This window comes from Flavobacterium sp. CF136 (genome assembly GCF_000282055.1).
Taxonomy (GTDB): Bacteria; Bacteroidota; Bacteroidia; order Flavobacteriales; family Flavobacteriaceae; genus Flavobacterium.
On sequence record NZ_AKJZ01000014.1, the window covers coordinates 1 to 57,671 of the forward strand.

45 protein-coding genes and 1 tRNA gene (1 of these 46 running past the window's edge) are annotated in these 57,671 nt (G+C 33.5%); 23 read left to right on the forward strand and 23 right to left on the reverse strand.

Annotated elements, in window-relative coordinates; all coding sequences use genetic code 11:
- Positions 1–90: 90 nt before the first annotated feature.
- Positions 91–645, reverse strand: coding sequence for an REP-associated tyrosine transposase (locus PMI10_RS05835; protein ID WP_007805586.1), 555 nt, complete (start codon positions 643–645; stop codon positions 91–93).
- 105 nt (positions 646–750) lie between these two features.
- Complete coding sequence (locus tag PMI10_RS05840) at positions 751–1,425, reverse strand: hypothetical protein (protein ID WP_007805587.1); 675 nt, start codon at positions 1,423–1,425, stop codon at positions 751–753.
- A gap of 768 nt (positions 1,426–2,193) precedes the next feature.
- Between PMI10_RS05840 and PMI10_RS05850 the strand changes: the two genes are divergently transcribed.
- The 17 genes from PMI10_RS05850 (at position 2,194) to PMI10_RS05930 (ending at position 18,844) form a co-directional block, all read left to right on the forward strand.
- Positions 2,194–3,402 (forward strand): anhydro-N-acetylmuramic acid kinase, encoded by a 1,209-nt coding sequence (locus PMI10_RS05850; protein ID WP_007805591.1) that lies wholly within the window; start codon positions 2,194–2,196, stop codon positions 3,400–3,402.
- A 514-nt stretch (positions 3,403–3,916) separates the two neighbouring features.
- Entirely contained in the window at positions 3,917–5,503 is a 1,587-nt protein-coding gene (locus tag PMI10_RS05855; protein ID WP_007805593.1) for a glycoside hydrolase family 10 protein, read from the forward strand.
- Positions 5,490–7,034: an MFS transporter gene (locus PMI10_RS22295; RefSeq protein ID WP_007805595.1), complete on the forward strand. Its 1,545-nt coding sequence runs from the start codon at positions 5,490–5,492 to the stop codon at positions 7,032–7,034. The genes PMI10_RS05855 and PMI10_RS22295 overlap by 14 nt, the downstream gene beginning before the upstream one ends.
- A 22-nt stretch (positions 7,035–7,056) precedes the next feature.
- On the forward strand, positions 7,057–7,398 hold the full coding sequence (locus PMI10_RS05865; RefSeq protein WP_007805597.1) for a tetratricopeptide repeat protein: 342 nt from the start codon (positions 7,057–7,059) through the stop codon (positions 7,396–7,398).
- A 23-nt stretch (positions 7,399–7,421) separates the two neighbouring features.
- Positions 7,422–7,871, forward strand: coding sequence for a GNAT family N-acetyltransferase (locus PMI10_RS05870; protein WP_007805599.1), 450 nt, complete (start codon positions 7,422–7,424; stop codon positions 7,869–7,871).
- A gap of 2 nt (positions 7,872–7,873) precedes the next feature.
- On the forward strand, positions 7,874–9,487 hold the full coding sequence (locus PMI10_RS05875; RefSeq protein WP_007805601.1) for a glycoside hydrolase family 3 protein: 1,614 nt from the start codon (positions 7,874–7,876) through the stop codon (positions 9,485–9,487).
- Positions 9,488–9,623: 136 nt separating this feature from the next.
- Positions 9,624–10,262, forward strand: a complete 639-nt coding sequence (locus PMI10_RS05880) for a peroxiredoxin (protein WP_007805603.1) — start codon at positions 9,624–9,626, stop codon at positions 10,260–10,262.
- A gap of 169 nt (positions 10,263–10,431) precedes the next feature.
- On the forward strand, positions 10,432–10,740 hold the full coding sequence (locus tag PMI10_RS05885) for a thioredoxin family protein (RefSeq protein ID WP_007805605.1): 309 nt from the start codon (positions 10,432–10,434) through the stop codon (positions 10,738–10,740).
- Positions 10,741–10,823: 83 nt separating this feature from the next.
- Positions 10,824–11,081, forward strand: a complete 258-nt coding sequence (locus PMI10_RS05890; RefSeq protein ID WP_007805606.1) for a DUF6952 family protein — start codon at positions 10,824–10,826, stop codon at positions 11,079–11,081.
- Positions 11,082–11,564: 483 nt separating this feature from the next.
- Positions 11,565–12,062 (forward strand): thiol peroxidase, encoded by a 498-nt coding sequence (tpx, locus tag PMI10_RS05895; RefSeq protein WP_007805614.1) that lies wholly within the window; start codon positions 11,565–11,567, stop codon positions 12,060–12,062.
- 7 nt (positions 12,063–12,069) lie between these two features.
- Positions 12,070–12,444, forward strand: a complete 375-nt coding sequence (locus tag PMI10_RS05900; protein ID WP_007805615.1) for a diacylglycerol kinase — start codon at positions 12,070–12,072, stop codon at positions 12,442–12,444.
- A gap of 18 nt (positions 12,445–12,462) precedes the next feature.
- A complete protein-coding gene (locus PMI10_RS05905) occupies positions 12,463–14,907 on the forward strand; it encodes a DNA translocase FtsK (RefSeq protein ID WP_007805616.1) in 2,445 nt (814 codons plus the stop codon).
- A gap of 7 nt (positions 14,908–14,914) precedes the next feature.
- Positions 14,915–15,607 (forward strand): LolA family protein, encoded by a 693-nt coding sequence (locus PMI10_RS05910; protein ID WP_007805617.1) that lies wholly within the window; start codon positions 14,915–14,917, stop codon positions 15,605–15,607.
- A gap of 8 nt (positions 15,608–15,615) precedes the next feature.
- A complete protein-coding gene (locus tag PMI10_RS05915) occupies positions 15,616–17,073 on the forward strand; it encodes an LptF/LptG family permease (RefSeq protein WP_035631467.1) in 1,458 nt (485 codons plus the stop codon).
- A 2-nt stretch (positions 17,074–17,075) separates the two neighbouring features.
- Positions 17,076–18,209 carry a 3,4-dihydroxy-2-butanone-4-phosphate synthase gene (ribB, locus tag PMI10_RS05920; RefSeq protein ID WP_007805624.1) on the forward strand — a complete coding sequence of 378 codons (1,134 nt, stop codon included), beginning with the start codon at positions 17,076–17,078 and terminating at the stop codon, positions 18,207–18,209.
- A gap of 1 nt (position 18,210) precedes the next feature.
- Positions 18,211–18,600 carry an acyl-CoA thioesterase gene (locus tag PMI10_RS05925; protein ID WP_007805626.1) on the forward strand — a complete coding sequence of 130 codons (390 nt, stop codon included), beginning with the start codon at positions 18,211–18,213 and terminating at the stop codon, positions 18,598–18,600.
- Between the two features lie 159 nt (positions 18,601–18,759).
- Positions 18,760–18,844, forward strand: a tRNA-Ser gene (locus tag PMI10_RS05930).
- A gap of 410 nt (positions 18,845–19,254) precedes the next feature.
- Here PMI10_RS05930 and PMI10_RS05935 read toward each other — a convergent pair.
- Positions 19,255–22,122, reverse strand: a complete 2,868-nt coding sequence (locus PMI10_RS05935; RefSeq protein WP_007805628.1) for a helix-turn-helix and ligand-binding sensor domain-containing protein — start codon at positions 22,120–22,122, stop codon at positions 19,255–19,257.
- A 354-nt stretch (positions 22,123–22,476) separates the two neighbouring features.
- Here PMI10_RS05935 and PMI10_RS05940 point away from each other — a divergent pair, with 354 nt between their 5' ends.
- The 4 genes from PMI10_RS05940 (at position 22,477) to PMI10_RS05955 (ending at position 30,885) form a co-directional block, all read left to right on the forward strand.
- Complete coding sequence (locus tag PMI10_RS05940) at positions 22,477–25,563, forward strand: SusC/RagA family TonB-linked outer membrane protein (RefSeq protein ID WP_007805635.1); 3,087 nt, start codon at positions 22,477–22,479, stop codon at positions 25,561–25,563.
- Between the two features lie 105 nt (positions 25,564–25,668).
- Positions 25,669–27,129 carry a RagB/SusD family nutrient uptake outer membrane protein gene (locus tag PMI10_RS05945; protein WP_238539450.1) on the forward strand — a complete coding sequence of 487 codons (1,461 nt, stop codon included), beginning with the start codon at positions 25,669–25,671 and terminating at the stop codon, positions 27,127–27,129.
- A 565-nt stretch (positions 27,130–27,694) separates the two neighbouring features.
- On the forward strand, positions 27,695–29,158 hold the full coding sequence (locus PMI10_RS05950) for a glycoside hydrolase family 30 protein (RefSeq protein WP_007805637.1): 1,464 nt from the start codon (positions 27,695–27,697) through the stop codon (positions 29,156–29,158).
- A 122-nt stretch (positions 29,159–29,280) separates the two neighbouring features.
- Positions 29,281–30,885, forward strand: a complete 1,605-nt coding sequence (locus PMI10_RS05955) for an MGH1-like glycoside hydrolase domain-containing protein (RefSeq protein WP_050992429.1) — start codon at positions 29,281–29,283, stop codon at positions 30,883–30,885.
- Between the two features lie 528 nt (positions 30,886–31,413).
- Here the strand turns inward: PMI10_RS05955 and PMI10_RS05960 are convergent.
- The 9 genes from PMI10_RS05960 to PMI10_RS21585 form a co-directional block, all read right to left on the reverse strand.
- Positions 31,414–31,719, reverse strand: a complete 306-nt coding sequence (locus PMI10_RS05960; RefSeq protein WP_007805640.1) for a hypothetical protein — start codon at positions 31,717–31,719, stop codon at positions 31,414–31,416.
- A gap of 212 nt (positions 31,720–31,931) precedes the next feature.
- Positions 31,932–34,004 (reverse strand): protein-disulfide reductase DsbD family protein, encoded by a 2,073-nt coding sequence (locus tag PMI10_RS05965; RefSeq protein WP_007805645.1) that lies wholly within the window; start codon positions 34,002–34,004, stop codon positions 31,932–31,934.
- A 69-nt stretch (positions 34,005–34,073) separates the two neighbouring features.
- Positions 34,074–35,489 (reverse strand): alpha/beta fold hydrolase, encoded by a 1,416-nt coding sequence (locus PMI10_RS05970; RefSeq protein WP_007805647.1) that lies wholly within the window; start codon positions 35,487–35,489, stop codon positions 34,074–34,076.
- A complete protein-coding gene (locus tag PMI10_RS21580) occupies positions 35,489–37,495 on the reverse strand; it encodes a TlpA family protein disulfide reductase (RefSeq protein ID WP_007805649.1) in 2,007 nt (668 codons plus the stop codon). Before PMI10_RS21580 ends, PMI10_RS05970 begins: the two co-directional genes overlap by 1 nt.
- 61 nt (positions 37,496–37,556) lie before the next feature.
- Positions 37,557–38,954, reverse strand: coding sequence for a RagB/SusD family nutrient uptake outer membrane protein (locus PMI10_RS05980; protein WP_007805656.1), 1,398 nt, complete (start codon positions 38,952–38,954; stop codon positions 37,557–37,559).
- A gap of 10 nt (positions 38,955–38,964) precedes the next feature.
- Positions 38,965–42,552: a SusC/RagA family TonB-linked outer membrane protein gene (locus PMI10_RS05985; protein WP_007805657.1), complete on the reverse strand. Its 3,588-nt coding sequence runs from the start codon at positions 42,550–42,552 to the stop codon at positions 38,965–38,967.
- A 102-nt stretch (positions 42,553–42,654) separates the two neighbouring features.
- Positions 42,655–43,860 (reverse strand): FecR family protein, encoded by a 1,206-nt coding sequence (locus PMI10_RS05990; RefSeq protein WP_007805658.1) that lies wholly within the window; start codon positions 43,858–43,860, stop codon positions 42,655–42,657.
- 92 nt (positions 43,861–43,952) lie between these two features.
- Positions 43,953–44,501, reverse strand: a complete 549-nt coding sequence (locus PMI10_RS05995) for an RNA polymerase sigma-70 factor (RefSeq protein ID WP_081491445.1) — start codon at positions 44,499–44,501, stop codon at positions 43,953–43,955.
- 288 nt (positions 44,502–44,789) lie between these two features.
- The gene (locus PMI10_RS21585) at positions 44,790–45,800 is read right to left on the reverse strand and encodes a hypothetical protein (protein ID WP_007805660.1); all 1,011 of its coding nucleotides are present in this window, start codon (positions 45,798–45,800) and stop codon (positions 44,790–44,792) included.
- 98 nt (positions 45,801–45,898) lie between these two features.
- On the opposite strand from PMI10_RS21585, the gene PMI10_RS06005 reads away from it, so the two are divergent.
- Entirely contained in the window at positions 45,899–46,837 is a 939-nt protein-coding gene (locus PMI10_RS06005) for a class I SAM-dependent methyltransferase (RefSeq protein WP_007805661.1), read from the forward strand.
- Positions 46,838–47,214: 377 nt separating this feature from the next.
- Here PMI10_RS06005 and PMI10_RS06010 read toward each other — a convergent pair whose 3' ends face one another.
- From PMI10_RS06010 to PMI10_RS06040, 7 genes are all read right to left on the reverse strand, one after another.
- Entirely contained in the window at positions 47,215–47,682 is a 468-nt protein-coding gene (locus tag PMI10_RS06010; RefSeq protein ID WP_035631468.1) for a hypothetical protein, read from the reverse strand.
- 413 nt (positions 47,683–48,095) lie between these two features.
- Positions 48,096–48,464, reverse strand: coding sequence for a hypothetical protein (locus PMI10_RS06015; protein ID WP_007805671.1), 369 nt, complete (start codon positions 48,462–48,464; stop codon positions 48,096–48,098).
- A 150-nt stretch (positions 48,465–48,614) separates the two neighbouring features.
- Positions 48,615–48,803: a hypothetical protein gene (locus PMI10_RS06020; RefSeq protein ID WP_007805675.1), complete on the reverse strand. Its 189-nt coding sequence runs from the start codon at positions 48,801–48,803 to the stop codon at positions 48,615–48,617.
- 208 nt (positions 48,804–49,011) lie between these two features.
- Positions 49,012–49,407: a hypothetical protein gene (locus tag PMI10_RS06025; protein ID WP_007805686.1), complete on the reverse strand. Its 396-nt coding sequence runs from the start codon at positions 49,405–49,407 to the stop codon at positions 49,012–49,014.
- Positions 49,404–50,393, reverse strand: coding sequence for an RHS repeat-associated core domain-containing protein (locus PMI10_RS21590; RefSeq protein ID WP_007805688.1), 990 nt, complete (start codon positions 50,391–50,393; stop codon positions 49,404–49,406). The genes PMI10_RS06025 and PMI10_RS21590 overlap by 4 nt, the downstream gene beginning before the upstream one ends.
- A gap of 299 nt (positions 50,394–50,692) precedes the next feature.
- Entirely contained in the window at positions 50,693–51,325 is a 633-nt protein-coding gene (locus PMI10_RS06035) for a hypothetical protein (RefSeq protein WP_007805690.1), read from the reverse strand.
- A complete protein-coding gene (locus PMI10_RS06040) occupies positions 51,322–52,062 on the reverse strand; it encodes an RHS repeat domain-containing protein (protein WP_007805691.1) in 741 nt (246 codons plus the stop codon). The genes PMI10_RS06035 and PMI10_RS06040 overlap by 4 nt, the downstream gene beginning before the upstream one ends.
- Before the next feature lie 386 nt (positions 52,063–52,448).
- Here PMI10_RS06040 and PMI10_RS06045 point away from each other — a divergent pair, with 386 nt between their 5' ends.
- Complete coding sequence (locus tag PMI10_RS06045) at positions 52,449–52,721, forward strand: helix-turn-helix transcriptional regulator (protein WP_035631472.1); 273 nt, start codon at positions 52,449–52,451, stop codon at positions 52,719–52,721.
- Between the two features lie 176 nt (positions 52,722–52,897).
- Here the strand turns inward: PMI10_RS06045 and PMI10_RS06050 are convergent, their stop codons facing one another.
- The 4 genes in view from PMI10_RS06050 to PMI10_RS06065 are tightly spaced (at most 55 nt apart) and all read right to left on the reverse strand, a layout consistent with a single transcriptional unit that may run on beyond the window.
- A complete protein-coding gene (locus PMI10_RS06050) occupies positions 52,898–53,431 on the reverse strand; it encodes a hypothetical protein (RefSeq protein ID WP_007805692.1) in 534 nt (177 codons plus the stop codon).
- Entirely contained in the window at positions 53,409–56,435 is a 3,027-nt protein-coding gene (locus PMI10_RS06055; RefSeq protein WP_369792092.1) for an RHS repeat domain-containing protein, read from the reverse strand. The genes PMI10_RS06050 and PMI10_RS06055 overlap by 23 nt, the downstream gene beginning before the upstream one ends.
- Positions 56,436–56,490: 55 nt before the next feature.
- Positions 56,491–56,997 carry a DUF6443 domain-containing protein gene (locus PMI10_RS06060; protein ID WP_007805694.1) on the reverse strand — a complete coding sequence of 169 codons (507 nt, stop codon included), beginning with the start codon at positions 56,995–56,997 and terminating at the stop codon, positions 56,491–56,493.
- A gap of 11 nt (positions 56,998–57,008) precedes the next feature.
- Positions 57,009–57,671: the 3' portion of an RHS repeat protein gene (locus tag PMI10_RS06065; RefSeq protein ID WP_007805695.1), read on the reverse strand. It continues 2,757 nt past the right edge of the window; only the last 663 of its 3,420 coding nucleotides appear in the window; its start codon lies beyond the right edge, outside the window — the gene reads right to left on this strand; it ends in the stop codon at positions 57,009–57,011.

The window sequence follows — 57,671 nt, forward strand, 5'->3', positions numbered from 1 at the left end:
TGATTCATTTCAGATAATTCTGGTGCTCGATTGCATCGAGTACCTGCTTACTTTTAAATACTAAACAGAGCGTTTGCAACGCGGATAACATTACCATAAAGGTTCTATAGTTACATTGCAAAAAACGCTGTTATCTTCTTCATAATTTCTATAACTGCTATTAACAAAATCTCTTTCATGAAAAACAATTTCAGCTTCTACAGGATTGTAATGAATATAGTTTATACGTTGTTCAATTTTTTCTAAAGTATCTAATATAACTGGATGAAAGCCGTCTTTCCATAGCTTATAATTTTTTGCCCTGTCTGATTTTTGGGCTTCATAGCTAAATTTTCGCAATAGCCATTCCCGTCTGCTTTCCGGAAATTCTTTTATAGCTTCTATGAGTTTCTTTGAGGTGAATTTTTTGAAATCCCGAATAACATTTTGTAATTCACCATCAGCTGCTGTAATAATTAAATGAATGTGACTGGACATATAAACATACGCATGTACACTTAATCCTTTTTCTTTAATACAATAATTTAAAGAATCATCTAAAATATTACAATAGACAGGCCTCACAAATAAATCTACCCAGTCTACAACTGTTATGGTAACAAAAGTTGGTACCGTACTATCAATAACTTTATATTTTCCAGACATTGATTTTATCCTAAAGGTATTGATTTTTAAAATAGCTGCAACGGTTTTACAAGTTGCTTGGTTTAATTATCCGCGTTGCAAACGCTACGATTTTGTTTACATAATTTAAGTAGGTACTCGATGCAATCGAGCACCAGAAAATGTGGACAAACGAGCGCTAGTTGGTATTTCCGCATAGTTTGCTTCTTGTCCATTATAAAGATCAACTGCAATACAATAATCTGGATTTATATAAAAATCTTTTGAATAATGCTTATCTAAATATCGATAAAGTATGTCAGCAAACATTCCTAGTTCACTCTTTTTGAAGCCATTTATTTGAGCCACAAACCAAATCCCTGCAATTTCCTCACTATTGTTATTTGAAAACGTAAAAATATGACAGGGTTTCGCTTCAATTGGAAACCCCTTAATATTAAGTATGGCTCGATCTTTTGGTTGAGTTAGAAAAGTCAAATCAGCATTTGGTTTTAAATGTTGAAAATCATAATCCTTAAAATTATTTACAATGTCAAGATTTCTTTGAAACTGATCTTTATTTTTTTTATCTTCTTCAACTCTTATTTTATCTTCCAATAACTCAATCTTCTCATCCAACAAATTTGCATTCCCATACTTGAAAGTATTTCTAATTGCACTTAGACAACTAATCCAATAATCCCCTCCAGAACCATCCGCAGATTTCGTCTTCTCCTTGTTGAGATTTTTTACTAAAGTGATTTTAGTTTTATCATTTTTTCCACGAAATTCAATTAGTTTTTTTACGGTTATTTTTTCCATAGTTAGTTGTATAAGTATTTAGTTATATAATGCAACAAATATCAGTACGCTATAATTATCTTTTTTACGGAAAACCATATTCTACTAAAATTTACGTTAAACAAGAGTAACAATAAATAAAAGAAAGAGAGCAAGTATTTTTACGTGTTTTAAAAAGTAGAAAACAAATAAATCCTCAACTTTTCCCTACATTTATATCCAAATAAACTGCTTTTCTAAAACATCATTTTAATGAATAAAAATATAAGCGCTCTTTAAAATTAAAAGCTCAATATTGTAAACGCAGCAAACTATTTCCTCTTAAAACAAGAAAAAACAAAACAATCAGAGTAAAACAAAAAAACAGAGAGGAAGATCGTAAATGCTTATTAAGCATATTTGAAATCTCAAAACTAAGCGTAAATAAATACAAAAAAAGCCCAACAAAAAATAAAATAAAAGTAGAAATTGCCATAAATATTATCCTTTCCCCTACTGCCACTTGTTTCAGTGTCATAATTTCCTGAATGATGTAAAAAACAAAATATATAAACCAAACCCAGTATAAAAAATGTAAAACACAGGCTAATATTGATCTCATGTATGTATTTAGATGTTATGGAATGGCAAAAAAATTTATTACCGCAAAAATATTAATTAGCCAATATAAACAACTACGTATTTATACCTGTTATTAAAGCAAAAAAAGCCTCATTTTCCCTAAATTTATATCCAAATAAATCCCATTTTAGCATTATCAAAAAAACATTTCCTTAAAACATCATTTTAATGAATAAAAATATAAGCGCTCTCTATGAAATCGCCCAAAAAGAGACCCGAAAAATAATAGGTTTAATGTCCGGCACTTCGCTTGACGGGCTTGATATTGCACTTTGCGAAGTTTCCGGCGCAGGCGAAAATACTGCCGTAAAAATTCTGGAATTCGAAACCATCAATTATACCGAAGATATTAAAACCGAAATCCATAAAGTATTTGCCAAGAAAACGGTCGATTTTCAGCATTTCGCTTTGTTAAACGAATGGATCGGAATCCTGCATGCCAATATGGTTAACGATTGTCTTCAAAAATGGAATATCCCCACGCAAGAAGTTGACTTAATCGCCTCGCACGGACAAACGGTTTTGCATGCTCCGAAGTTTTTACATCAGCAGGAAAAATTCCCCAATGCGACTTTACAAATTGGCGACGGCGATCATATTGCGATAAAAACCGGGATTATCACGTTGTCAGATTTCAGGCAAAAACATGTTGCTGCTGGTGGTGAGGGCGCACCTTTGGCGGTTTACGGCGATTATTTACTATTTAGCAAAAAAGGCGAAAACCGTATTATGCTCAACATGGGCGGAATTGCGAACTTCACCTATTTACCCGCTTCCCTAAATGCTGAAGATGTTTTTGTAACTGATACCGGAACTGCAAATACGCTAATCGACATTTACACTAAACATTATTTCCCTGAAAAAAGTTACGATAAAGATGCTGAAATCGCTCAAAAAGGAACCGTAAACCAGAAACTTTTAACCGAATTAAAAAACGATGCATTCTTCACGAAAAGTTTCCCTAAAACCATAGGTCAGGAATTATTCAATTTCGAATTTGTACAAAAAGCACTTTCAAAAACAAACCTGACCGATATTTCGGCACCAGATTTGCTGGCTACCTTAACACGGCTTAGTGCAGAAACAATTGCCGAAGCGATTGAATTTGTGGTAAAAAATACGGAAATCCCAATTGAAGATTTTACAATATATATGTCGGGAGGAGGTGCAAACAATCCGTTATTGGTGAATTGGTTAAAAGAACTGCTGCTTTGCAAATTTCAAAAAAGTGATGATTTGGGCATTTTAAGCGATGCCAAAGAGGCAGTCTTATTTGCTATTTTAGCCAATGAAACGGTTGCCGGCGGAGATTATAATTTTGGCATAAACAAAGGAATTCCATCAGTGACAATGGGTAAAATTTCTTTTCCGGATTAATTTTTAAACACACTTCGACTCCGCTCAGCACAGGCTAGGAACATAGAGATTTAAGTTTTCAAAAAAGATGTTCTTAAAAATCCAGATTTTCACACATAGCTTATGTGCATTTAAACAAGTGAAACGCCTTTAACGACAAAAAATATGTCTATGTGTTAAAAAGGAACTTAAAATTTTAAACACATAGATACAATAGATTAAATTTTAAAAAAGATGTTCTTAAAAAAATCCAGATTTTTACACATAGCTTATGTGCATTTAAACAAGTGAAACGCCTTTAACGACAAAGAAAACTATGTTACTATGTGTTAAAATAAGTTTCACTAATTTATACATAATAGCAGAAAAAAATAATTCGAAAAAATTCGTGCAATTCGTGGCAAAAAAACTATTTAATAAAAAACAGAACCATTACATGAAAACCAAACAAATAGCGTTTTAAATTATAATCTCTGAATTATTTACGATAGTCAGCTAAAAAAACTATTTTTGATTTCTGTTAAAAAAGATTACAATGCATAAAAATCAATACCTATTATTCTCTATCATATTTTTATTTTTCTTTGGATGGAATGTCAATTCGCAGGAAAAAGCAAAACATCCTAAAAATGAATTTAGGGGTGTATGGATTGCAACCGTGGTAAATATTGACTGGCCAAAAACCGGTATTGATGGTGTTGAAAAAGAAAAAGCTGATTATATTGAAATTTTAGACGCCTATAAAAAACTAAACTTTAATGCCGTAATTGTACAGGTCAGAAGTGTTGGTGATGCTTTTTATCCTTCAGAACTGGCACCATGGTCGCGTTTTTTAACCGGAAAAGAAGGTGTAACCCCAAGTCCTTATTATGATACATTGGCATGGATGATCGAACAGGCGCACGCAAGAGGGTTTGAATTTCATGCCTGGATGAATCCGTATCGTGCCACTTTCGATTTAAACAAAAACCTTCTAAGCCCGACTCACGACATTTTTAAACATCCGGAATGGATGATCGAATATGGAGGAAGGTTATATTACGATCCTGCATTGCCTGAGGTTCAGACACATTTGACTAAAGTTGTCAAAGAAGTTGTCGATAAATATGATATTGATGCCATACATTTTGATGATTATTTTTATCCGTATGCCGTTCCCGGAAAAGTTTTTAATGATACAGCCTCCTATAAAAAATATGGTGCAGGTTTAAGTATTGCAGACTGGCGCCGTGCAAATGTCAGTAATTTTGTGCATACCATTTCTACGACTATCAAAGCAAGCAAACCCTGGGTTCAGTTTGGAATCAGCCCATTTGGGGTTTGGAGAAATAAATCAGTAGATCCAAAAGGTTCAGACACACAATCAACAGCAAATTATGATGATTTATACGCCGATCCTGTTTTATGGATGGACCAGAAATGGATCGATTACATCCTGCCGCAATTGTACTGGAGTATGAATAACCCAAGAGCTTCTTACTCAAAATTAGTAAAATGGTGGGCAGAAAATTCTAATAATACTGCCGTTTATATTGGGCATGCATCCTACAAAATCAGGGCTGACGGTGATAAAAGCTGGAATTTTATGAGCGAAATTCCGAATCAGGTTGATTTTGCCAGAAACTTTAAAAATGTATCCGGAAGCGCTTATTTTAGTGCAAAATGGTTCATGGACAAAAACTTTGATATCGTTCGCCATTTAGAAGAAAATCAATATAAATATCCGGCATTACCCGCAGCAGTTCCAAATTTAAAACGTGTTATTATTGACACTCCTTTTGTAAATGAATTTATTATTGACAGCACGAAGTTCAGTTCAAAATACATTCTCAACATCAAATATCCATTCAATACAAAAGTGCGCTATATGGTGGTTTATGGAGCAGAACATATTTCAAAAATAAATATCAACGATCCAAGTCAGATTTTAGATAAAATATTTATTGACGAAAATAATACAGGAACTATCTCATTATCACTCCCTGCCGAAAAAATGAAACTTTATAAAGCTTGCGCTGTCACATTTATTGATTATTTTGCAAACGAAAGTATTCCAACAATTATTGACCTGAAAAAGACATTTAAAATCTATACACCTGCACAACCCAATGAAAACAGATAATAAACCGTGGTTTTGGATTCCGCTTCTTAATTTTGCGTCTGGATTACCTTACGCTGTCATCATTTCCGTTTCGGTTATCATGTACAAAAAACTTGGAATCTCTAACAAAGACATTGGTCTTTATACCAGTTTATTATATCTGCCTTGGGTAATCAAACCATTATGGAGTCCGTTTATTGAATTATTCGGAACTAAAAGAAAATGGTTTTTATCGATGCAATTGCTTATCTCTATTGCCTTTTTATTAGTCGGTTTTACCATTCCAACAAGCGTTTTTTTTATGATGACCCTGGCTATTTTTTGGGTTGCCGCATTTGCTTCAGCATCTAATGATATTGCTAGCGATGGCTTTTATTTATTGGTTTTACCCGAAGATCAACAATCTTTTTTTATCGGAATCAGAAGTACCTTTTATAGACTCGCAATGTTGGCCGGAAACGGATTAATTGTTTTATTAGCGGGATATTTGGAACACAAATACGGCGACAATACTAAAGCTTGGTCTTATACCATGATTGCTGTTGGTTTGTTAATGACTTTTATAACGGTCTACAATTTTTTCTCGACACCGAAAACCGAGATAAACGCAGGCGAAAAACCTATAGATACTAATAAACAAAGTTTTGCAAGCATTTTTGCAAGCTTCTTCAGAAAAAAACAAATTATCCTGGTCCTTTCTTTTATCTTATTATTCAGATTAGGGGAATCGCAATTAATTAAGATGTTGACTCCATTTTTAGTAGATCCGATTAAGTATGAACTAGTTGAAACCGGATCAGACGAAAGTCAGGCAAAAGCTTTGGAAATATATAATTCAAAAGTAAAGAACGGAGAAAAATTATCCGATTCAGAACTACAGCTACTTTATTCTAAACTTCCCATTTTAGTGGAAATGAGAAATCAAAAAAAACCACTGACAGAAGTAGAAAATAAAGATAAAGCAGAATATAAAAATGCAAATAAGGCCAGAATTGACTTTGTAGATTTATTGATTGTTAATAAAGGAAATCAAAAAACAATTAAAAAAGGCGGGATGGGACTTGAAACCGAGGACATCGGTTTGATTTATGGAACTTTTGGATTAATCGCTTTAACCTTAGGCGGAATTCTTGGTGGAATTGCTATCTCAAAACAAGGTTTGACAAAGTGGATGCTACCAATGATTTTAACCATGCACTTGCCAATAATTGGTTTTATCTTATTAGCGTATTTTCATCCGGCTTCCATTTACTATATTTATGCTGTTGTAATTATCGAACAATTTGGTTACGGTTTTGGTTTTGCAGCTTTCATGATGTATTTAATTTATGTGGCTGAAGGAGAATCAAAAACCGCACATTACGCTCTTGCAACCGGATTTATGGCGATGGGAATGATGTTGCCCGGAATGGCCAGCGGATATATACAGGAATATTTAGGCTACGGAAATTTCTTTATTTGGGTATTTCTGGCTACAATTCCTGGTATTATTTTATCACGTTTTTTAATTTTCCCGAAAGATTTTGGGAAAAAATCTGAAGAAGAAGTTTAACCCCAAATCAAACATCTTACATATGGAAATCAATGAGAATTTGCAGTCCGAACGAAACCTGAAAGGAGCTGAGTTCGAAAAAACAGGGAATTTTAAAGAAGCAATTGAATTATATGAGAAGAATGTAGAGGAAAGCTTTAAAGGAAACCATCCTTACGATCGGTTAGCCACGATCTACAAAAATCAAAACGATATCGATAACGAAATCCGGGTTTTAGAAAAAGCCATTATCATTTTTGAAGAAATTACAATCGAAGACCGAATTGAAGGATTACCAAAACTCTTCCGATTTAAAAACCGACTGGAAAAAGCATTGCACACTAAAACACAGCTTGCCAAACAAAAGAAAAGCAAACTTAAGTAAAAATAAATTTCATAGTATTTATCATGACCCGCTTAAAAAGAACCAACTCTGACGATATTGATTTTATAAATCTGGTAGTTTTATTAGATCAGGATTTAAAAATCAGGGATGGAGAAGATCACATTTTTTATAATCAGTTTAATAAAATTGATAAAATAAAACATGTCATCGTTTTTTATGAAAATGATGTTGCCGTTGGTTGTGGAGCATTCAGGGAAAAAAAATCAGATACGGTAGAAGTCAAACGCATGTTTGTAAATCCTGATTACCGAAAAAGAGGAATTGCTGCTGCCGTTTTAAAAGAACTGGAAAATTGGGCAGCTGAACTAAATTATACCTATACTATTCTGGAAACAGGAAAAAAACAACCAGAAGCAATTTCTTTGTATCAGAAATCAGGCTATACCATAATTCAAAATTATCCTCCTTACGAAGAAATGGATAATAGTGTCTGTATGAAAAAGACTTTATAATAATGAAAATGACAGCCGAAGCATTAAAACAAAAAGTGGGACAATTCTTTTTCCCAGCTGTTTTTATAAACGATACCGAAGAAAACATTCAGGAAACCGAACGTTTAATCAAAGAACACAATATTGGCGGACTAACCTTTTTTCATAGTCGTGCGAGCGCAGCTACCAACTACGAAAGCAAGAAAAAAATCGTTTTTAATGATGATAGCTACGAAAAAATCAAAGCTTTGATTATTCGTTATCAAAAATGTGCTTCCACTCCACTTTTAATAAGTATCGATGCCGAATGGGGCTTAGCTATGCGTATCGAAAAAACACCGCAATATCCGTATGCGATTACGCTTGGTGCTTTGCCTGAAAATAAATCGAATCTGGTTTATGAAGTTGGAAAGCAAATTGGCTTAGACCTTAAAGCCGCCGGAATTCATTATAATTTAGCACCTTTGGCAGATATAAACAACAATCCAAACAATCCGGTTATTGGATATCGTTCTTTTGGTGAAAACAAAGAAAAAGTTGCTGATTTTGCCATAGAATATTTAAAAGGAATGTCGGAAGTTGGGATTTTAGGCTGCCTGAAACACTTTCCCGGACACGGAAATACGAATGTCGATTCGCATTTGGGATTGCCGGTTTTAAAGGAGAGTTTAGAAGAATTAATGGAAAACGAATTATATCCCTTCATCAAGGGAATTGAAAATAATGTCGATTCGATTATGATTGGACATTTGGCTGTCCCGAGCTTAAATGACGGAAAAGATACTTCTGCTACTTTATCAAAACCGATTATAGAAACACTTTTACGCGAGAAATTAGGCTATAGCGGATTAGTAATTTCTGATGCGCTGAACATGCACAGCGTTTCGAAATTATACGAAACCAAAGGTGAACTGGAATGGGAAGCTTTCAACGCCGGAAATGATGTTTTATGTTTTGCTGAAAATGTTCCTGAAGGAATTGAGACCATTCTTAAAAATGCTTCACCGGAACGCATTGAAGAAAGCTTCAACAGAATCATGAAAGCCAAAGAAAAAGTGGGACTTTTAAATAATTCTTTTGCAGCAGTCGGAACATTAAATTTTGAAAAAGCATCAGAATTAAATCTTGAAATTGCTGAAAATGCAATTACAAAAATAATTGATAATTCGAATACTGAACTGGTTTTTGAAGCGCATAAAAATAATCAGTTAGCCAAACTGAGTTTGTATAAAAGTACGCAGAATACTTTCTTCCAAACATTAAATCCAAAATTAGATTCTCCCGAATTTGCTTTTGAAAACTTAGAAAATTCAGATGTTTCAACTATTAAAAAGCAACTGAAAAACTTCGAAACCATAATCATTTCATTATTTGTTCCGAAAGCAAAGCCAGCAAATAATTTCGAAATAAATGATGAAATTTTAGATTTACTTTCAGTTTTACTACAAACTAAAAAATGCATCATTTACGTTTTCGGGAATCCGTATGTTTTGCCACTAATTCCAAATCTTAAAAAAGCCTCAGGATTAATTCAGGTGTATCAGGATTTTGAAGAATTTCAAAAAATAGCAGGAATTCAATTTCTTGAAAATACTGATTGCCACGGAAGTCTTCCTGTAAATATTGAAATTCAATAACTTACAATAAATTCGTTTTAAAGTATAACTAAAAATTATTACTAAATAAATATTTATAATTACATCTTATTGTAAGTACACTAACTTATACGCTACTTTTGCACCGAAATAAATTTTTAACTTTAAAACGAAAAATATGTCTTTAGTAGGAAAAAAATTCCCAAGTATTGCAGTAGATGCTATCTCAGAAATGGGTGATAATTTAAAAATCAACATTTTTGAAGAAGCAGTAAACAATAACAAAAAAGTTCTTTTGTTTTGGTATCCAAAAGATTTCACTTTTGTATGTCCAACTGAATTACACGCCTTTCAAGCTGCATTACCAGAATTTGAAAAAAGAAATACTATCGTAATTGGAGCTTCATGTGACACAAACGAAGTACACTTTGCCTGGTTAAACACTCCAAAAAATAACGGTGGAATCGAAGGTGTAACTTACCCAATCCTTGCTGATACAAACCGTAACTTATCTAACATTTTAGGGATTTTAGACATTGAAACTACAGAATACAGCGAAGAAACTGATTCAGTAATCATCGAAGGTTCAAACGTAACTTACAGAGCTACTTACCTAATTGACGAAACTGGAAAAATCTTCCACGAAAGTGTAAACGATATGCCATTAGGCCGTAACGTAAACGAATACTTAAGAATGGTTGATGCTTACACACACATTCAGGAAAAAGGAGAAGTTTGTCCTGCAAACTGGGAAGCCGGAAAAGAAGCTATGAGCGCTGACAGAATCAGTACTGCTGAGTACCTGAGCGCGAACTAATTCCTTTTAAAGGTTCTAAGATACTAAGATGCTAAGGTTCTAAGATTTTTTCTTAAAACCTTAGTAACTTAAAATCTTACTTCCGAAAATATTCAAAAGAGACTGAAAAAAAAGCTAAAAACCTTAGCAACTTAGATCCTCAGTTCCTCAGAACCTTAAAACAAAAACTATGTTAATCGACTTAAACGAAGATACGTTAGCAGATTTAGTTGCTAAAAACGAAAAAGTAGTAGTACAATATTCAGCTTCATGGTGTGGAAATTGCCGTATTATGAAACCAAAATTCAAAAAATTAGCAACAGAAAATGAAGCTATCACTTTTGTTTTGGTTGATGCTGAAAATTCTCCTGAATCAAGAAAATTAGCCAACGTAAGCAACCTGCCTACTTTTGCAACTTTTGTAAACGGGCAATTAGTTGGTGAAACCCAAACCAACAAACAAGAAGTTTTAATCGATTTGGTAAACGCTATTGCGTAAATCGATCGTTAGATTTTTAGACTGTTAGATTTTTCGAATCTTATCTAAAAATCGAATTATCCAGTAATCTATAAATCTAAAAAATGAAATTACCCGTAATAAAGCAATTGACCCAATTTATCGAAGAAAACGATCAGGATTATATCATCGAAACAATTGAAGTTCTTGAAGCTATGACCGAAATTCCGTCTTTAAAAGACGAAGAATTAGATGTAATCGGCGAATTGATTTCAAACATGTACGGTGCGCTTGAAGTACATAAAATGGTAACTCAGGGCACGGATAAAAAAGAAGCTTTAAATGCGTTTATGAAACGTGTTTTAGGTTCAATCGATAAATAATCGGCCTCTTTCAAAAAAAACTCAAGCGTTTCTGAATCAAGAGACGCTTTTTTTTTGTGAAATGTGTTAAGAATGTATCAAGTATATAAGATTTATATCCAAACTCTGCAACAAAATATAAAATCTATCCCTAAAATAATAAGGACGAGACACCATTAGAAAAAGGGGCTATTTAACTTTGTCTCCACTCGCCCCTTTCCCTAATGCTGTCGGGCTGTACGCGCTACTTCGGTAGCTTGCTCCCATCCCTCTCGCGAAGAAAAACATAGGAAAAGAGAACACAATTGTCACCCTGAGCGGAGTCGAAGGCTTTAGTACGAATTAAGGTCTTCGACTCCGCTCAGACTGACATTGGAAAATACTAAAATTCACAATTTTCCGTTATCTTAAAACTCACATAATTGTCATCACAACCCGTAACAAATACTTTTAGATTCAAATTTTAATCCTTACTTTTGAACCTCATTAATTTAAACAAAAATCATGGCTTCAATTACATTAGGAGGAAATCCGGTTCATACATCAGGCGAATTACCAGCAGTTGGTTCACAATTAGCTGATTTCAAATTAGTACAAAATGACTTATCAATAGCTTCATTAAGCAACTTTGCAGGAAAAAAATTAGTTTTGAATATTTTTCCAAGTGTTGATACAGGAACTTGTGCAACTTCTGTTAGAAAATTCAACGAAAGTGCAGGTAATTTAGAAAATACAACTGTTTTGTGTATTTCAAGAGATTTACCATTTGCCCAAAAACGTTTTTGCGGTGCTGAAGGATTAGAAAACGTAGTTAATCTATCTGATTTTCAAGCAGGTGATTTTGGTAAACAAAACGGTTTAGAAATCGTTGACGGACCTTTAGCAGGTTTACACTCAAGAGCAATTATTGTTGTTGATGCCAACGGAAAAATCACGCATACGGAACAAGTTGCCGAAATTGCAAACGAACCAAATTACGAAGCAGCTTTAGCAGCACTATAATTAAAGAATGGAATTCCAAAAAGACAATACTTTTGTTAAAGGCCGACTTAAAAGCGTTACATACGCTTTTAAAGGCGCCTTAAAATTGATAACCACCGAACATAGTGTCATGGTACAATTCTCGTTAGGAATTATAATGACTATTGCCGGTTTTTATTTCCATATTTCTCATGAAGAATGGCTTTTTCAAACCCTGGCAATTGGTCTTGTACTAAGTATAGAAGGTCTGAATACAGCTGTCGAAAAAGTAGCCGATTTTATTCACCCAAATTATCACGAAAGAATCGGATTTATTAAAGATATTGCGGCTGGAGCGGTATTTTTTGCTGCAATTACAGCAATAGCAACAGGCTTAATTATTTATATACCAAAATTTATTTAGGCAACAGGAGACGTAAAAATGGCGAAGACAAGCAAAAAAGAAACTTTAAACAAAAAAAACGAAACCAAAACTGAGACTAAAAGATCCTGGAAGCTTACCAAACAACAAAAATTTGTTTTTGGCTGTCTTTTGGTACTGTTTTCTATTGCACTATTAGTTGCATTTATTTCCTTTTACATCAACGGACAATCTGATCAAAGTGCCGTAAGTCAGCTTGGCGACCGTTCTGAGGTTGTGCAAAACTGGCTAGGGAAATTTGGGGCGTATCTTGCCGATTTGATAGTATATAAAGGATTCGGAATAGCTTCGTTTATTTTTGTGCGCTTGTTTTTCCTTACCGGAATGTTTTTTGCGTTGGAACTTTCCACCGGCAAATTAAAAAACATTTGGTTTTGGGATTTATTTGCTATCATTATTGTTTCTGTTTTATTTGGATTCTTTGCTACATCTGCACCTGAATTGGGAGGAACTATTGGTTACGAACTTAATTTATTCTCACAGGATTATATCGGAAAAACAGGAACTTTATTAGTGCTGCTTTTTGGGTTAATCGTGTATTTGATTTTCAAGATTAAATTATCTCCGGAAAAAATTCAATCCTATTTTGACTCAACTAAAAATGAAATCAAATCAGAATTGAGTTCTATAAACACATCTCAACAAACACAAGGTGCCTATAATTTAGAAGAATTTGCCATTGAAGAAAATGATGAAGAGTTAGATGACATACATTTAAAAACGGATGTTTCTCAATTCGAAATCAACAAAGAAGCTTTAAAACCTACGATTTCAAATTCATCAGAAATCGATTTAAATCCAATTTTGAAGCCGCTTCAAATGAATATAAATCCGGTATCAGAAACGCCGGTGCACACTGAAGAATTTGTCATTGAAAAAGCGGAAGAGGAAGATATTATCGAAGAAAACCTGGCTTCACGACTGGTTGCCGACTTTGGGCTTTTTGACCCGACTTTAGATTTATCGAATTATAAGTTCCCAACGATTGATCTCTTAAAAGAATATTCGACAGGTGGAATTACAATCAATCAGGAAGAATTAGAGGAAAACAAAAATAAAATTGTAGACACACTCCGCAACTACAAAATTGAAATTGCACAAATCAAGGCAACCGTTGGTCCATCGGTAACTTTATACGAAATCGTACCGGAAGCGGGAATCAGAATTTCTAAAATCAAAAGTTTAGAAGATGATATTGCTTTATCACTTTCAGCATTAGGAATTCGTATTATTGCGCCAATTCCCGGAAAAGGGACTATCGGTATCGAGGTTCCGAACAAAAACCCAACTATGGTTTCTATGAAAAGTGTAATTGGTTCTGCTAAATTTCAGGAAGCTGAAATGGAATTGCCAATTGCTTTAGGAAAAACCATCTCAAACGAAACTTTTGTTGTCGATTTAGCCAAAATGCCTCACTTATTGATGGCGGGTGCTACCGGGCAAGGAAAATCGGTTGGACTAAATGCAGTTTTAACATCTCTTCTATATAAAAAACATCCTGCCGAAGTAAAATTTGTTTTGGTCGATCCTAAAAAAGTAGAACTTACTTTATTCAATAAAATTGAAAGACATTATTTAGCCAAGCTTCCGGATACTGAAGATGCTATTATTACAGACAACGCAAAAGTAGTCAATACATTGAACTCACTTTGTGTCGAAATGGATAATCGTTATTCTTTATTGAAAGATGCAATGGTTAGAAATATCAAAGAATATAATGATAAATTCAAAGCCAGAAAACTAAATCCGGAAGCCGGACATCGCTTTTTACCTTATATTATTTTGGTAGTCGATGAGTTTGCCGATTTAATTATGACTGCCGGTAAAGAAGTCGAAATTCCGATTGCCCGTCTGGCTCAATTAGCCCGTGCTATTGGTATTCACTTAATTATTGCAACACAAAGGCCTTCTGTAAATGTTATTACAGGTTTAATTAAGGCTAACTTCCCTGCGAGAATTGCTTTTAGAGTAACTTCCAAAATTGACTCAAGAACAATCCTGGATACTCAGGGTGCCGATCAGTTAATTGGTCGTGGAGATTTATTATATACTAACGGAAACGATGTGGTTCGTGTACAATGCGCCTTTATTGACACTCCGGAAGTCGAAAAAATTACAGATTTTATTGGTTCACAAAAAGCGTATGCTACGGCATATTTGCTTCCTGAGTTCGTTGGCGAAGAAACTGGCATTAATCTTGATATGGATATTTCCGAAAGAGATACTTTATTTAGAGAAGCTGCAGAAATTATTGTCAATGCGCAACAAGGTTCAGCTTCATTATTGCAAAGAAAATTAAAACTGGGTTACAACAGAGCAGGACGTCTAATAGATCAGCTGGAAGCAGCCGGAATTGTTGGGCCTTTTGAAGGCAGTAAAGCACGTAGTGTAAACATCTTAGATTTAAGTGCTCTTGACCAATTTTTTAATAATGAACAAAATTAACCCCATCATGAGAACAAAAATTCAGGAAATCAACCACAATTTTATCACAAAAAAAAGTAAAAGAGTTCTTCAAATGGCTATTTTACTTCTTTTGAGCTTTACCTCTATTCAGGCTCAGGATAAAAAGGCCAAAGATTTATTGAACCAAGTAACTGCTAAAATAAAAAGCTACGATAATATTACTATCGATTTTAAATATTCTTTAAACAATGCTAAAGAAAATATTAATCAGGACAGCAAAGGAAATGTAATCATGAAAGGCAATCAGTATGTATTGAATTTTATGGGTGTAACCAAAATATTTGATGGCCAAAAAACCTACACAATTGTTCCTGAAGATGAAGAAGTTACTATTTCTAAAGTAAATGAAAAAGACGATAATGCCATAACACCTTCAAAAATGCTTACTTTCTTCAATTCCGGATACAAATACAATATGGATATTGTTCAAAATGTTAAGGGAAGAAAAATTCAATACATTAAATTAGCACCTACAAATACAAAAGATCAGCGAAAAGAGATCTTATTGGGTATTGATGTACAGACAAAACACATCTATAATTTAATTGAAACAGGAAAAAATGGTACAAAAACAACTTTAACCGTTAATTCTTTTAAAACCAATCAGCCTTTATCAAAAAATCAATTTACATTTGTAGCGAGTAAATATCCAAAGTACTACATCAATAAATTAGATTAATTACAAGGTTGAAAATTTTAGACAAATACTTATTAAAAACATTCCTGATTACATTTACTACGGTATTTGTAATCCTTTTTTTTATTTTCATACTTCAAACTGTGTGGCTCTTTATCTCTGAACTTGCAGGTAAAGATCTGGACTTTATATTGGTTGTAAAATTCCTGCTTTTCTCAATGCCCCGCATAATTCCGTTAGTTTTGCCATTATCGGTCTTATTAGCTTCAATTATGACATTTGGAAACTTAGCTGAGAATTATGAATTCGCAGCCATGAAATCTTCAGGAATATCATTGCAAAGAGCAATGCGGGTTCTAATCATCTTTATATTCCTGTTAAGTATCGTTGCTTTTTGGTTTTCCAACAACGTTATTCCTTTTGCCGAATATAAATTTATTAATTTCCGAAAAAATATTGCCCAGGCCAAACCCGCTATGGCAATTGCTGAAGGTCAGTTTAATGATGTTGGTTTTTACAACATTAAAGTAAATAAAAAATCCGGTGAAAATGGCAATATTCTAACAGGGGTTACCATTCACGAAAAACCAACCAATACAGGTGAAAACAAAACAGTTATCAAAGCAAAGAAAGGAAAATTGATAAGTAGTGAAAAATCCAGTATTTTGAAATTGGTACTTAATGATGGCTATTATTATCAGGATGTAACTCCAAAAAAATACGAAGACAGAGCTAAGTTGCCTTTTATAAAAGGAGCATTTAAAACACAAATCATCAATATTGACTTATCAGAATTAAACAAGGTAGATACTGAAAACGAAAGTATTAACAGTACAAGCAGTATGCTAAATATTAATGAATTGCGTTACACTCTTGACTCGTTAAACAAGAGCAGAGATAATGAAGTCATTTCTTTTGCTGAAAACATAAATCAACGAGTAGGCATCTCAAAACCTATTTTAGTTACAATCAACAAAGAAAAAAAGAAAAAATCATTACCTAATAACCTTTTATCACTTTATAACAATAAACAAAAAAAGGGGATTTTAGATATGGCTGCGAGTAATATGACCAGTACTATTTACTCTATAGAATCAACACAGAAAGAATTAAAAGATAAACAGCGTGACATCAATAAGCATTTGACAGCTTTATACGAAAAGTTTGTAATTGCCTTTGCTTGTTTCTTAATGTTTTTTATTGGTGCACCATTAGGAGCCATTATCCGAAAAGGAGGGCTTGGATTACCAATTGTATTTGCTGTTTTAATTTTTATCACATTCCATTTTATCAATACTTTTGGAAAAAGACTTTCTCAAGAAGGCGGAATGACACCTTTTATTGGAGCCTGGATGTCTTCGTTTATACTATTGCCTCTTGCAGTTTTATTAACTTACAGGGCAACAAATGATAACGGTTTAATCAATTTTGACGTTATCACCACTCCTATTCAAAATATATTTCAAAAAATTTCCGAGAGGTTTTTCCCTTCTCAAAACCCAGAATAATTATGTCAACAATAAAAATACAACTCAATACCATTGAAGAAGCTATAGAAGATATTCGTCAGGGTAAAATAATCATTGTAGTCGATGATGAAGATCGTGAAAATGAGGGAGATTTTTTGGCTGCAGCCGAAAAAACAACACCGGAAATGATTAATTTCATGGCTACTCACGGTCGCGGATTAATTTGCACGCCTCTTACTGAAAGCCGCTGCAAAGAACTTGATTTGCGCGCAATGGTTACCAATAATACCGATCATATGGAAACTGCCTTTACAGTTTCTGTTGATTTAAAAGGAAATGGGGTTACCACAGGAATTTCTGCCGCTGACAGGGCAAAAACAGTCTTATCTTTAGTAGATTCAAATACCAAACCACACGAATTAGCCCGCCCCGGACACATTTTTCCATTGGTAGCCAAACAAGGAGGTGTTTTAAGAAGAACCGGACACACAGAAGCCGCTATAGATTTTGCAAGATTGGCAGGTTTTAAATCTGCCGGGGTTATTTGTGAAATCTTAAATGAAGACGGAACAATGGCACGTTTGCCCCAATTAGCAGAAGTGGCTAAAAAATTCAATTTAAAATTAGTTTCAATTGAAGATTTAGTTGCCTACAGAATGCAGCATGACAGTCTTATAGTTAAAAAAGAAGATTTCGACATAGAAACCCGTTTTGGAACTTTCAGACTAAGAGCTTACGAACAAACAACCAACAAACAAATACATATTGCGTTAACCAAAGGAACATGGAATTTAGGAGAGCCAATATTAACGCGTATTCATTCTTCTCAGGTTAATAATGATTTACTGGGTACCTTAACCAATAATGCTGACCAGCAATTAGACGATATGTTTAAGATCATCAATGAAGATGGAAAAGGTGCTGTTATATTTATTAATCAGGATATGCAGGCTGTAAACTTGTTAAACCGTATCTCTGAACTAAAAGCATTACAATCACAGGGTACCATGAAAGCTCCAAAAGTGGTTATTGATACTAAAGATTACGGAATTGGGGCTCAAATTTTACATGATATTGACATTTCGAAAATTAGATTGGTTTCGAATACACAACAAACAAAACGTGTTGGAATGATAGGCTACGGATTAGAGATTACCGAATATGTAAACTATTAATATGGGAACTTTAGAAGAAAGAATCATAAAATCTGAGACACATATTTTTAAAGCTGTTTTTCCGAGTACTACCAATCACTATGACACTTTATTTGGTGGAACTGCACTTCATCTCATGGACGAAGTTGCTTTTATTTGCGCTACGAGATTTAGCCGAAAAAAAGTTGTAACAATATCGACAGGTCAAATTGATTTTAAAAAAGCAATTCCGGCCGGAACTTTAATCGAATTAGTGGCAAAAGTGGTCAATGTGGGAAGGACAAGTTGTAAAATTCACGTTGATATTTTCATGGAACAAATGTATTCAGAACAGCGTGAAACTGTGGTTTCAGGAACTTTTTCTTTTGTTGCAGTTGATGAAAACAAAAAACCAACGCCAATTTTGGATTAATTGTTTTATTTAACGTAAAATATCGTTTTAATAAATACTGATTATGAAGCACTTGAAAATTTCTTTAAAATAATCATCAAAAAAGGGCAAAAAAAGTTTTTATAATCGAAAAAGCGTACTATATTTGCACTCGCAATCAGTAAATGATAGCAACATACTGGAGAAATGGCAGAGCGGTCGAATGCGGCAGTCTTGAAAACTGTTGACTGTAACAGGTCCGGGGGTTCGAATCCCTCTTTCTCCGCGAAGGCCCGAAAACAAAGGAAAAATAAGATTTTCAAAGTTTTCAAAAAAGCCTAAAAAAAGCGGTAAACCCTGCAAATCCAACGATTTGCAGGGTTTTTTCTTTTATACCACTTTTCAATATTTATAAAATCAATCAAAATCTTTGTGGCAGAATCGTGGCACATCGGTATTGGAGTAGATACCTTTTTTACCACAAAAAACTAAGGCTGTTTTAAAGATAGTCACCAAAACTAATTTTGTGGCAGAATCATGGCACAAAATACTTTACACATCCAAATACCTAGCGAAATAAGGCTCTGCGAGGATTAGGCTCGAAACTTTATATACGCTGTTTATTTTATTTATTTTTTATCAATAGGTTCGAGTCTCTTTCCTGCTCAAAAAAATGAGTAATGGGCAGCTTTTTTATTATATACTCATCAAATAACTAACCAGGTTTTCTTTTGTATCCAGACCCATTTTTTTTCTTAAACGATGTCGGGAAACTTCAACTCCTCGACTTGAAACATTCATAATTTCTGCAATTTCTTTTGTTGACATATTCATTAATAAATATGTCGACAAATCTAATTCTCGAGGAGAAATTGTTGGGTGTTTTTCTTTTAATCTTTTTAAAAAATCATAATGAACATTTTTGATGTGTTTTTCTAAATCTTTCCAGCTTGTGTCTGTATTTACCTCTTTTTCAATGCTTCTGTTTAATTTGGTAAATTGGGATTTAGTGGTTTCATCAAATGATTCTGTATTAATGTCTTTTAGTTTATGGATGATTCCGTTTAGAATTTTGTTTTTATTTACTACCTGCAAAGAATTATTGACTAGCTCCTTGTCTTTTGCTAGAATCTTGGTTTTAAGCTTGTCCTTTTTTAGTTTTTCATTTTCCTTTTCCAGTTCATATTGTTCTTGTCTGATTTTTGATTCCTTTTCCAGATAAAGTCTTCTTTGCTCAATGGTTTCATAATATTTATTTTTTCGTATTTTCATTTTTATCCTGTTCCGGATAAAAAATATGGATGTAATAGCAAGTAAAATATAAACTAAGTATGCTAAAAAATGTCTATACCATGGTGGAGAAACCGTAAATACAATAAATGTTTCTTCTGATTGAATTCCATAGCTATTTCTCACTTTTAATTTCATTTTATAATTACCTTCTCTCAAGTAGGTATATTCTTTAAATGAAATTGTTGACCAATTACTCCATTTTTCATCAAAACCTTCCAATTGATATGAAAATTCAAGATTCTCAAGATTTTCATAAGTAGGGGATGAAAAGGTGAATTTTACATGATTTGCAGAATACGGAATTAAATATTTTTCAGACACTTTTTTCTCGTTTCCAAAGATTAGTGTATCTCTGGGTGAGGAAAAACTTCGAATAAAAACGTTGGGTTTACTGACTGTTTTGCTTAATAGTTGGGAATCGTAATGTGCTAATCCGTCTATAAGTCCTATAAATATGTTTTTTGGATTAATGGTATTTACAGAAAGACGATCCGTGATTAAATTACCCGTCAAACTTGAAAATGGGGCGACAATATTTGTATAACTACCATTGCTATTTTTCATTAATTCGCCTAATGATTCATTGAATACATACCAGAGGTTTCCATTGGTATCTTCAGTTAATGCTTTAATTCTGGGAATGTCTTTAAAAATCAAACTCATTTTTTTGTCTACATAAAATAAGTCCTGCTCTTTTGAATATCTATAAAAATGATTGTTTGTTTGAAAGTAAATACTGTTGTTTATTTTTTGGATGCTTCCAAAACCTTTGTCATTAGCCGACAAATTAGGAATGGTTTTTATCAATTTAAATTTTTTTAAATCAGAAGACAGTGCCATTTGATATAATAATCCATCATTTTTTAGCCATAAATAGTTATTATCCATTTCGAAAGATAAAGAGGATTTATAAATGCCCCCAATTTGATTTCTGAATTCTAAACCATTAGCTGTCTTTTCGAATACCGCAAACCCATTTTTATTTGATCCTATAATAAAATTTGGCCGACTGGGGATTATTTGAAATCTAGAATAACCATTTTCATCCAGTACTTTTATCACTTTCCCTCCTTCAATCACTAAAGCACCATTATTGTGTGCGCATAATAATTGGTTTCCAATTACTTGAATAGCGTCGGCTTGACCAATTGTTCCTTCTACTAGGGTAAAACTGCTTTCATTGAAGTTTTTGTTCCAAGGATGGTAAAAAATGCCTTGGTTTGTAGCTACATACAAATTTTCTTTATATACGACCGATGCATAAACGCTACCTAGATTATAACTAAAAGGAAAATAACTAAATGGTGAGTTTTCATTAATAAATGCGATTCCGCTATCTAAACCAAGCCAAAGATTATTCTTGTTGTCAATAAAAGAGGTTAGCACAGTATTATTCTGGAGTCCTTTGTCGCGATCAATATGTTGAATGATTTTTCCATTTAAATCACATATAATAATCCCGTTTAAAACTGAATTGAGGACAATGAAGTTGTCTTTTATAGTAACGCCTCCAAGTGAACCATTCTTTTTGATGAATACATTCGCTTCGGTATCCCAAGGAATCATTTTTTCATTGTCATATTTAAAAAGACCCTTGTTTAAAGTAGCAACGAGCAACTTGTTATCAGGCATAGGAAAGATACCCCAGATTTCTGTATTATTTAAAATGGTAGTGTTTTTTAGCTGGAATAATTTTCCGTTTTTGTATTCTATTATCCCTGCTGTAATATCTTGAAAATACAAGTGGTTATTTACTTGGAATGAAAATTGGAATTTAGTGGGGGCTTCCAATAATCTAAGTTTATTGTTTTTAAAGATAAAAGCCCTTTCAAAAGATTGAAAAATAACTTCCCCTTTATGAATATGTATCTTCCAAATGTAACCAGTTAATTTGACTGTATTTATATTTACCATTTTAGATAAAGAAAAATATTCCAGTTTTCCTTTAGAATTAGGTTTGAAATAGCCAAATTCATTATTACCTCCGACAAATATTTTGCCCGAATCATCAATTTTTACGGATCTAATAAGGGGAGAATTTGGTAAGCTATACTTTCGCCATGATGCACCGTCAAATTGAAATAGACCGTTATTGTTGGCAAAGTAAATATTTCCGTTTTTATCCTGGTCAATATTCCAGTTTTGAGTACCTCCTTTATAATCGGTTCTTTTATAATTTCGGATGTCAGGGATTCCAATGTTTTTGATTTGACCAAAAAAGGGTATTACAAATAATAGAAAAAAAAGGGTATTTAATTTTATTTGATTCATGATTATCTCTTTTAAGTTGTAGTCAGTCAATTTTTCTCTTTAAAAAAATGATTGTCATTTTAGCCATAATCTGTAATACTTACTGATTACCAGCCTATCAAAAAGGCTAAATTATCTTTTTTTTAGCAATGCAAGTTTTTTTTGTTTTAAAATACTTTGATGCGCAATACATTAAAATTATAACTATCTTATAATGAATATATTAAAAATAAACATGCTGAGGTTTTGTTTGGTTTTTTTTCGGTGTAAAGTTAGATTTGCTGAGGTTTTGTTTGGGAGTATAATTCCGAATAGTAAAAAAACATGTTTAATATTACTCCGAATTACTAATTAATTAACCAAAATTTTAGAAAAATGAAATTATTAAAAACATTTATTTTTTGTATTTCGTCACTATTATTCTCAGTTTATGGTCATGCACAGGATGCTACCATAAATGGAAAAGTACTTGACGATAAGGGGATGTCAATACCAGGGGCAACCATAGTACTAAAGGGGACTACATCATCAGTTTTGACAGACTTTGATGGGAAATTCCAAATAAAGGCTCCAAAAGATGGAACTTTGACAATCAGCTTTATTGGATACAAAACCGTACAAGAAGCAATTAACGGGAGAAATGAAATTCAAGTTAAACTGAACTCTGACACACAATCCTTAAATGAAGTTGTAGTTGTTGGTTATGGTTCTCAAAAGAAGAGTGTTGTTACGGGTGCAATATCTTCAATAAAGGCTAGTCAGATAGGAAATTTATCTGTTGCAACGACTTCCCAAGCATTGCAAGGACAAACCGCTGGGGTTACTGTTTTGCCACAATCGGGAGCTCCTGGGGCAGGAGCCAAGATTCGTATCCGTGGGGCAGGATCAAATGGTAATTCTGACCCTATTTATGTTATAGATGGAATGCGTACAAGCAACATTGATTTCTTAGACCCAAACGATATCGAAAAGATGGAGATTTTAAAAGATGCCGCTTCCGCAGCTATTTATGGTGCTGATGGTGGTAATGGTGTTGTAATGATTACAACTAAAAAAGGGAAATCAGGCACTATGAATGTGTCATATAGTACGCAATACGGCTTTCAATCATTAAGAAGCAATTTAAAGATGATGAATGCTGACCAGTATGTACAATGGATTGATGAAACTAAACCTCCTGGAAACAAGCCAAATGTAGCGGAATGGAAAGGCAAAGAAGGCACAAACTGGATTGATGAAACTGCTGAAAATGCTGCGCCTATACAACATCATACTCTTCAGGTTTCTGGAGGAAATGAAATATCAACATTTTTACTTTCAGGTAACTTTTTTACTCAAGACGGACTTTTTGGGGGAGATAAGACCAATTTTAATCGTACAACAATGAGGTTTAACTCAAATCACAAAGTAAGTAAGTATTTAGAAGTGGGTGAAAACTTTTCTTATTCCATAAATAAACGTAAAGCTTTCACTGAAGATGATAGTTTTAATGGTATTATGAATCATGTTTTGTTGATGGATCCATTAACTCCAGTTTATTATCCAAGTGGAACTGCATTACCGCAACATGTACAGGCTGCATTAGCGGCGGGGTATCCAATACTTACCAATGAAAAGGGAGAATATTATGGTTTATCAAACTATATTATTGGAGAAATGGCCAACCCTATTGGGCAAATCGCACTTGATAATGGTCTCTCACAAGAAACTAAAATTATTGGTAATGTGTTTGCTAATATCAAGCCTTTTGAAGGATTTGTTTTTACAACACGTTTTGGGATTGAACAAGCATTTAATAACTATGATGATTGGACTCCAAAATATTGGTGGAATCAAAACAAACAAAACACTACAAATACTAAAATATACAATCAAGGGATATTTAAAACATGGCTTTGGGAAAACTTTGCTACCTACAGCAAAAAAATTGACAAGCATGAATTCTCTGCTATGCTGGGAATGTCAGCCCAAGATTCAGAAAATCGTTACTTGAATACACGTACATCCGGTATGATTAAAGAAGGAGATCAATGGGCGCCTGTTGGTGAAACTCCTGTAGCAGGAACTATTTCGGGTAATAAATATCCAACATCGATGGATTCTTATTTTGGGCGTATTACTTATTCATATAACGATAAATATTTGTTTCAGGCTTCTTTGAGAAATGACAATTCTTCGCTTTTTGCACCAAATAAACGAGCGGGTTATTTCCCCGCTGTATCAGGAGGTTGGGTGTTATCAAATGAATCATTTTGGAAAATGGAATCTATAAACTACCTTAAGTTAAGAGGTTCTTGGGGTCAAAACGGTTCAACTTCTAATATTGGAGCAGGCCAATGGAAAGCCCTTATTACTAAAGATGGTTTAAAATACCCAGATGCACTTGGTAATTATCATACGGTTGGAGAACTTAAAGCCTTGGCAAATGAAGATATAACATGGGAAACAACAGAGCAAACCGATTTTGGATTTGATTTAAGAGCTTTTACCAACAGATTGACACTAGGTTTTGATTATTACAACAAAGTAACCAAAGATCTATTAACGCCTTCCTCTCCTCCATTATCTACAGGTTACCCAGCTCCTTACGCTAATGCAGGAGATGTAACGAACAAGGGTATTGAAATAGAATTAGGATGGAGAGAAAAAAGAGGTGATTTCAATTATGGCATCAACTTTAACCTAACTACTATCAAAAATGAAGTAACGTATTTGAACCCATTACTTGACAGAGTTGATGGAGCAAGCCTTCCTGTACTAGGAACTATCACCTCTTTTGAGTTAGGTAAACCAGTTTGGTTCTATAGAGGATATAAAACAAATGGTATATTCCAAAATCAATCAGAGGTTAACGCTTATAAAACATCTTTGGGCGGTGTTACAACGTGGTCTCCAGCACCTGGTGATCCAATTGTAGTAGATGCCAATGGTGATGGCGATATCAACGACCAAGATAAAACATACATTGGGGATCCACATCCAGATTTATTGATCGCAACAACTATTGATCTTGAGTATAAAGGATTTGATCTCAAAGTATTTTTGCAAGGCGCTTTTGGAGGAGAAAACTTCATGGCACTAGCCAGAGTTGACAACCCAACTACTAATCGTCCATCCTACTTTTTTACTGACAGATGGACGGGGGAAGGAAGCACCAATAGCTTCCCAAAAGCTTCGTACAGTGACCCAATCATTTATTCAAGTGATTTAATGGTTCAGGATGCATCTTATGTGAAAATAAAACAAATTCAATTAGGCTATAATTTAAACCGGGAATTAATCAAAAAAACGGGAATGACTAGTCTGAGACTATATATATCGTTAGATGATTACTTTACATTCACAAAATACAAAGGGATCGACCCGGAAGTAGGAAGTTTCTCAAACAACTCTCAAGGTATTGATAGAGGTTTGTATCCTAACGCAAGCCGTTTAATGACAGGCTTATCAGTAACATTTTAATTTAATGACTATTATTATAAATATATAACAATGAAAAAATTAATTTATAAATTATCGGTTATTGCAGGCCTAGTTTTAATGCTAACATCCTGTGAAAAAGATTTCTTGGATAAACCAATTTATGGTGTTCTGGCGGCAGAAGATTATTTTAAAACGGAAGAAGAATTACAAGAAGGTGTATTTTCTTGTTATGATGTTTTACAATGGGCTTATAATCAAGACTGGAACTCAATGTATGTTGTAAAATCATTTCCTTCTGATGAATCCCACGCTGGGGGGGCGTCAGATGCAGATCAGCCACCATACCAACAACTGGACGACTATTCTTATACCTCAGAGAATAAGCCAATAGAACATTCATTTCAAGCTATGTATTTTGGTATAATGAGAGCGAATGCAATTATTAATACAGCAGAGGGCGATACACCAGTAAAAATCAAAATGATAGCAGAAGCCAAGGCTTTGAGAGCGTATTTCTACTTTGAATTAGTTTCAATGTGGGATGGAGTGCCATTGCGTTTAAAGCTTCCATCACCAGCTGAATATGTAATTGCAAAATCTACACCTGAGGAGATTTATACGCAAATACATAAAGATTTAGATGAAGCTATTCCAGATCTTCCTAAAAAGAGTGAGTATTCCCCTGAAATGCGTTTTAGAATGTCACAAGGTACTGCTTGGGCTTTGAAAGGTAAGGCTTATTTATATCAAAAGAAATATTCAGAATCAGCAACTGCATTTGACAAAGTTATTCAATCAAATGAGTACGGTCTTGCTACAGATTACTCAAAGATATTCTTAAAAGAATCCGAATATGGTATAGAATCCTTATTTGAAATTGGCTATGTTTCTACTGCAGGCTATGATTGGGGAAATTTCCCATGGGCAAGCCGTGCAATGGAAAGTAATATTAACTGGCAGTTGATGGGGCCAAGAGGTGATTATTTCAAAAGCGGAACCTCTGGCCTTCAAGGGGGTTGGGGATTTAACTATCCAACAGCTAAAATGGCGCAGGCATTTGATGCAGAAGGTGACATGATTAGAAAAAATGCTTCTATATTATCAGTAGCGGATCTTAGATCGAAATATGGCGGAGATTGGACAGAAGACTGGACAAAACCAGACCCGGTTTGGGGAATGGAAGGTTACTTTAGACTTAAGTATGGTACATTAGCCGCTGAAACTGATGGACCTATTACTGAATTGAATTATGGAACAAACTTTAGATTAATCAGATATGCTGACGTTTTATTAATGGCTGCTGAGGCGAAATTTTTAGCTGGAAATATTGCAGGAGCTCAAGTGCATTTTAATCAAGTACGAAACAGAGTGGCGCTGCCGTTTAAAGTAGTTTCGATGGATGCAATTAAGACAGAGAGAAGATTGGAATTGGCATTTGAAGGATTTAGATTTCTTGATTTAATTCGTTGGGGAGACGCTTCCACTATATTGAAAAATCAAGGTTTTAATAAAAATGGCAACTTTGCAGAAAAACATAAATTATACCCAATACCTGCTGCAGAGGTTAACAATAATGATAAAATCATACAAAATCCAGGTTGGTAATTAATATTAAAATAATTAATTGATTGAAAAATAGTTGTTTAAAGTCAACCAACTTTACAAAAGGTCTCCTGCAACTGCAGGAGGCCTTAATTTAAACAAAAACAATTATCCCTAAATTTTGGATTTTTTTTGAATCCATTTTCAATTTGACATTTATAAAAGATTAAATGTTTTTTTATTTCTATTTACAGAGATTCAAAAATAAAGCAAAACATAGAAAATTAATAATTTCAAGAATACCAGATTAAATAGCGTTACTGTAAAATGCATTTTTAATTAATTGCTTTACAACTAGTAGCCAAGGTTGCTAATTGTAAATCAGCTATTAAAATTGTACGAGATTAGAATTAAAATAGTTTGCAAAATTCTAGCAGTAATCAAATTACCTATTGAAATAGGGTATCCAGAAATAGTAAAGAATATATTTTGATTAGTTTGGTTAGTTAGGATAGCCCATACATAGTTATTTATACCTATGGGCTATTTTTTTATAAACTACATATAAATATCAAAAATAAATATTGATAAAAATTAAATTAATATATACTTATTAGATTACAATACAATGAAAAAAGACAACCTATTATTTTTTTGCCTATTCCTTTCCTTGGCTCTTTTTGCCCAACAGAATAAAAACATAAAAAGTCAAAAAGGATTTAGCACAAATGGTGCAAAAATTATAGTTTATACTACCGCAGAAAACACGGAATTACGACTAAAAAAAACAAATGAATTAACATTTGTAACATCAAAGCAACCTTTAGAAAGTGAAGTTTCCGTTTTTGTTGAGCCTAAAAAAACGTTCCAAACCTTTTTGGGTATCGGAGGCGCAATCACCGATGCCAGTGCTGAGGTTTTTGCAAAATTGACAAAAGACAAGCAGCAAGAATTTATGAACGCCTACTATAATAAAGAAAAAGGAATAGGTTATTCGTTGGTAAGAACAACAATTCACAGTTCAGATTTTAGCAGTGGAAGCTATACGTATATCAAAGAGGGAGATGCCGATTTGAAGACTTTCAATATTGACCACGACAGGCAATATCGTATTCCAATGCTAAAAGAAGCCATAAAAACTGCTGGAGGAAAATTATTGGTTTATGCTTCACCATGGAGTCCGCCTGCTTTTATGAAAAGCAATAATAATATGCTAAAAGGAGGCACATTACTGTCGGGGTTTTACCAATCCTGGGCAAATTATTATACAAAATTTGTCAAAGCGTATGAAAAAGAAGGAATCCCAATTTGGGGTCTTACGGTACAAAATGAGCCCATGGCTGTCCAAACTTGGGAATCTTGCGTGTATACTGCTGAAGCTGAAAGAGATTTTCTGAAAAACTTTCTTGGTCCCACAATGAAAAAAGAAGGTTTGGGAGACAAGAAAATTGTGGTTTGGGACCATAATCGCGATTTAATGAATGACCGGGCAAATGTTATTTTTTCAGACCCGGAAGCTTCAAAATATGCCTGGGGAATGGGATTTCATTGGTATGAATCCTGGGCAGGCGGAGTATCCATGTTTGATAATGTTCGTAAAGTTAAGGAAGCATATCCAACTAAGAATTTATTGTTCACTGAAGGTTGTGTTGAGAGTTTTGATGCCAAGAAATACCAATTTTGGGCAAACGGTGAACGATATGGTACTTCTATTATCAATGATTTCAATAATGGAACGGTGGGCTGGACGGATTGGAACATCCTTTTAGATCAAAACGGAGGGCCAAATCATGTAGGTAATTTTTGTTTTGCACCAATTCATGCCGACATCAATTCAGGGGAATTGATTTATACACCTTCGTATTATTATATAGGTCATTTTTCGAAATTTATTCGTCCAAATGCTAAAAGAGTCAGCACAGCTGTAAGCAGAAGCAATTTATTAAGCACTTCATTCCTGAATACAGACGGGAAAATGGTTACAGTGGTCATGAATCAATCTGATAAAGAGATTACTTATAATTTGATTATCGCTTCAGAGAAAACAATCATAGTAATTCCTGCACATGCTATTCAAACATTAGTTTATTAATCATTTTTTTGATGGCTTTAGTCAGCATAGTTTTGAATAAAAATAATAAAATCTCCTTCTAAAAACCAAAAGCATCTAATTCAAACTGCTATGGTCAATATTTAAACGAAAATTATAATATGATGAAAATTAATTTAAAAAATCCTAATAATCTAAGAACTACTAAATTGATAGTTTTTAGTTTAGTCATCAATCTTTGGACTTTTACAGGTTTTGGACAGCCTTATGTCAATACATATGTAAAAAACAACTTAGTTGAGCAGAATCTTTATATCGGGATGGCTAGTGACACCTCCTCACCTCCTGACTTTGTTGAAGCAAAAGAGCGATTGCCGGAGCCTTTTTGGAGTGTCAGACCTGATGTAATGAAATGCTATTGGAGAACATGGAAAATAGCTTTTTCAAATCTTAAACAAGTCAATAAAAACAGTGGTTTTGTTTCACCATTTATCGATCCGGCTTTTAACGGAAATATTTTTATGTGGGACTGTAGTTTTATGACTATGTATGGCAAATACGCCAAGCCTGTATTTAATTTCCAAAATACATTAAATAACTTTTATGCAAAGCAACATAGTGATGGATTTATATGTCGTGAAATAAGAGGGAGTGACGGCAGCGATTGTTTCGAACGATTTGACCCTTCCAGCACCGGTCCTAATATTATGCCATGGTCGGAATGGGAGTATTTTTTAAATTATAATGATACTAATAGGTTAAAAAAAGTTTTTCCCATACTTCTGGCTTATTATGAGTGGTTTCATACTTATCGTTCCTGGCCTGATGGAACCTATTATTCAAGTGGATGGGGTTGTGGAATGGATAACCAACACCGAATGTCCAAAAACTTTAACGCAGCATGGAGTCACGGATTTTTGTCATGGATTGACACTTCATTTCAAGAAGTTTATTCGGCTAAAATACTTGTCGAAATGGCCAAAGTGCTGGGGCGTGAGAACGATGTTATTGATATTAAAAATCAAACTGACAAACTCTCCAATCAAATAAACAATTATATGTGGGATGAAAAAGATAAATATTATTTTGACCGATTTAAAAATGGAGAGCTAAGTAAAACTAAAAGTATAGCATCCTATTGGGGATTATTAGCGGGTGCAGTTCCGGAAAATAGAATTAATGATTTTGTTAAACATCTTCAGGATACTACAATGTTTGCACGTAAGCACATGATTCCAACCCTATCGGCCGATGACGCAAATTTTGATCCCGGCGGAGGGTATTGGAATGGAGCCGTTTGGGCTCCTACCAATTACATGGTATTACGTGGTCTCACTAAATACGGATTCGATTCGTTGGCTTACCAGATAGCCATTAATCACCTGAATAATGTTGTTGAAGTATTTGATAAGACAGATACTCTTTGGGAAAACTATGCACCAGATAAAGTGCAAGGGAATGACCATTCGAATTTTGTTGGTTGGACAGGTTTAGTCCCAATCAATGTATTATTTGAATACGTATTTGGCATACGTCCTAATGTGCCAAATAATGAATTATTAATTGATGTGAACTTAACTGATGAATATGGGGTTAAGCATTATCCTTATGGTGAAAATGGAAGCATTGACATACAATGCAAAAAACGAAAAAATATACGAGAGAAACCATCTATGATAATTACTTCAAATGTGCCACTTAAATTAATTGTAAAGTGGTCAGGGGGAAAATTTATTAAAGATATTAATATAGGGAAAAACAATTTTTAAATTATCTGGAAATTATTCTTAACAACTATTATGATATAACTCGTATGCATTGAAAAATTTAATATATCAGTTGAAAAAAATTACTTGACTTGAACCACGAGATTTTACGATTAATCAATTCTTAATTTAGAGCATTTTGCAAAACTAATTAATCTTTTTAATTAAGTTTCTCTAACCAGATTATCAGAATTTCACAAAATTAAATTAAGACGCACATGCTATAATAATCCTCAATAAACTGGTTAAATATTTGAATGCTTCCGCTACTAAGACAAAGCTTCAGAGAAATCTGGAGCTTTTTTTGTTTTAAATGTCTTGTCCTAAAAAAGGTTGACTATAATTAATAAATTATGTCAATAGAAATTATCATTACTGTTTTTTTAGTACAATTAGATACAAAATTAAAAAGAGCTGTCGGCAAAACAGCTCTTTTAGGTTTTTCAAATAGTGTACAAGCTTACTAATTCAAATACTTCTAAAATAATAATGAATGAAAAACCAATAAGTATAATAAAACCGCTGAACGGTCTAAGGTTTCGATTTCATAACTACTTCTACAGTTTTAGGCTGTGCAAAAAACTGCTTCGCAAAAGCCTTTATATCTGATACGGTTATTTTGTTTAATGTTTCCAGAATGGCTCCAACATTTTGGGCAAAATAAAAGCTGACACGGTCTTTTGGAAACGCATTATGGAGTACATAATATTTCATTCCGTTTTTTAGTTTTCCTGAAACAACATCTTTCCTCAACGGAATTGTAGTGGAAAACTGGGCAGTGCTTTTTAATCCGAGTAAAAGGATAAAAGTCCAATATTTTGATTGAAAGATTTTCATTTGATATTTATTTTCTCGGTATCTTTTGTTTTAAACACATAGAAGACACATAGCTTTTATTTTTTTTTGAAAAGATTGTAAAAGAGAAACTCATTTCTCAACACATAGTTTGAATGCCTGCTATGTTTGTTTAAATAAATGAAATGCCTCTTTTAAAATCTCAAAAAATCTATGATTCTATGGGGAAGTAAAAAACTAAACATAACTTTATATTATTTCTTAAAGTTTCGAACTCCTTCCTGAAGCCACTCATAATAGCCGTTAATATCCGGATTATAAGCAGAAGGTTTGTTTAGATCATTTTCTTTATGATCCATTAAAACGTAATAAGGCTGAGCATTGGTTTTGTATTTTAAAATCTGCAGTTCACTCCATTTCTGTCCTGTGTATTTCAAGACTTTACCGGTAATTTTAGAAACAACCTGTTCTTCAATTGGAAGCGGTCTTTTGTCATCTACATATAAAGAAATCAAAACAACATCGTTATTTAAAACATTCAAAACTTTAGGATCAGGCCAGACGCGTTCTTCCATTTTACGACAGTTTACGCAGGCATATCCTGTAAAGTCAATCATTATAGGTTTGTTTACTTTTTTGGCGTAAGCTAAACCCTGCTCATAATCATGAAAAGTCGGGATTCCGTTTGGACCGCTTTCTGCACCTTCCGGCAGTGCTTGTTTTTCTGTGCTCTGCGTTGCTGCATTTCCAAAACCATTTGGTGACTCACTGTATTGTTTTGCCGGCGGGAATCCGCTGATGTATTGTAACGGAGCTCCCCAAAGTCCAGGAATCATGTAAATTACAAAGGACAAGACGACAATTCCTAAACTCAATCTTCCAACAGAAATATGAGTTAGGGGCGTATCGTGCGATAATTGGATTTTCCCAAATAAATAAAGAGCCAGTACAGAAAAAACAGCAATCCATATCGCAAGGAAAACTTCTCTTTCTAATAAATGCAGTTGTAAAACTAAATCGGCATTACTTAAAAATTTAAAGGCTAAAGCCAATTCTAAAAAGCCCAAAACTACTTTTACAGAATTCAGCCAGCCTCCCGATTTAGGAAGTGAATTCATCCAGCCTGGAAATGCTGCAAATAAGGCAAATGGCAATGCGATTGCTAATGAAAAACCAAGCATTCCGACTATTGGTGCAATTCCCGCCTGACTTGCTGCCTGAACTAGTAAGGTTCCTACAATTGGTCCCGTACATGAAAATGAAACTACAGCTAAAGCTAATGCCATAAAGAAAATACCAAGAGCACCGCCAATTTCTGATTTCTGGTCGATTTTTGTCAGCCATGAACTTGGCAGTACAATTTCGAAAGCTCCTAAGAATGATAACGCAAAAATCAGTAAGAGAAGAAAGAATACTATATTAAAAACAACGTTTGTAGCTAAAGCATTTAGAGCATCTGCACCGAAAATGGCTGTAACCAGACTTCCCAAAATCACATAAATCACGATAATAAAAATACCATACATCACTGCATTTTTAATTCCTGCAGCTTTGTTTTTACTCTGTTTGGTAAAGAAACTTACTGTCATTGGAATCATTGGAAATACGCAGGGCGTAAACAAAGCCGCAAGACCTCCTAAAAAGCTGAGAAAAAATAATGTCCATAAACTTTCTTCAGGGGCTGTTTTTCCTGTTGAAGCTTTTTCGGCGGCATTATTTACGCTTTTAGGAATGTCTGTGCCGGCTGTAGAAACAGAATCTGTTGTGTTGTCTGCGGTATCCTGTTTAGCAGTAGATTCTTCTTTTGCAGGCGAATCACTATTTTTTTGAGCTGTGCTTACCTCTGGAATTTCTTCTTTTTGAACCAGCTGATCTGATTTTTTGAATGTGAATTTTACTTCCTTATCTGTTGGCGGCAAACAGCTGTTATCATTGCAGACCATAAAAAATATGCTGGCATTAATGGTAAAAGCATCTGCAGATTTTCGTTCTATCTTTTGTGTAAAAACTGCTTTGTCTGCAAAGTATTTAATCCTCATCTGAAAAACCGGATCATCTACTTCATGTCCCTCCGGTTCTGTAACACCTCCAATGGTTTTAAAATTTTTCGATTTAGGAAAAGTAAAACTCGTTGGTGCCGGTCCGCCTTTTGGCACATTCTGAGAATAAATATGCCAGCCTTTATCAATCTTGGCAGTTATGATCAGGGTATATTTATTCTCTCCAATTTCTTTTATGGAAGAAGTAAACGAAACTGGATCGTAAATTTGGGCAGTAAGGTTACTTACCGCAAAGAAAATTGCGATAAAAAGAAATATTTTTTTCATGTTATTGGAATGTTTAGAATTGCCTTGTGCAGCTTTCAATCCGCAGCATGGGAAATGTTTTTCAGATCATTATTTTTTATACCTGGAGAGAATCCACTTAGAGATATCATGTAAAACTTCGGGGGCAAAAACCTCATCAATTTCTTTACTTTCACTCTGCTTGCAAGTTATGCAGTGCTGATACATATGATTGAGATCCGTATAGATTTTGGTTGTGACATCGGTACTTTTGAGGTATTTTTTAAAACTTTCCAGATTTTCCTGTGCCGGAACCTGAATATCTTTGTCTCCATTTACAGCCAAAACCGGAATTTCAATTTTTGGCAGATAATCCTTTGGATTGTAATGAATCGTGTAACGGTACCATCTTCGTTCTGCATCTTTACCGTAACGGTATATAAAATCTTTCTCACGTCCGCCCCACATATGAATCTCTTTCAGAGTAGTCGAATCCTGTGTTTTGATCCATTGGTCAAGTTTTAGCTGCAGTACCGGTGTTACTGAATCTGATGCTTTTGTATCGTAAACGGCTTTAAACATGATGTTATACATTTCCATTTGTTTACTGACCACCTTGTCCGAAAAACCAAAATTCTTCAGAATTGCCGTGTTTTGCAGGTTCAGCATTTCAAGTCCGCTTACTGCAACACCTGATAAACTCACCATAAATTTTACATTTTTATTTCTTGCACTGACAATTGAGGCGATCATGCCGCCTTCGCTGTGGCCGATTAATCCAATATGAGAAGCATCAATATTTTTATCACTTTTTAAGTACGCAATCTGTGCATCAACATCATCGGCAAAATCTCCTGTTGTTGCATTTTTAAAATCCCCGGACGTCTTACCTGTTCCTCTGTCATCAACCCGCAGAGAAGCAATTCCTTTTCGGGCCAGTTCATCAGCCAGAACCGTGAAAAATTCCCTGCCCATATACGTATAATTGCGGTCATGCTGTCCAGTTCCGGAAATTAAAATCGCCAGAGGATACTTCTTTTTATCCTGTGGAATTGTTAAGGTTGCTCCATAGGTTAGTTTGGTGCTTTTTCCCAGAAAAGTCATATCAATAACCTGATACGGATATGGCTTTTTAGGATGCTGCGCAAAGTACAAAGGCTGTATTTCTTTTTCCTTCTTTAAAACAACTGCTGTATTTGGAATAGAGTAATAATTAAAAATTCCTGAAATGGCATTTTTCTCCGGGTTGAATTTTCCTTTAAAAGAAAAACCATACATCTCATTTTTAAAAGATATGCTGTCTCCTTTTACTTCAGTAACCACTTTTTTATTGATTTCTAATTCGGGCATACTGACACTCAGCGAATCTGTCTGATGGCTGTCCATATTTCCCGATAAAATAATACGGTACGAATGATGCTGGCCCTGCCAGATAGTTTGTGCAAAACTATACTGGCTGGTCATCATCAAGAAAATTAACGATCTTAAAAGAAGGTTTGTTTTCTTTAAATTAACTAATTCTTTCATTATTTTTTCTCTGACTTTAAGTACTCAACAATAATTGAAATTTCATCCAGCAATTCACTTGGACTTCCAAAATAACCGTTTGACATCCAGCGTAATTTTCCGTCTGCATCAATAATCATTTTCTCTGGAATCCCAGAAAATTGAAATGCTTTCGAGTACTGCTCATACACTAGATCTAACTTTCCTGTTTTTGGGTTTTTCCCATCATACAGCACATTAAAGTCAAATCCTTTTTCTTTGATAAATGCCTGGGTCTGCTCTTTAAAATCTTTGATGTATTCCTGAGTGTCTACAAAATAGAATTTTACGTTCGCATCGTTTTTATATTTCTCAACTGCCATCTGCATTCCCGGCATGGCATTCTTACATGGTCCACACCACATTGCCCAGAAATCAAGTACTACTATTTTTCCCTTTTGATCAGCCAGTTTAACTCTGCCTCCTTTGCTGCTTTCTAAATCAAAACCTGAAATAGGAAGGTTTATCAATTCTGAAATGATTTTCTTTCTGTGCTCTTCAATATTACTCAGAGATTTTAAAGATTTCAAGTACCCCTCAAATCCTGCAGCTGCACCGCCTTCTTTTAGGTAAATTTCTTTTAAGGAAGCCAACATCTGCGGCGTTACCTGATTTTGTTTTACTGCAAGTGCCATATAATTTTTAGCATCGGCTGTTTGTTCTTTTCTCAAGAGCATTCTGGTGTAAACCTCATTATATACAGCGTCATTGTACCCGTACAAAGCTTTAATTTTGGCCAAATATTTTTCTTCTGTATCATAGTTTTTTGTGCTTTCAGCCAATTTAGCATACGTAAAATATTCCCTTGCCATCATTTGTAAAGCCTGGCCTTGCCATTCTTTCAAAGATAATTTTCCAGCAAACATTTTTGGAACATAGGTTAATCTGTTTTCCATTTCTCCCATAAAAACATCGGCATACTTTTTTAAAGTTTCTATAGAAGCTTTTTCGGTTCCTTCATGATCTCTGTCAAAAGGAATAGATACTAAATGCCAGTGATAGTCCAATAAGTTTGTAAAAGAAACTGATTTTACACTGTTAAGAGCATAATTGTAATCTTTATTATTTACGATATAGCCATAAACGATTGATTTAATCATTTTATCATAATACAAACTTTCTACATCAGTGTAAACATCTTCAAATTTGTTTTGCGGAAAGTTCTTATTGAATTCAGCATATAATTTTACTTTTTTAGAAAAATCAGGTTCCTTAAATATTTCCTGAATTTCTTTGTCTCTGGCTAAAACCCCAAAAGGATATTTCGTTACTAAAACCTTTTGAACAGAATCTGTAAATACTTTGTTTGTCGAATTATCTAATAAATACAATGTTTTTTGAATATCATATTGTGTTGTATTATCCAGATTCTTTTCGGCTAATAAGCCACGTAATTCTTTCTTGATTGCTACAGACTGATCGATACCAGTTGAAAGCTGTTTTAATTTTAGTCCGTAATAAAAAACTTTTTTACGGCTTTCGGGATGGTATTGCAATTCATAATTGATCCACATCAAACCAACCTGGTCAGCAATGTATGCACTGTCGCTCACCACATTTGGAACTTCATTTTGAAAGGCCCTGCTTCTCAAAATTCCCCAGCCTGTATATGCTCCCGGAACTTGTGCAAACATGTAAGCGTGAGGCATTCTTTCCCCTCTGTCAACTATTGTATCGGATTTGAAAACACAGTTAATAAACGAAGCATGATCTGAAAGCTTCATTTTGGCTTCCCATTTTTTATCTCCTGCGGCTTTTAAAGTAATATCGTTTGTAATCCATTTAAAATTATCATAAGTATATACAACCCCATTTACATACATGGCATTTGCTAATGGGCCGTTGGCGGCATTATAGGTTATGGTAATCTCATCACCTGGATTCGGATGTTCAGGAGACAGAACAATTTTCAGCATCGGTGCTGCATCTTGAGCCAATAAACATGTTGTGATACTTAGAAAAAATAGTACCAATTTTAATTTTTTCATTTTCTTTTTTTTGAATTTAGTGCACTCAAAAAAATTGAGTGCACATTCTTAATTAACTTAATTATGGATTCTGTTGTAAGTTTGGTGCATATTCAAAATAAATTGGGGCAAAAGGCATTTGATAACGATCACTATTTGGGGCAAGTGTAAAGGTCTGTCCTGCAAAATCATGAGTAATGGTTTTGGCAAATTCGGGTTCTTTGTTTAAGCGTTTCAAATCAAACCATCTAAAACCTCCGGTTCCCATTAACTCTCTTCTTCTTTCTGCTAAAACTTTGATTAAAGCGTCTTTGCTGTCTGCTGCAGTCATAACAGTATATTGTGCCGCCCTGAATCTTTTTTGTCTTAATTTATTTATTTCGGCCATTGCTAAATCTCCAGAACCTGCTCTTGCAAGACATTCTGCTTTTATCAGCATCATTTCAGGAACTGTTGGTCCTGCATTTCTGCTTTCTCCCGTTAAGCCTTCTTTTGAATACGTTCTTCCTAAAGTATATTCCGAATTAAAACTGCTTGATGGCTGTGTAAACAATACGTAGCGTAAATCATTGGTATCAAACGAATTGATCAATTCATTGCTTAACGATAATATTTGCGGTGCATAAGAGTAAGTACCATATCCATTCCATTTTGATAACATCAATTCTTTATCTAATTTTCTTGTTGGATAAGCAGCGAATTCATAATCTTCCAGATTTATAAGTGTACTTTGTATAGCTAATGCTTTTTCGGCATTTTCTAAAGCCAGAGGATAATTACGCATATACAAATAGGTTCTCGCCAAAAGTGCATATGCCGATGCTCTGGATGGAAATGCCACATTATTACCAGAATTTACAGGTTTTAATCCTGAATTTACTGCATCATTAAGATCGCTAAGAATTACATTATAAGCGTCCTGTACAGAACTTCTTTTGATATCATCTGAAACAGTTGGTGTTGTAAAAAGAACAATTCCAAGATCTGTAGCCGAAGTATTGGCATCATACGCTTTTCCAAAAGTATTCACCAGAGTAAGAAAAATAAAGGCACGATGTACTTCTGCTTCCCCTTTTATGGCTGCTTTCTCGGCTTCCGTTCCATTTGTACTTTTCATTACTTCATTGATCACTATATTAACATTGTATAATGCATTATACAGATTACTCATATCATAATCCGTCTCACCGTCAAAATAGACAACATCAGACCATTTATACAAATTAGTAAAAGGACGAAGGTAATCTGCAGCCCCTAATGCAGTTGTCTGTGCCTCATTCTGAAAACTGATATCATCTGATGGTATATCTACATTACCATAAGTTTTGTCTAATACAGATGTATTGTTTAGAAGATATCGGTAGTTTGATGTTTCCTCAGGTATTAGTTTCCCTTCTGTTTTGATATCCACATAATTATCACAACTTAAAACAAGGGCTCCTACCGCAGCAATTGCAATATATTTTAAATATTTTTTCATCTTTAAAAAATTAAAAATTAACATTAAAACCAATTGAATAGATTGCCATTGCAGGCAGTTTCATATTAGTTCCTGTATAAGGTAAAAAGTCAGGATCTAAGCCATCTTTATTTTTTCTCCAGAAGAAACCAAGATTTCTGGCAGTAAAAGTTACAGAAGCCCCTCTTACTATTCCTCTGTTAATAAGGCTTGTCATATCATATTTTAACGAAAGTTCTCTGAAACGAATATGATCTCCATCTATAATCTGATCTTCCCCATAAATATATCTTACATAACTTAATCCTGTTGAACCCTGAATTCCTGGTACAGAAGTTGTGGCTTCATCACCTGTTTTTCTCCATCTTTGGTCGATATCAGTATTTAAATCGTATTGGTTAAATCTTCCTTGTCTGTTAACGTAACCTCCGTAAGTTGGTTTAAACAATACGTAATCAAATTTGTAAGTAGCCAAAATGTACAATGACAATTTTTTGTAATTGAAGGTGTGGCTGAAACTTCCGTAATAAGAAGGGATATTGGTTCCCATGTATTTCATATCCTCAATATCTTTTAGAGAAGTAAAAGAATTTACAATTTTGCCTGATTTGTCATACACCTGAGTTCTTCCCGTTGCGTCTAATCCTGCTGATCTAAAAGCAAAAATACTGTTCAGTGGGTAGCCTTCAACAGGTGGCGTTGTTCCAGAGCCATTTAAATACTGGCTGTAATTTTGAAAACGAGAATCCGTAACTTCTGTCTTATTGAATGAAACTACAAGAGCCGAATTCCATGAAAAATCTTTTGCTTTAAGGATGGTTCCGTTTAAACTTAAATCGATTCCATGTCCTGCTAAAGTTGCTGCATTTTGTACCAACATATTATTTGATGTACCATAAAAGGGTGATACAGGGAATTCTACAATTAAATCTTTGCTGTCTTTTTTATAATATTCAACTGTACCGTTTAATCTGCTGTTTAAGAGCGAGAAATCTACTCCAAAGTTTAAAATCCCTGTTTTCTCCCAACGTAAATTTGGATTTGCAGGCTGCGAGATAAAAGCATAAGGCTGCTGCGAAAAATTATCTAAATCACTTATACTAATATTTGTAAAAGGAAAAACCTCTAAGTTGATATTTCCGTTAAATCCGTAACTCGCTCTTAAAGCTAAATCATTAACTAAATTTACATCTTTAAGAAAAGATTCTTCTTTAATATTCCACTTTGCACCTGTAGACCATAATGGCGTTCTTCTTAATTTTTTATCTACCCCAAAATTGTTATAATCGTCTAATCTGGCACTTCCTGTAAGCGTATATTTATTTTTGAAAGTGTAACCTGCATTAGCATAATAAGATAAAAATCTTCTGTGGAAATCTTTATGCACATTACCATTACTTATAGTATAATTATATCCGTTAACATCTACATAATTTTTTGACGGGATATCTACAGAAGTCTGCGTTTTTGAATTGTAGCCATAGAGTGTTCTCGAATCCTGGGTTTCTCCAGTCTCTCTTGCTTCAATACCTCCCATAGCATTAATCAAATGATCCTGACCAATTATGCCGTCATAATTTAATTGTCCTCGCATTGTAGAACTAGTTTTTCCAAATTTATTACTTTGAAAAATCCCTCCTAACGGAATTCCATATACTAAATCGCCGTTACTGTTTATTGACGTAGCAGAATTGATCATATCACGAGCGAAATATGTATTTTCGTTATACATATTATCATTTGATGAAGTTGAAGTTTCTACAGAATACGTACCCACAGCATCTAAACCTTTTAATAAAGGAAGTGTAGCCGAAACGGTAGCACCAAAATTTTGCTCATTTATGGTATTATCCTTATTATTTAATTCATCAATATAATTGTAAGTCCACGGCAAATATCCGGCTTGTTCTAACGGAATAGTTTGTCCGGCATAAAAATGACGATAATAATCAACCGAATTACCATTATCTCCAACAATCTGGTTATAAGGTAATAAAGTATTCGATGACATTCCTAACGGAGAAAGTCCTAAACTATTTTCATTGTATTTAAAAATAGAACCTCTTAGACTGGTTGTTATTTTTGCATAATTAAAAAGCTTAAAATCCTGATTAGACAATAAAGTCAAACGTTGTCCGTCACTTCCTTTTGCCTGAGTTTCTTCTTTAGAATAGGATCCTGACATGAAATAAGAATAATCATTCTCTGCTCCGCTAAAAGACAAATCATAATTCTGGCTTGTTGAAGCTTGCAGCAAATACTGCTCTGCCTGACCATAAGTATTACGGTTACGTAAAACATCTAACCCGGCATCTCTCTGAGCCTGTGTTATCTGACCGCGTTTGTACTGAAACATCAAGTCCATACCCTGGCTTACTGGCGTTGTAAGCATGTATGTTACACTTGCCGGATCTGTAACTAAATTTTTATCTACAAATTCCTGTTCTAAATTTAAGACCTGAGCCGAATTCATCAATGGTAATTTTGATAAAGAAGGTTTATTAGAGAAACCGTAATTTTGAGAAAAATTAATTCTGGTTTGTCCCTGTTTTCCTTTTTTGGTATTAATTACCATTACGCCATTTGCTGCTCTTGCACCATAAATAGAAGCAGCTGCTGCATCTTTTAAGAAAGTAATTTTCTCTATATCATTTGGATTTATCGTTCTGATGTCCAACTCTGTAGGTGTTCCGTCAAGTACAATTAATGGCATTGCATTGGATGTGGGCGATATAGTAGATTTTCCTCTGATAGAAATATTATAAGCTGTTTTTTCAGACCCCGAACCAAATTTTCTTCCATACACAAAAGTATTATCGGAATCTAATAATTCTAACTGAAGACCAGCAACCTGACCTTCTAATCTGTGTAATACGTTATTAACAGGAACTTTTTCTAAATCCTTTGCTGTAATCACCGTAAAAGATCCCGTAGAACGTTCTTTATCTATATTTTGATATCCTGTTGAAACTATCTTTACTTCATCTAATTTGCTTACATCTTCCAACATAATCGGATTAATAATCAAACTGTCCGTAACTGCTACTTCTAATTTTTTGTAACCCATATACTCAAAAATCAGAACATCCCCTTTTTTGGCCATAATTTCATATGAACCGTCAAAATTGGTAATAGCACCATCTTTTGTGCCTTTTACCCAGACAGTTGCACCTATTAAATATTCTTTTTTTGAATTGGTGACAACTCCCTTAATCTTTACTTTTTCATCCATTACAGAACTTTGGACTGTCTTTACTTTTGGGTTTAATGCAATAACAATCAGCTTGCTATTTACAAATTCTGCCTTATAGCCCTCACCAATTAATTGTTTAATTACTGCCATAACATCGGCATTATTTACAGCTATATCAACTCTTCGTTGTGCATCAAAAACGTCATCGCTGTAGAAAAACTCGACATTCGTTTTTTTAGTAATTGATTTTAAAACACTTGCAACAGACTGATTTTTAGCCTTTAGACTTAATTTCTGGGAATATGCAAAGACAGCTATACTGCTAAATAAAATGGATAATATTAGGGATTTCCTCATAATTGAAAGAAATTTATCCCAAAGAGCGGATTTTACCCCACAATCTTTTGCGGATAGGTTTTTTTTCATACTTTTAAAATGTTTTGGTTGGTTAATGGATTTTGAACTCTTTTTTTCGACTGAACAAATACTCGCCGGGAAATACTCGTAATATTTTCCGGTTTTTTTTATTTACTTAGTTACGGTTACTTCATAGTTTTGGTTTATTTTGGTTATTTTATATTTCACATTCGATGTTTTACTGATAATATCCAGAAGATGATCTATAGGTTCCTGTTTTAAAACAATCCCTGTAAACTTAATCTGCTCCAAAGATTTATTCTCAAACTTCACATTAAAGTTGTACCATCTGGACATCTTGGCCAAAATGCTTTTCAGGCTTTCGTTTTCAAAATAAAACCTGCCGTCTTTCCATGCCGTGTACGCAACAGGTTCAACTTCTGCTACTTTGATCTCTTCATTTTTATGATATATTCTGGCCTGCTGTCCCGGGGTTAAAATAATGGACGTTTTTTCTGAATCATTGGCAGTACCTGAAACCTTAACCTTTCCTTCCGCCAGAGTTGCGGCAAATACCTGATCTTCCGTATAAGAACTCACATTAAAGTGTGTTCCTAATACCGTTACATTACCTGACTTTGTTTTTACAGTAAAAGGACTGTTGGGATTTTTGGCCACTTCAAAATAAGCTTCTCCCTCAAGGGTTACTGTTCTTTTGTGTGCGCTGAATTCTACTGGATATTTCAGGGATGATTTTGAATTTAACCAGACTTTTGTCCCATCAGAAAGGTTTACGGCATAGATACCGCCCACAGGAACTATTAAAGTATTATCTCCCGTTGAAGTTGTTCCGTTTAAATCTTTGGCATCATAAACCAAAACGCTGTTTACATTCGAGATCACACCGTTTTTAGAAACAATTTTTTCTTTTTTTGGTTCTAAGGAAACAACCGTTCCATCTGCCAAAACCAAAGTTGGGTTATGGTATACTGGAGCAATGCTTCGAACTACTATTTCCTCCTTTTGATCTATATCACTATTTCTAAAAACAAATACAGCAGCAAGCCCCAGCAGGATCATAAAAACTGCAGCGTATTGTAGAAATTGCCTGTAGTTGAATAATGCAGTAACAGGTGCGTTATCCTGGTTGATCTTTTCTCTGACTCTTGCAAATGCGGCATCTGTATCGATACTGCTATAAAATGCTTCTTTTGATTTTAAGGTTTCAAAACGAATCAACTTTTGATAATACTGCTGATTTTCCGGCAGGGAAAGCCATTGCTGCAGTACAGCATTTTCTTCCGTCGATAAACCGCCCTCGGACAGCTCTCTTCTTATAAGATCAGCAATTACAAATTCTTTTTTTCCTAAAGGCATATTTTTAATATTAAGTATCTATTACTAACACTTTAACTAAATGTTATATAAGTAAGAGTACGAAACACTAAAAAAGGGTGGAAAGATTTAAGTTAAATTTTCAAAAAAAATAAAAAAAACAGTAATTCCGGATAATTTGTAAGTTTTGTCTTTAACAATTCGATAGCACGTGAACGCTGAGACTTTACGGTGTTTATAGAAATATTAAGTTGTAGTGCTATATCTTTATATTTCATTCCTTCTAAGCAGGAAAGTTCAAAAACTTCTTTACATTTTTCTGGTAAAGAATCTAAGGCAGTGATCAGGACAGCATATACTTCTTCTTCGAGAATATTAAAATCAAATTCAAGAATATTATCAGAGACTGTATCCTCAATATTAACCTTTTTTTGTTGTTCTTTTAATGCTCCCAGAGAACCGCTTTTGACCATTTTATAGATATACGATTTCACATCATCAACTTTTTCAAATTTTAAACGGTCCTCCCATAATTGCAGCATGACATTTTCAACTACTTCTTCTGCTTCAAATTTATCCTTCAAATATTTAAAACTATAGCTTACAAGTCTTGGATATAAGGAATAAAAAAGTTCCTTATAGTATGCCTCATCAATTTTAATATGTAGTTGCTCTGGATTAATTTCTTTCTGCTTTTATTGTGGCAAATATATATTTTTAATAAATAAAATAGCAAAATCAGGAAACAATTGACATGAAATACATAAAACCATTGCAAAAAAGCAGGAAAATAAACACTTTTCACAAGATTAATCTAATCTAAAAAAATTATAAATAGAAGTTAGTTACTTCAACAATATAAACAAATTCAAACTTTGTAAAAGCAAAAGCCACTCAATTTAAGTGGCTTTTCTTATTTGGTACATCCAAGTATATAGGTACCCTTAATTATTTTAAGGATTAAGCTATGATTATTGTTTTTTTTCTAATAAAGTTTTTACCAGAATTTTTAATTCTTCAATTTCTTTATTTTGTTTCTCGTTGATTTTGTTTTGCTGAATGATATATAATGTTAACTCCTCAATTTTTTCTTGTTGAATTTTAGTCATTTCACCAAGTTTTAGTCCATTTTCCGTAACTTCTTTGGCAGAGGGTACGTTTTGTAAATGACCATTGATTGCAATATAAGTTTCAACTTCTTTTAAGCTTGGTAACTTGTATTCTTTGTTAAAAACGTAATCTGCCCAAGTATTATAAACCTTAATCTCCTCAGCTCTAATTTTTCCTTTTACTGACAAGCGATAAGTTTCTGTTCCATCTGTAAAATTATAAGTTCCAATCCCAATATTCGAATCTGTAAGAATGTCTCCTTGTATTAAGGAACTTCCTTTAACAACAAACTTATGTGTAGCTATAATGGGATCGTTTGCCCAACCACCAATAATTACTTTACTATTAGGTTTTCCCATCTGTAGATAAGCACCTTTTATATCTCCATAATCTTTAACCTTAAAAAACTCTGCTTTTTGAGCATCATTTAATACAAGTTCAGTAGTAGAATTTTCAAATAAATTAACGACAAATCTTTCTTTACCTGTTCTGTCTGACATATTAAACCCAATTAACTTTACATCATAAGGACTAGCCATTGACATATCATACATATTAAACAAACGGCGATTCGGATAAGCGGGATTTATCGCTCCTCCCGAAAAACAAATACTTTCATCAATTCCAGCATCCCAATTAGCAAAAGTTTGATTACTAAACTCATTTCCGGAAAAGATTCCTTTTGTCCCTTTTATATTTCCTATAACTTCTAATTTCTGGGTTGGATTGTTTATACCAATTCCTATATTAGTATTTGTTGTTGGAGAATTGGGTAATACATTTGATGCGCCACCTGTTCCAGTACTAATTTGAGCTTGAGATAAGAAAGTAACTAAAAATATTAAAAAAGTTAATTTAAAAGAATTGTTCATATTATATTGTTTTATACATAGTTAATATATTACAAACATAGAAAATTTAATTAGGCAAATTTTATCAAAATAACTATATTTTCAATAAATTAGCCTTTATGAACTGGAGAATAAAAGCATCATTACAAAAGATATTGGCAGTAAGTAAATTGGGAGATCAATTAAATCATCTTCCTGTTACTTTTAATAAAGAGTATCATAAAAATATTTTCCTGTACCAAACTCATGAATGTTTGAGAAAATTCAGTTATTGTAGTTTAGATCTTGGAGTTAAATCTACAGCATTAGAAATCGGAACAGGCTATTCAATTCTTTCGTCAATAGTTTTGGCTCTATTAGGATTTGAGAAAATCATAACGGTCGACATCACTAAAGATTTGAAGTTTTCAACCTATAAAAAGCAAATTGCTTTTATTGAGACACCTTCTTTTTTGAACGAAATCGTATCAAAAAGCGTTTATGATGAAAATCAAATAAAATCGATGATTTCTTCAATAAAAGAAAAGAAATCGTTTTCAGCACTTTTTGAGTTTTTAAATATTACTTATCTTGCTCCGTATACTTTTGAGGAAATAGAGAAACACGCTCAGTCATTCGATTATATCTCTTCGCAAGTGGTTTTAGAGCATATTTCTCCGGATGTTTTAAACGAGTTATTTCAAAAAACTAAAAGATGGTTAACTAAAGATGGGTTCTGTGTACATACCGTAAATTTTATTGATCATTTTGCTAATCCGGGATTTTTTCAGGACAAATCTATTTCGGAATTTAACTTTTTAAGGTATTCTGATAAATATTGGTCATTTTGGGCGGGTAATTCAATTGCTTATACAAACAGGCTTTCTTATGTCTATTATCTACAATTATCAGAAAAATATAATTTGAAAGTAGTTGACTTTATTGGCGAAAATTACAGAAATCGAGTAGAGTTAGATTTAAGTTTTATCCATAAGGATGTTATAAATAAGTATATTTTGAATCCGGAAAAGGAAGATTTGACTAAGTTTCAGAGAGGCACTTTTATCATAAAAACTTAGAATAGCATCTGTGACATCTGGGGTTAAAGTATGATGGGTCAGTTCTTAATAGTTGACACTATCAGTATTCTTAGATTCATGACAGAAACCTGATTTTTAGAAATCATGCTTTTTATTCTTTTAAAAGAGCACTTCAAATAACATGGATGTAAAGAAAAAAGTATGGTTTCCAAATTGGCAGATACCTTTTGCCCCAAACAAAAGGTTAAAGATTGTTTCACTAAAAATATAGCTTCAGTATAAAACACAAAAAAACCTCGCAAAAAGCGAGGTTTTTTTTCAGTCTTTATGAAGTCTCTTTGTCGGCACGGAAAAAAATTACGAGCTATCCTTGAGCATATCCGAGGGATCGGTTCACTAGTTGATGAGTGAAGTAACTATTTATAAGGGTTACTTGCTACAATTGTATCAATTAATGTTGAGCCACAAGGCAATTTATTGTAATTAAAATATTGAATTTCTTTAAAGTTGCTTCCATTTGCTTTATCCTTAAAATCTTTCTTTCTAATTGTTACCCATAATCCGGGTGAGTCTACATCTGGACTTAATGAACAATAATAGTCTAAACGATCTACAACAGTATTGTATCCTATAGTTTTATTGTTAAAATTAATTATATTACTTCCTTTTTGTGTGTCTTTCAATTCTAAAACATAGTATTTTGTTTGATTATTTTTCATCAATATGGATTCAATTATATAATCATCTGATAAAACTTTAATTATTTTATCTCTATAATTTATTTCTATTTTTTCTCCGTTAAATTGAAAACAGCTTCCAAAAGATAAATATATAATAATTAGTAAAAACATTTTTTTAATGGCCATATTTTGAGGTAATTTCATTTTGTTCTTCTTCTGAATTTTCTACTTCTTTAGTGTTCCTTAAAAATTTCAAATAAATATAATTTGTTTTTGGCAAAGTTTATCTTTTATGTAAGATTGTTTTTGCGTTTTGACTTGTTTTTGCGTTGCCCTCATTTGTGGGCACGAGCCAGAGGCATTGCGCTAGCCTAGCTTTATTTAATGCTCGCGACAGCTGGGGGAGCCATCAGGATTTTAAAATGGTCGATACTTTTCTAACCCAAAAGAAGTTTAGATATTTCTTTCAGAAAAATGTAACTTCGGTATGAAACACAAAAAACCTCGCTTGTCGCGAGGTTTCTTTTTTATATTCTTTGTCGGCACGGAAAAAATTTCCGCTATCATTGATTCGAAAAACAAAAACCACACCATTGATACATTACCCCAGTGTTAGTCTAAAGTAAATCCTCTCTTATTTCATTTGATTCAACTATTTCAAAATAAGTTCCATTTGCTTTACTAAACATTTTATCAATATTTAATGATTCATTTCTTAATATTTCATCTATTGATTGGTAGATTGTATTTCTTGATAAATCTTTAACTATAAAAAAATCACTAGCCCAAAACCATTTTTCATGATTGTCTTTTAATATCATTTTTATATTTTCTAATGTAAAAATAGTAGCGATGTAAACTTTAGAATAATTATTTTTTAAAACAATATAAATATCAGTATTGTCATTTAAGACGTCTCTAACCCTATATCCTCCCGGAAATGAAATAAAAAAGCTAAAATCTAAATGAATTGTTCTATTTTCCATAAATATTAATTAACCTATTTATAACTTGTTGTTGATTATTTTTACTAGAATATCCGACAATTTCCATCATTTCTCCCTTCATCCTGTAGTATATTCTAACTCCATTTCTTCCTCTCATTTCTGTGATCGTTTTCGTGATAATATTTCTTACTATACCAGCATCAAGATTACCACTTGCTGCTTGCTTATAAGTAGAGAATTTGTTTCTTTTCGTAACAAAGGACCACTTTCAAATGTATCGATCGCATAACCCAATAATTTATAATCACTTTTAACAGCTGATACTATTTTTATTGCCCCATTAGCCTCTCCTCCAACTCCTCCGATAGGAAGTGTCATTATAGTAGAGAAGTATTCTAATACTTTTAGATTACCTTCATTACAATAATTTGTAACATTTGTAAAAAAATCTCTATCTACATTACTTTGTTCAGCTTCTTCTGAACTTTTCGGAATCCTTTTAAAAAGTGACTTTAAATAATCAAAAATACTACTAGTTGTTGGAGGTTATCTTTATTCTTTATGGGTCAAACTACAGACATCCCTACTAATATGTAATATAACTATCATCATTTTGATCTCGTAAAAATACTTTTCTCTTAAAGCTTGATTCTGAAAAGGGATAAAGAAAAGAAATAAAAGGCTCTTTAAATTTCTCTGATATAACTAATGATGTATCAAGAACCGAAATACCACAAGAATCAATTTTAATATTTAATCTAAGTTTTGAAGAGCTTATCTTTATCCTTGACTCATAAAAGGAGCAGAGATTATTTTTATCTATACTTCCATGTATTTGTTTGCCAAATATAATTTGATCTTTTGTAGATATAAAAATTTTATCATTGTTATAAGCAAATCCCAAAATTTTGATTTCTCTTTCATCTGAGCAAGACGAAAAAATAAAAAATAAAAAGAGTAAAACTGTTTTGTATATTCTCATTTGTCATCATTATTTATGAATCTATATGAACTACTATAGTATCTCAAAATAGACGATATTTGTCCTCGTGTAGCAACTCCGGGGTTTTGATAAACTTTTATCAATTCTTGCATGCCTTTTTGTGTATCTGAATCAATATAATCCTGAGGATAGGACATAAAATTTGTTCTTAAATCAGCTTCGTTTTGATTATATGTCGGCACTATAAATTCCCCCCAATAACGACCAAAAAAATGATTTATTCCTATTCTACCAGTTAAATTCTTTTCTCCCGGATGATTAAGTCCTCCAGTATGGCCTATTTCATGCGACAGAGTGGCATTATAAGGAGTGCTTCCATCACTATCAATAAATTCACTGTTTATATTTACATTTAATCCTCCTAAATGACTATTACCTGCACTGTTTTTTTTAAAATGATTTGAATCTTTAATTTTAATTAAATGTTCACTTTTTGTTGCATCATCCTCATCTTTTATTTCTCTCATATTTAAATTAGCAGTAACATCAAAATTCTCTCTATTCATGGAAAAAATTCTATTGAATTGTGCTGTTTCATTCTTAATATAATTCTTCATATTAATTTTTTTACCAGAAGTATTAATAATCGCTGCATTAACAGTAATTTTCACATGCAACTTTCCACTTTTATCTACTGTAGCTGATATTGACCAATCTTTTCCACTTGGGTCATTTAATAAAATTGGGTTATTTGCTGAAAAAGAATATGGAGATAAAGCAGGAAATTTTTCACTCATAGCATCTATCGAGTTAAATCTACCTAAAGCATTATCATACTGGCGGTAATCCATAGCTGTTATGTTAAGTCCCAACTCATCTTGAAGCTCCTTTCCATTGTATTTATACTTATTTTCTACGCCACTTTTAACATTATTATATCCTTCTTGTTTCAGACCAAAAGGATAATAATTACTTTCTTCTTTAATGGCCAGTGTTTTGTCATAACTCAAACGTATATTCCCCAAATGGTCTTTGTATTGGTAAACATATTTATAAGAACTTCCGGAAGGCTCTACATATCCTTCTGCTGTCGGGTTTCCGTGCGATCGGGAATAATAGTTATTTTCTTCCTGAATGGTAAGGATCTTGTCATAACTGAGTCGTATATTCCCTAAATGGTCTTTGTATTGGTAAACATATTTATAAGAACTTCCAGATTTCCGAGCGATCGTTGATCATATCCGAGCGATCGGTATTTTTAATAGCCACGCAGTGGTCTATTAAAAATACCTAATTCGAAACACTCCCTAAAAAAAACTAGCCATTACCAAATAATTGACCAATAAATAACTGTTCTTTTTTCTTTACTAATCGCTATACCTCTAGAATATCCATTTTCCCAATTTTTAGGCATTTGTATATCCGGTTGTGATTGATATGACGGAAAAAAAATACCGCTTTTTGCTTCTAAAACATAAATATTTAAACTGTTATTCGATTTAAAACCTGTGTCGCTTTCATAGATATTAAAATTTGGTACAGGATGCATATTTTTATAACACTCTTTATTTATTAAGAGTGGGTCTAAAATTTCAACATCTTTTCTATTGTCATATGTTTCTTTCGTTTCAAACCTATTTACTATAAGTATACATGAATCTTTAGAAGAATAATTAGCAACAGATTTATATTTAGTATTTTTAAAAATTGAATCAATTTTTAAAGAATCAACATTATACTCATAAAGCATAAAACAGACATCATTTTTAGATATATTTTTATTATTAATATAAGTATATGGATATGAATTAAGCATTTTTGGAAAATGTGATACTAGAACTGAATCAAATTCTTTTTTAGCTGTTACATATTTATTATTATCTTTTTTACTAACTATTTGTCCATTACAACTAACTAATGCAATAATTATTATTATTTGGGTTATTATTTTTCTCATAAACTTTTCATTATTTGTTTCAATTCAATATGATTTTTTAAAAGACCACTTAAAATTTTTAGAGGAGCTGCTATGAAAGGAGGTATACCGGTCTGCGATTTTGATTCTGTTTTATTGTGAGGAGTTGTAAGGGTATATCTGCTTGTCGTAATGCTGCTAAATGGACCTACAGATGTAGCTTCTGAAACATTTGTTCTCTTATTTAATTCACCAGGCTTAACATATGTAATTTTTGGATCGCTTAATTGCTTTGGAAAGGACCCTCCTTGCGAAATATTTTCTTCTCCAAAGGCACCTTTTGAAGTAGTGTTTACTTCCTTCATTTCTACTTTATCTGCTATTTCATACCCTCTTTTTTTCATAAATTTTTCAGGATTTTCAATATTCCTTGGACCACTATCTCGGATATTATTTCCATTAACCATTACTTTATCTCCAAACATATTATCAGCACCTAGCCTATCATATTTTTTAGCATCTCCGGCTCCAATTTTATTTGCAGTATCCTGAGTAAGTTCGGATTGACCTTCCACATGTACAACTGCTCCAGTTTCATTATTAACAAACCAATCTGGAGGAGAAGCCATCATACCATCAGGGTCAATAAAATAAACAGGATTATCAAGAGCATAAGTATAAGGATTAAATCTACGTGATTTCTCAGCAAGTGGGTCAATGTTCATCCAGCGACCAAGTGCAGGGTCATAATTACGTGCTCCATAATCATACAAATTCAACTGAGAGCCTCCAATATTCTCGTCTTGAAGTTCTTTCCCGTTGTACTTATGCTTATAAGCTTTTACAAATTTTTCTTACAATAGAATTATAAAGATTACCTATATTGATTTAATAAGAACTTATATTAAACGAAAATAAACTGATTCAAATTGAAATCCTAATTAATTATAATAGATAAATTTCATATATTTGTATTTATCAATAAATAAAAGCTATTCTATATGGTGAACGATTTCAATCCTCGAACAGAAATTAAAGAATTTTTATTTGGTCGTAAAGATGAGGTAATTAGTTTTTAGATTTTTTGGTGTTATTTTTTACAAATATAAAAATTATAGCACAAGTGCTATAATAATTCTAATGTTTATATCTTCATTTTGATGAAGTGAAAAAAGATGATACTAAATCCAGAAAATTAATCTTCGACCAAGAAGGATTACAGTTGTTAGCCAAGCGACTAAAAGAAATACGCTCTGAAAAGGGTTTGTCACAGGAAGAACTTGCGTATCGTTGTGAAATAACATTATCACAGATTGCAAGAATTGAGACTGTCAGAATAAATCCTACTGTTAGCACTATATTCAAAATCGCACGAACATTAGAAGTTCCGCTTAGCGAATTATTTAATTTTGAATTACCACCATTTTCAAATGAATAAATCTTCGATTTTAATATAAAAGTAAAAGCCACTCCTTTTATAGAATGGCTTTTGTTTTATTAAAGTTGTACAGCAAAGTTAGAAGAGATACACTGACAGGTAATCCTTTTCTCGTAATTAATATCGTAAAAATACAATCAAAATATAATTTGGCTTCATTGAATATTTTTATTCGATTACTTTATTTTTTCAAAAAAATTAATAAAAAAAAGCTCTCCTTTAATTAAATCAGAGTCAATATTTTTAATTTGGTTATTGGCTGTAAATGTCATAACAATCTTATTTTCTTTCTTTACAAAAAATCTATATAAATAGTTTTGAGACTTTTTACTACTACAATTTATTAATGATTTAATTTCATTGCATTTTAAAAAAGCTTCTTGTAATTGCTTTGAATCTAAGTCTACCTCTTGAGTAGTTTTGTTATCTTCAATAATAAATACTTTGTTATCTTCAACAAAAATCCTTTTAAAGTTCTCCTTATGCTCATATCCTGTTGTACTAGATACACGTATTATATCTAGTGCTTTATTCGAATTTGAATTAAAATCAGAAAAATTATTTAAAATAATTTGATTATCTCCATTATATTCATTCTCTGATTCAACATTAACTTTTTTACAAGTATCGTTTTCAGATTGCTTTTGTGTAGAGCATCCTAGAAAAATTATTGCAATAAATAATATCTTACTTCTTTTGATAATAGTCATAACTTTCATTTTTAACGTTGATAGTTTTATTTTTAACCCCAGCCTTGCCAGAAAATGGACTGATATATTGTATTTCTAAAGTATATGTTTCTCGTAATGGAACTGTAACTCCCCTTGAGTTACTTACTTCTCCTCTAACAATGTTTTCAGTATGAGAGGCACTTCTTTCATTAACTTCTTTGTTTTGATTATTAGTATCAAATGTTTTTTGAATCACGTCATTAGGATTATCCTTTAAAGATACGCTAGACATTTCGATTGGAGAATCCACTCCGTTATCAATATCTACTCCATGACCAACTTCATGAGCAACAACGAACTCATTTTCTGAACCTTTTTGACTCAAGTCAATATTCATATTTGTTCCATTTCCTCCATTTCGGTTTATATCCCCTACTGTTTCTGTTACTGAACCACCACTTCTACTAAAAGTAATATTATGTACGTTCTTCGAGTCTTTTAATTGATTAAAATTATCACGATGGGTCTTTGAATCTCTCATAAGTTGTCGATTCTCTCTCTTAAATTCCCTTTTCATCTCTCGGAATTCTTTCCTAGTTTGTCCTTCTTGGCGTACATATTTAACCTCCATACCATTTGGGTCAAATAATTCAATTGGATTATTAAAAACATATGCATATGGATTAATGCCGTAATATTTTTCCGCTAGTGGGTCAATGTTCATCCAGCGACCAAGTGCAGGGTCATAATTACGTGCTCCATAGTCATACATGTTAAGCCCTAACTCGTCCTGCAATTCTTTTCCGTTATACTTGAACCTTAAAGCATCATTAGTAGAGTTTTTAATAGTGTTATACCCTTCTTGTTTTAATCCAAAAGGGTAGTAGTTGTTTTCTTCCTGAATAACAAAGGTCTTGTCATAACTGAGTCGTATATTCCCTAAATGATCTTTGTATTGGTAAACATATTTATAAGAACTTCCGGAAGGCTCTACATATCCTTCTGCTGTCGGGAAGAATTTTAATACATTGTTATTATATTGATACCCCCCTAAATAATCGGTTGTTACAGCCGGTTTAGCAGTTTCATTTACAATTTTCTGTACTTTTTGTCCCGCCGCATTGTAAATATAAACAATATTCTCTGTGCTTGCAAAGGTTATCTTAGTTGGCAGATTTAAATGATTATACCTTATTTCTATGATGTTTTTGTTGTTGTCTTTGGTCATATTACCATTGGCATCATAACTGTAATCATCATTTACATTGGCGGCACTGTCTACAAAACCTACAGTTTTATTACTCGTGTCAGCCACTTTAACAAGCTGATTGGTAATATTGTTATTGCTATAACTATAGATCAGGTCATCTATAGAAGTTGCAGTCACATCACTTCCTCCCTTGCGTAAAAGAGTCATGATATTACCGTTTTTATCATAAGTCAGGTTTTCATCATAAGCGTTATTGACACTATTGTTCCGTTTAAAAATACTTGTCTTTAAACGGTTAAGGTTATCATAAGTATACCCATATCCTCGTACTAACGGGGTCGCTTCAGAATTGCTTGTCCAATACGTCTCTGCAATGTTTCCGTTGTATAAAGCATTCACCCCAGCTGTACTTGAAGTATTATAATTTATCTTAAAAGCAAATAAATCCTTAGGGTCTCCACTTTTGGTTAATGCCCCTATATCATTAATTGCGGTTAACCACCCACGAATATTATAATTGTACTGTATATTTTGTACAGGAGCCAGCGTTGTGTTTCCTACCTTTTTAGAGATTAACCGCCCCAGTTCGTCATAGGTGTTACTGGCGATAAGCTCAATTGTTCCTCCATTTATCTGATGGGTCTGCGTTAGCAGACGATCCTGATCCGAATACGTAAAAGCCTCTTTTGTTGTCAGTTCAGTATCAGCAGCCAATCTTTTATGTTTGGTGATACTGTATTGCAGTTTCCCCGAAAAATCATCCAATCTGCTATCTGTATAGGTATAGCCTCCCAGAAAGTTTTGTGTAAACGAACGCACAAGTCTTGCTTTGGCATCATATAATGTATACGTCAATTCGTTTCTATAAGCGGTACTGGCTTCTAAAATACGTGTCCAGGTGGCTGTTGCCAATCCCTTGGGTTTTATAGTCGTATTGTAATAAACAGGCTGGTCATTGTTTGCCACAGTAGCCGGAATTGAAGGCGCATCAGGATAATTGTAGTCATCAAAATAGCTTACGGTCAATACATGATAACCTGTAGTTGGCCAGGCTACGGAGCTGTAACGAAAAGATACCCCATTTACGGTAGTATTGGTAGCAGTGGCAATTTTGGTTTCACTAAAATCTGCAGTTAAAGCATTGAGTGTTTCCTGCAATGTTTTTCTGGTAGCTGCTGTGACCTGACCAGGCAGCCAGGCTGTTATTACCGGACGATTAAAAGCATCGTATTTGGTTATTGTCCAGCCAACAGTTGTTATGTCATTGAAAGGAGAATTAGCAGGACCGGTAGCAACAACCCTATCCAGTTTATCGTAAATGATAAATTCCCACTGCTTGCCGGGAAGTTTTTTCTCAACTAAGCGGTTTTGATTATCGTATTTGTATTGATAGCACAAATTATCCAAAACAGTCTGATTGCCGGTGTCAATAATGGCACTAAATGTACTGCCGGACTGTGCATTGAATCCGGGCGATAAGGTGATGGAATTGGCAGCGGTTATCTGCGAATAATTTCCTGAAGTTATAACAGCAGTAGACGTTACATTGGCCTGTACGGCTGTTGTGCTGCCGATAAGGTCTACGGCCTTTGGTGGAATAACATAGGTTAGGTTTCCGTAAATATCATAGACATAATAGGTGTCATGTTTTTCATTGGCTGTTCCGGTTCCAACTGTGCCATATGTTCTTTTTAGGATGACCTGTCCTTCCTTGTTTTTAAATTCTACGGTTGAGCCGTTTGTTTCCGTTGGGGAAGCAGCAGTATTCTCATCATAGGTAATTGTTTTGTAAAGCTGATTGGCTGGATAATTTCCATTACCTGAAAATGAGATGTTATATAAACCTGATAAAGAATCCCAGTTAGCAGTGGCACTAAATAATTTTACTTCATCTGCTACATTTCATATCCATTTTTATTTCATGTCCCGATCCGGATTTCCAGTCATTTCCAGGCGCTGCCTGTTTTAGCACACGATTAAGAGGGGAGGATTCCAGTTCCTTCTCACTGAAAGGATTGGCATTTATAGTCCCATAATTGGTTTTGTACTGCGTTATTAAATCCGGAACTAAAGTCGCAGGATCAATATAGTTAGAAGTATTTTGGGTGGATGCAAACGGAAGATATTCTTTTAGTTGACGCCCAAAAGCATCATATTCAATAGGGGTCACGATATCTTTCCCTGATGCCGATTGCTGAAATTGTACTTGTTGTACAGGTCTTCCCAGTCCATCAAAATAGGTTGTATTTTGAGAGGCCTGTGTAATAGTTGGTGATACAATAGGAGTCTGGGTTGGTGCCTTATACGTTATTGCTTTTATGTAATTCTGTGTGACCGTCTGGCTTATTGCCATCATTGGAAACAAAACCAAAAGCAGGCTTGTAATTTTTTTCATGTTACTTTGGGTTATTGTTTGTAATTGTATTGGTTTTCGGAAAGGATATTGCCGTCTTTGTCTTTTACAAATTGAAGTCTGCCTGCAGTATCATAAGTATAGCTTGTTTTATTTCCTTTAGGATCCGTAATAGTACTAACTCCTACAAGCGGGATGTAAGTATAAGTCGTAATCATTGCATTTGGTATAGATGCTCTCAAAGTATTCATAGCTGAAATCAAGTCAAGTTCATTTCCTGTGTTTGAAATACTCTGTAGGTTTGCTACATAAGCTGAAACTTGACTGTAAGTTGCATTTTCTATTTTAGCGATAGGTTGCGTTTTATTATATCCCCAGATAATGGATACAGGAGTGCCATTCTCTAAAGAATATTCTAAAACATTTCCATTTCCTAGTGTAACTCCATTTACTACATCAGTATCATAAAGAGTAAAATTTATTTTACGATTTGCATCACTAAATGGGAAAGTCTCGACACTTCCTTTTGATGAGTGAATTTCTTTGGGTAAAAGCAACATTCCTGTTGCAGAACTCTCTTCATATTTAGTGATTGATTCTGATGTTTGTACGTTGTTAACAAAAGTTTCTGTTTTTATTGGTTTATCAATTTTATTTTGATCAATTAACTTTTGCATTTCAGTAGTTTGATTAGTGGCTACTAAATCTTGCGGATA

What these genes read in the sequence shown, in the direction of transcription:
- PMI10_RS05835 (WP_007805586.1), bottom strand. Translation starts at nt 645, where the DNA reads ATGTCTGGAAAATATAAAGTTATTGATAGTACGGTACCAACTTTTGTT.
- PMI10_RS05840 (WP_007805587.1), bottom strand. Translation starts at nt 1,425, where the DNA reads ATGGAAAAAATAACCGTAAAAAAACTAATTGAATTTCGTGGAAAAAAT.
- PMI10_RS05850 (WP_007805591.1), top strand. Translation starts at nt 2,194, where the DNA reads ATGAATAAAAATATAAGCGCTCTCTATGAAATCGCCCAAAAAGAGACC.
- PMI10_RS05855 (WP_007805593.1), top strand. Translation starts at nt 3,917, where the DNA reads ATGCATAAAAATCAATACCTATTATTCTCTATCATATTTTTATTTTTC.
- PMI10_RS22295 (WP_007805595.1), top strand. Translation starts at nt 5,490, where the DNA reads ATGAAAACAGATAATAAACCGTGGTTTTGGATTCCGCTTCTTAATTTT.
- PMI10_RS05865 (WP_007805597.1), top strand. Translation starts at nt 7,057, where the DNA reads ATGGAAATCAATGAGAATTTGCAGTCCGAACGAAACCTGAAAGGAGCT.
- PMI10_RS05870 (WP_007805599.1), top strand. Translation starts at nt 7,422, where the DNA reads ATGACCCGCTTAAAAAGAACCAACTCTGACGATATTGATTTTATAAAT.
- PMI10_RS05875 (WP_007805601.1), top strand. Translation starts at nt 7,874, where the DNA reads ATGAAAATGACAGCCGAAGCATTAAAACAAAAAGTGGGACAATTCTTT.
- PMI10_RS05880 (WP_007805603.1), top strand. Translation starts at nt 9,624, where the DNA reads ATGTCTTTAGTAGGAAAAAAATTCCCAAGTATTGCAGTAGATGCTATC.
- PMI10_RS05885 (WP_007805605.1), top strand. Translation starts at nt 10,432, where the DNA reads ATGTTAATCGACTTAAACGAAGATACGTTAGCAGATTTAGTTGCTAAA.
- PMI10_RS05890 (WP_007805606.1), top strand. Translation starts at nt 10,824, where the DNA reads ATGAAATTACCCGTAATAAAGCAATTGACCCAATTTATCGAAGAAAAC.
- tpx (WP_007805614.1), top strand. Translation starts at nt 11,565, where the DNA reads ATGGCTTCAATTACATTAGGAGGAAATCCGGTTCATACATCAGGCGAA.
- PMI10_RS05900 (WP_007805615.1), top strand. Translation starts at nt 12,070, where the DNA reads ATGGAATTCCAAAAAGACAATACTTTTGTTAAAGGCCGACTTAAAAGC.
- PMI10_RS05905 (WP_007805616.1), top strand. Translation starts at nt 12,463, where the DNA reads ATGGCGAAGACAAGCAAAAAAGAAACTTTAAACAAAAAAAACGAAACC.
- PMI10_RS05910 (WP_007805617.1), top strand. Translation starts at nt 14,915, where the DNA reads ATGAGAACAAAAATTCAGGAAATCAACCACAATTTTATCACAAAAAAA.
- ribB (WP_007805624.1), top strand. Translation starts at nt 17,076, where the DNA reads ATGTCAACAATAAAAATACAACTCAATACCATTGAAGAAGCTATAGAA.
- PMI10_RS05925 (WP_007805626.1), top strand. Translation starts at nt 18,211, where the DNA reads ATGGGAACTTTAGAAGAAAGAATCATAAAATCTGAGACACATATTTTT.
- PMI10_RS05935 (WP_007805628.1), bottom strand. Translation starts at nt 22,122, where the DNA reads ATGAATCAAATAAAATTAAATACCCTTTTTTTTCTATTATTTGTAATA.
- PMI10_RS05940 (WP_007805635.1), top strand. Translation starts at nt 22,477, where the DNA reads ATGAAATTATTAAAAACATTTATTTTTTGTATTTCGTCACTATTATTC.
- PMI10_RS05950 (WP_007805637.1), top strand. Translation starts at nt 27,695, where the DNA reads ATGAAAAAAGACAACCTATTATTTTTTTGCCTATTCCTTTCCTTGGCT.
- PMI10_RS05955 (WP_050992429.1), top strand. Translation starts at nt 29,281, where the DNA reads ATGAAAATTAATTTAAAAAATCCTAATAATCTAAGAACTACTAAATTG.
- PMI10_RS05960 (WP_007805640.1), bottom strand. Translation starts at nt 31,719, where the DNA reads ATGAAAATCTTTCAATCAAAATATTGGACTTTTATCCTTTTACTCGGA.
- PMI10_RS05965 (WP_007805645.1), bottom strand. Translation starts at nt 34,004, where the DNA reads ATGAAAAAAATATTTCTTTTTATCGCAATTTTCTTTGCGGTAAGTAAC.
- PMI10_RS05970 (WP_007805647.1), bottom strand. Translation starts at nt 35,489, where the DNA reads ATGAAAGAATTAGTTAATTTAAAGAAAACAAACCTTCTTTTAAGATCG.
- PMI10_RS21580 (WP_007805649.1), bottom strand. Translation starts at nt 37,495, where the DNA reads ATGAAAAAATTAAAATTGGTACTATTTTTTCTAAGTATCACAACATGT.
- PMI10_RS05980 (WP_007805656.1), bottom strand. Translation starts at nt 38,954, where the DNA reads ATGAAAAAATATTTAAAATATATTGCAATTGCTGCGGTAGGAGCCCTT.
- PMI10_RS05985 (WP_007805657.1), bottom strand. Translation starts at nt 42,552, where the DNA reads ATGAAAAAAAACCTATCCGCAAAAGATTGTGGGGTAAAATCCGCTCTT.
- PMI10_RS05990 (WP_007805658.1), bottom strand. Translation starts at nt 43,860, where the DNA reads ATGCCTTTAGGAAAAAAAGAATTTGTAATTGCTGATCTTATAAGAAGA.
- PMI10_RS21585 (WP_007805660.1), bottom strand. Translation starts at nt 45,800, where the DNA reads ATGAACAATTCTTTTAAATTAACTTTTTTAATATTTTTAGTTACTTTC.
- PMI10_RS06005 (WP_007805661.1), top strand. Translation starts at nt 45,899, where the DNA reads ATGAACTGGAGAATAAAAGCATCATTACAAAAGATATTGGCAGTAAGT.
- PMI10_RS06010 (WP_035631468.1), bottom strand. Translation starts at nt 47,682, where the DNA reads ATGAAATTACCTCAAAATATGGCCATTAAAAAAATGTTTTTACTAATT.
- PMI10_RS06015 (WP_007805671.1), bottom strand. Translation starts at nt 48,464, where the DNA reads ATGGAAAATAGAACAATTCATTTAGATTTTAGCTTTTTTATTTCATTT.
- PMI10_RS06020 (WP_007805675.1), bottom strand. Translation starts at nt 48,803, where the DNA reads ATGACACTTCCTATCGGAGGAGTTGGAGGAGAGGCTAATGGGGCAATA.
- PMI10_RS06025 (WP_007805686.1), bottom strand. Translation starts at nt 49,407, where the DNA reads ATGAGAATATACAAAACAGTTTTACTCTTTTTATTTTTTATTTTTTCG.
- PMI10_RS06035 (WP_007805690.1), bottom strand. Translation starts at nt 51,325, where the DNA reads ATGAGAAAAATAATAACCCAAATAATAATAATTATTGCATTAGTTAGT.
- PMI10_RS06050 (WP_007805692.1), bottom strand. Translation starts at nt 53,431, where the DNA reads ATGACTATTATCAAAAGAAGTAAGATATTATTTATTGCAATAATTTTT.
- PMI10_RS06060 (WP_007805694.1), bottom strand. Translation starts at nt 56,997, where the DNA reads ATGAAAAAAATTACAAGCCTGCTTTTGGTTTTGTTTCCAATGATGGCA.